Source organism: Halococcus saccharolyticus DSM 5350, from assembly GCF_000336915.1.
GTDB classification, from domain to species: domain Archaea; phylum Halobacteriota; class Halobacteria; order Halobacteriales; family Halococcaceae; genus Halococcus; species Halococcus saccharolyticus.
The window spans coordinates 1-57,671 of record NZ_AOMD01000027.1; the positions used below are offsets into that span (position 1 = coordinate 1).

Consider the following 57,671-nt stretch of genomic DNA (forward strand, 5'->3'; position numbering starts at 1 on the left):
TACGATGCGAAAGCCTTCCGCGACGAACTACGCAAAAACGGCATCAGACCGCTGATCAAACACCGCATTATGAACCCACTCGATCACGCTCACAACGCCCCCATGGATCGTGATCGGTACAATCGTCGTTCAATGAGCGAGAGCGTCTTCTCAGATATCAAGCGCACGCACGGCTGCACCGAGCGTGCCGAAGCTGATGGCTTGAGTTCCGCGAAATGAATCTCAAAGCGACCGTCTACAACCTCCGGCGGAGCGTCCGATATCCGCGAAATACAGCGCGGTGTACCGAAACTAGAGAGCCGGTTTTTACTATTATACCCCCGGAAAACGCTGGCCGCAAAAAGTGCTTTCGGCTGAGAGCAATTCAAAAGAACAATACGCGAAGCCGTCGAGGAACTACTCAATGAATCTCAGTCGATATCTCAGTCCACTTCCTGAACTCAGGGTAGGATTTCGGGAGCGCCACGAAATCCTCCTGCTGGCGGCCGTCCTCATTGTCGGACTCACGTTTGTGTCACCAGTGCTTTCGCTCGTCACTGACGTACCGGCCCTCGCTTTCGTCATGATGGTTGGGCTGATTTTCGGTATACTTGCGGTTCTGTTCCGACAGGTACTCGCTGGCTCGGTCATTGGACTCCTGGTCACGTCGACGTTCATGGCGAACGTTCCGTTGGCGAGCGATGCTTATCTACGGTCGTTCCCGGACGGCCACCTCGGGCCGGAACTCTGGTTGGTGCAGGTTCCGATCGCGGTATCGATCGTTCTCGTCCTTCTGGCGGGCCCCCGGGAGATGCTCGCCGGAGCGACGAAATCGGAAGGGTTTTTCGCCGCGTTCGCCGGCTGGACGGTGGTCTCAGCGGTGTTCGGTGCAACGGTCCGGCTAGACACGGCATTGTATTTTTCTACATTGATCTTTCAGGGACTCATTGTGTTCGCGCTGCTCCGCTATGCCGTACAGCAGGACGTTCTCTCCTTTGAGACGGTAGCACAGGTGTTCGTCGGAACGATACTGGCACACTCTCTGTTTGCCGTCGCACAGTTTTTCAACCGCGGGATTTTCGGCGTCGGAAGCATCGGGGAGTACGCTCGCGATCCGATCGCGCCGGTGTCACTCGGTCCTCTCGGTGAGTTCGCTACAGGGACGTACGTCGCTGGATTCACCGGAATGTCGTTCCTTTTGGCGAGTCTGATCGTTCTCGCTGTCCCGCTGGCGGCAGCAATGGCTATACGCCAGTCCGGGTGGCGACGCGCGGTGTTGGTGGGGACAGTCTTGTTGTTCATGGCTGTTGTTCGCGTGACTGGGTCTGACGCGGGACGAGGGGCGCTCATCGTTGCTCTCGGCTGTTTTTGCCTGCTGCTCGTCTCGTTTTTGCTCTTCGATTCGGCAGAATCACGCTCCCTCCAAGACACACTACGTAGCGTACGTTCAGCGAATGTTTTTTTGGCTTCGCTCGCAGCTCTCATCGGGGCCTCGACACTCTTCTATCTCTCCGCTGCCTCCGGATCCAAGTCGTCGGTTACGGACATCAGTATCACGAGTGATGCGGCGGGGAACGGAAACACTTTTTTGGGAACAATCGAAGCGATTCTCCAGAACCTCTCAATTCCGACTTTCGACATAGGAACCCTTGGTATCCGACTCCAGCAGTACGTTGCCGGGATTGACCTGTTCTTCCAGTATCCGATATTCGGTATCGGAGGTTCGAACTTCGTGTATTACTCCACGGCCTACGGTCTTTCCGAGCCAGTTCCGCTTCATAACATCTATATCGCTATGCTGGCCGAAACGGGTTTCCCAGGATTCGTCCTCTTTATGGCACTGCTCGGATCAGTTTTCTGGTGCAGTTGGAAACTGTCGGGACGGCACTATAACAAATTACTGTACCTCGGGTTGTTCTGTGGATTGATCGGGTGGGCTGCGTACAGTTTCTGGAACCATCCGATCGACAAAGTGACTACAATGTTTCCGATCTGGGCACTCGCTGGAGCTGTCGTCGGTTCGTACTCCAAGGAGTCGCTAGAGAGGCCGACCAAACCATCATCACAATAGTTTTGTCCATGCTTGTCGGAGCATCTACCATCCATACATCACGTTAGGAATGACAGACAACAATCTCTCGCTGCTAGTCACTACCGATGTGTTCTGGCCACAGCGAACGGGCGGTATCAGCAAATCGTTATTGACCGAGGTCGAGGGTTTCGTTGAGGCCGGTCATGAAGTCGTCGTGGTTACCCGGAAGATCGAATCGGATCTCCCCACTCACGAACGAAGATCGGGATACGAGCTGTTCAGATACAACAGTCCCGCGAAAGGGCGGATCCATTACCAGTTGTATCCTCTGCATAGTGTGTACCGGCTGAGATCGATGGTCGAAAAGTTACATGATCGGTACGATTTCGATGTCGGATACGTTCACAACCCGTTTCAGGCTGCAGGACTCTCTACAGCCGACGTTGAGATTCCGTACGCGAACGTCTTCCACGCTCCGACCCCGCGGGAGATCGAGCTCGATCTTGCAAGAGGGAAATACGGGTGGAAGGCCCCGTTTGCCAGGCTCGTTAACGGACTCATCGAACGAACGGAGGGTCGTCAACTCGAACGTGCGGACAGTATCGTGGTCCGGAGCGAGTTCATGGGTACCAAACTGTTCGACCGATACAACGGAATTGCTCCCGGGAAAGTGGAACGGATCCCGCTCTGTGTCGATACGGATCGGTTCGCCTTCGAAAAACAGCCACGGAGCCAGCGGGCCGAGATCGGATTGCCGACTGACCGTCCGGTCGTTCTGACGGTCCGGCGTTTGGTGGCACGAATGGGTATCGAACACCTGATCGAAAGCATCTCGTCGGTGAGAGAGGAACATCCGGACGTTCTCCTCGCAATCGGTGGCAAGGGGTACTTGCGACCGGACCTGGAGTCCGTCGTCCGCTCTGAAGGACTCGAAGACAACGTCGAGTTTCTCGGCTTCATCCCGGAGGACGACCTTCCACAACACTACGCTGCTGCAGACCTGTTCGTCATGCCCACGGAGAACCTCGAAGGATTCGGTCTCTCGACGATCGAATCGCTCAGTTGTGGCACGCCCGTGGTTGGGACGCCCATCGGTGCGAATCCGGAGGTCATTGGAGGTCTCGACGAGGCGCTACTCTGTGACGATATCTCGGCGGAAGCGCTCTCACGAGCCATTCGTCGATGGCTCCGTCGAAGTCCCTCCGCCGAAAACCGACGGCGATGCAGGGAGTACGTCGAGTCGAACTTCGCAGCCGAAACGGTCGTCCCACAGATCGAAGAGCACCTACGGGATCTCGTCGTCGGGACATCTACTCCTCCACCGACCGATCCTCCGTCTCCCACGTGACGAAGTTCCGTCGGTTCAGGAGGTTCACCATCGCACGCCCCATTCCGTAATTCGAGACGACGAAGTAGTACGGAACGTGGAACACGGGATGAGTTTGCCAGCCGAGTCGGTCGCCGACCGCACCGACCACTGCACAGCAGTAAAAGCCGAGTTGAAAAGCGACGAGTGCGAGATATAGCGGTCCCAGCGTCAGCACCGCAAGCAGAACGCTCGTCAGAAACACACCGATGAGAAAGACCGGCGAAAGCCAGCGAAAAACCTTATGTGAGAGCAATTTGAACCCGAATGACGGGTATCGGAGTACGTTCAAAAGGCCTGTATGGTTGGACAGTGTGTTCCACGACCGGGTGACGATGCGTATTCGACGGGACAGTTCCGATTCGACGGATGCACCGGTCTGTTCCCACGCTACGGCCGACGGACAGTATGCGACTCGGTAGCCATCCTCAATGAGCGCCAGCGGTTCAGCGAAATCGCTGATCGCATTCTGTGGCAGCGGGACGTACGCTGCATTGCGGACGGCATAGATCGATCCGTTGCCGGTGACGACGGAACCAAGCTCTGACTCAAGTCGTTTGATGAGACGCTCGTATCGCCAGTAGGTCGATTCTCCCTCGACGCCATCGGCGTCGCCGTATCGGAGCTCCCCAACTACACACCCTATCCCCGGTTTGAACGACCGAACCAGCTCCTGGATTGCATCCGACTCATACATGCTGTTCGCATCGGAGAACACGATGATCTCGCTATCGACCTGTTCCGCAACGACGTTCTGGCACTCGGTCTTTCCGACGCGACCCTCCACTCGGATGAGTTGCACACCGTGCTCGGCATACGAGTTCACGATCTCGTCGGTTCGGTCCGACGATGCGTCGGAAAATACGATGATCTCGAGTTTCTCCGATGGATATTCGAGCGTGAGGCTGTTCTCTATCTTCCGAGCGATTACGCCCGCTTCGTTGTACGCGGCGATGACCAGCGATACAGTAGGGAGTTCGGCCGGGAGTTCCCCGCGTCCCGTGCTGTCGATTCGTGTGACGGTGGCAAGGACGGCTGGATACAGCAGATACGTATGAACCAATGCAAGACTGCAGAACCAGAGAACGGCCGAAAGGAACTTGTTTCGTGTGTTCATACGACCATATGAGTCCGAGTGTAGTGATCGCTGTTCACTGACAGAACGCTGTCCGTCGAGGAGATGGATTCTGATACACTTGACACGATCAGGTCACGCTCATACTCACCGCTACTGCACGCTCCCATCATAAATACCACGAGGATGCATTCAGTGGGTCACGGCGGATTTCTCGCCAGTCAAGCAGCGAGCAACGGGACGAGAGAGCTCTTTCAGAGCTATTTGAGTAAACCACTTGATCCACCTCAGCTACCGATTCAGTGATTGGTTCCCGCTGTGGGTATGACGACATCGACTGCGTAGAGATACACATACACTTTCCCATCACGCAGTCGCATCGAGAAGTCGGATCAAACGTGCCGTCTCGTGGCCTTACCGACCGGTAGTCCTCCCATCGATGAAAGTCGCGCGGCGAACGGTAAGATCAGGAGAGCCGGCAAAACAACACAAAGATTTACCACATATTGACCTCTGTCCCATCTATGGATAATCGTTCGTCTTTCGATAGACGTCGATTTTTGAAAGTCACTGGAGCCTTCGGATTACTCGGAGGGGCGTCGGAGATCGGGGTTGCCAGTCCGTCGGTGGACAGTAAGCCAAACGAACTGCTCGTCGGTGTCACGTCGTCGGCGAATGCCCGCCAAACGGCTGAACGCGCGCTGCCACCCGAGGCCCAGGTCATCGCCGAGAACGCCGCGCTTGGGTACGTGAGAATCGAGTTGCCAGAGCAGGCATCGACGACCGCAAAGGCCCGGATCGCCGGCAGAATCGCCGATCGTCCGGGCGTCGAGTATGCGGAGCCGAACACAGTCTACGAGACGCTCGTCGTTCCGAACGATCCTCGCTTCAGCGAGCAGTATGCCCCGCAAACGGTGAACGCCCCCGGTGCGTGGGACACTACCCTCGGCGATGCTGGCGTCACGATCGCCATCGTCGACCAGGGGATCAAGTACGACCATCCAGACCTCGACGGAAACATCGCAAGCGACCTCGGGCGGGATTTTGTCGATAGCGACGACGATCCGTACCCCGATATCTCCGCTGACGAACATCACGGCACGCACGTCGCCGGCATTGCGGCCGCTGGGACCGACAATGCTACTGGCATCGCGGGCATCAGCAACGCGACGCTGCTCAGCGTTCGCACACTCGATGAGAACGGTGTCGGGTCAACCGCCGATATCGCCGACGGCATCCAGTGGGCTACGGACAACGGCGCGGACATCATCAACCTCTCACTCGGTGGTGGCGGATACACCGAGACGTTGCAGAAATCCGTGACCTACGCCCATCAAAACGGTGTCGTGCTCGTCGCCGCAGCGGGCAACGACTACAGCGGACCTGTGAGCTATCCGGCGGCCTACGACGAATGTATCGCCGTCTCAGCGCTCGATCCCAGCGGCAGCCTCGCCCCTTACTCGAACACGGGTGCTGAAATCGAACTCGCTGCACCCGGGACGAATCTCCTTTCGACGTGGACCGACAACGATTACGCGCCGCTCTCGGGGACCTCAATGGCAGCGCCGGTCGTTTCCGGCGTCGCGGGTCTCGTTCTCTCACAGCAGGATCTGTCGAACGAAGAGGTCCGCACGCAACTGAAGGAGACCGCCGTCGATGCCGGTCTATCGGACGAGAAACAGGGGGCCGGACAGATCGATGCAGCGGTAGCCGTCGATAGCCGCTTTTCAGTGCTCACGATCGAGGGGACCGGAGACAGTACCGAGTACACCGTCGCCGCCGGTAACACGCTCGACAAGACGACCGCCAACGACTCGTCGATCAACTCCGACGACGATCTGTGGGGCACGACTGCTTCGGGATACGTGGTGGCCGGCCGCGATAGCTACACGTTCTCCGGCGGACTGGCTGCACTCGACATCGAGGGCGATGCGCGTGTCTACCGCGACGGGCAACGCATCGACCCGAACGAGTATCCCGACAGCGTGCTCACGATNGCCGGCTCCAGAGCCGAATACACCCTTTCAGTTTTCGAAGCACTCGAGAAGACGACAGCCAACGACAGCTCGATCGGTTCCGGTGACGCAGTCTCGGGGGCGACCGCCACCGGCTACGTCAAGTGGGGTCGGGACAGCTACGCCTTCTCCGGCGGAGTTGCTGCACTTCAGGTTCCAGACAATGCCACAGTCTATCTCGACGGGATGATCATCAACCCGGAGAAGTATCCTGACAGCGTGCTCACGATCGAGGGGTCTGGCTCCAGAGCCGACTACACCGTCGCCGCCGGTAACACGCTCGACAAGACGACCGCCAACGACTCGTCGATCAACTCCAGCGACGACCACTGGCGGTCGACCGCCTCGGGGCACGTGGCGGCTGGCCGCGATAGCTACGTGGTTTCGGGAGACATCGTCGCCCTCCAAGCCGCCGATAGTGCTACGGTCTATCTCAACGGGCAACGCATCGATCCCGACCAGTACCCCGACAGTGTGCTCACCGTGGAAGGAACCGGCACAGTTGCGGAGTACACCGTTGCAGCGGACGGATCACTCAGGAAAACTAGTGCCAACGGGTCGTCGATCGACTCGGATGACCGCTGGCGGTCGACCGCCACGGGATACGTGGTAGCCGGCCGCGATAGCTACACGTTCTCCGGCGGACTAGCTGCACTCGACATCGAGGGCGATGCGCGTGTCTACCGCGACGGGCAACGCATCGACCCGAACGAGTATCCCGACAGCGTGCTCACGATNGCCGGCTCCAGAGCCGAATACACCCTTTCAGTTTTCGAAGCACTCGAGAAGACGACAGCCAACGACAGCTCGATCGGTTCCGGTGACGCGGTCTCGGGGGCGACCGCCACCGGCTACGTCAAGTGGGGTCGGGACAGCTACGCCCTTTCAAGCGGTGTCAACCGACTAGATATTGACGGCGACGCACGGGTGTTCCTCGACGGCCAGCCTATCGATCCGAGCCAGTTCTCAGACAGTGTACTCACTATCGATGGTCCCGGATCGATGACTGACTACCGGATCTCGGTGTCTGGTGACCTCGAAAAGACCACTGCGAACGGTGCGTCGGTCAATTCCGACGATCGCGTCTCGGGATCGACCGCCTCGGGGTACGTGGTGGCCGGCCGCGATAGCTACACGTTCTCCGGCAGCATCTCCCGATTCGTCCTCAACGCTCGCGCCCGTGTTGTACTCGATCGCTCCAACGAGACGATCACGATCGACGGAAACGGTCCCGGTACCACCTACTCCATCCGTGTTAGTGACAGCATAGAGAGTGTTGATACTGAACCACGTGATACCGTTCGCCAGCGTAGTGCCGAGGGATACGTCTCCTCGTACAGCGACGTGTACCGCTACACCGGCGATCTCGAGTCGGTCGTTGTCGGCGAAACAACTGTTACTGTCAACGGTGCAACTCCTCTGGATCCAGAATCACCGACTGTGGGCATCTACAGCGGACTCTCCGACGCGGATTTTAGCACCGTCGGCCGAATGGAGCAGTGGCAGGGTACCCCCTACCCTATCCAGAACCTGTTCGTTCCATGGAACGCGGATACAGGGCACATGAACTGGCTGTTCGACCGTATCCTCCCGAAGATATGGAACGCTGGCCGAACGCCGTTGATTACCTGGGAACCGTACACGCCCGGCGCGCGAACCGCATCAGTCGATACCCAATCGCTTGTCGAGCAAAGCGAGTACGACGCCTATCTCGAAAGTCTCGCCAGCACCACACCGGACGACATCGAGGTTCGCATCGGGAACGGCGACTACGACGGATACATCGACCGCTGGGCGGGCCGATTACGGAACGCCCTGTCGGAGTCTAGCAGCCGACGGGCGTATCTTCGGCTCGCCCACGAGATGAACGGTGACTGGTACCCGTGGTCGCCGACGGTCGGCAGCTCTTCAGCGGGAAGCTATATTGATATGTGGCAGCGAGTCCGCGACCGCTTCGAGCAGCGAGGCCTCGACGAGAACACCGTCGAGTGGATGTGGTGCGTGAACGCCGAGGACATCGGCTCCTACTCCGCCGAACAGCTGTATCCCGGCGATGGGTACGTTGACTGGCTGGGCGTCGACGGCTACAACTGGGGAACGAGTCAGAGCTGGTCGAGCTGGGAATCGCCAGAGGGCATCTACAGTGGAATGCTTGATCGACTGCGTGATCTCGCGGACAAGCCAGTCTGTGTCGCGGAGTTCGCAAGCAGTTCGAAGACAGCTTCGGGCTACGACCCACAACGAAAGGGTAACTGGATACGGAACGCACTCACGTACTTCGACGAGCGCGGCGTCGACATGTGGTGTTGGTTCAACGAAGACAAAGAGACCGACTGGGCGGTCTTCGACGGCGTTCGGGGGAGCGAAACGGTGACTCACAACGGCGAGCAGGTCAATGCGTACGGGGGCTACCGGAAGACCGTCGGCACGGACGTAACCGCCGCGAACGCAACGATGCCGGAATCGCTGGTGGCCAAACGGATCGACGGCGACTAGAGATACTCGAAATCCTGCGTTCCACCCTCGAAACCGAGCCGTTCGTGGGCCCACTCGAACGACCCCTCCGCCTGTCGGTCTCGAAGGAAGTCGACGATCGCCTCGCCAACGTTCTCGCCGTAGATGGCTCGTCCACCGGACAGTTGGCTCCGTACCGAATCGGTTTCGTACACGTGATCGACCAGCTCGTACATCGCTTCGCCACTCGTCGGTGGCACGAGGAGATTCGTCTGGGCGTCGAACACTGTCTCCGGGCGGTCGGTGTTGTATCGCGCCGTGAGACAGAACGTTTCGTCGATGTGGTTCAGTTCCTCCTGCATGCTCCCGGAGTCGGTCAGTTCGGCGAAACACTGGCCCGAGCGGAGGAATTCGTAGACGTGGGCGTGTTTCTTCCAAAGGCCGGTAAAGAGGAAGTTCTCGTGATCATCGGCGAGAGCGAGGAGACGGTCACGGAGCCCGTAGTTTTCGAGTGCAGTCTGTGTTGCAGTGAGCTCGACAAAATTGACGTTGTAGCCGGCCTCGACGAGATGGATGACACAGTCGATGATGGCACGGAAACGATCCGGGAGTAGATTTGCCCGTCGGTGGATGTCGACGCGGATCCAGTTATCACGAGCCTCCAGTATCGGGTACACATCGAACACCGACTCGTCGAGATTTGCGGCGGCCTTCATCTCGATCGCGTCGACCACCGAATTGCCGACCACTGGGATACGATCGACACCGTCGACCTCGTCTGGATACCCCTCGCGGACGAGATGCTCGCGATTCAGTTGTGTTGGCGCGAAATGGTAAATAGAGGCCGCGGAGCCGATGAACGTATCATACTGCTCGGGAAACGGCTCGGTACGGTTGAGCGACCACTCGCCCTTCCACTGGTCGTCGATGAAAGACGCCGGTTCGGCCCGGTTTTCGAACGAGGGCGACATTCCTCGCAGGCCGGCTTCGTTGTGTGCTACCCGTTGATTCGTCGCGAACATCCACGCTTGTGGGACGATCCCGGCAGCGAGCGTGTCACCGTGAACAAGCGGTAAGACTGTCGTGTCAGGGTACTGCTCGTCGAGATAGCTGGCAACCGATTCGATCCGCGTCATCAGCTCCGCAGTCTTCTGTGAGAGCCCGCCACGGATTCCAAGGTCGACAGCGACGCTGTCATCAATGTCGTACTCGGCGAGACCGTGGCCGAGGAGATCGTCGTGGTGCTGACCGGTGTGCAACACGAAACACGGGAAACCACGACGGCGCGCGGCCATAACGACTGGGGCTTGCTTGTAGAAGTCAGGTTTGGTCGCGGTCACGACCGCCAACACGAAGTCACTGGCCGTCATCTGTTTGGCGAGTCGGTCGTCGTAAACCGTGATGTCGTCCATCTCGATTCATATACGCTCACCGTGAGATAGTAAGTGTTGATATGCAGTATCCGATCGTAGTGCTGGCCACGAAACGCTCGTCTAGTGGAGATCGTCGCGCCGCTTGACCGGTACGCCAAGCTTGATCGGGATGGTTTGCTTGGCCTCCATCATCATACTCGTATGTGGAAAGAGTTTCATATGATCAGGAGTCACTCAGCCGTCACCGCGAAACTTGTCGGTTGATGGGCTTTCGGGAGGTCGACGCGCTCCTCCCCTCCCGACTCGCACCCTTACTTTGTTCGGTCACTCCTTGAAGAAGGGGCATCCGCGTTGTTCCGCATAGGTGAACTCCCGACACGCGAGTCACAGTCGTCTTGACTCGGTGAGCGACACGCAGAGAGTGGTTCGTGCATTCTCACCCGTTGATAGTCGTTTCACAATCGGATTTTTCGCCCGCAAGGGAGACGATGTACTACTCGTGAATACGAGTGTGAACCGGATCACCGCTACCGCGCACGCACAAACGACCCAAGGGATAATCACCGAAACCCGCCGTAGAGGGACTGAGAACCGCCTTGAAGCGTTTTTGGGGATTTATTCAATCGGTTGATAGTATCGTACGAACGAGACAACTCGAACCGGCCAAAAGTTCACACACGGTTTTCGTCGGGCGGTTTTCTCTCAGTGTGAAGTTTGCAGGTGATATCGCCGATCGTCCAGCGGTTGTGTGCGTTGACTGACCGATAGTAAGTGATGGCTAAACAGGCTTCTAAGAGCGCAAAATGCTCGCTAACGGACGTTTCGAATTTGGACACATTGTCCGATGGTCCCTTCTGAAGGGGGCATCCAATGCCCGAACCGGTTTTCACACTCGGTTCGATTCACCCGTATCAGTGCTTCTTGCGGGGATTGAGGCCGATTGTGAACTCTGGACTAGTCGCTTAGCGGCCAGTAGAGAAACGCTCGAGCCGTGTCAGCTGGTGAATCCGTGTGTGAACGCGGAGTGCCAAATGTAGTTCCCAAACATCATATTGATTAGTGCTTCCAACCGAACACTAGAGGCCCACAGACGACGTTCGCCTCAAACCCATACTTACAGAACTAGTCTGAGCGGCTGACTACACATTGTTATCTATAGGGATCCATCGTAATTTCCAGAGAAGAATCTCCGACAATCGACAATGGTCACAGTCACCGACAGGGGAACCATGAGAAGTTCACTGGAACTCTATAGTATCTCACGAAGGAATTCGACAGGATAGATGGCAGTCAGGCCGGGTGTCTCGATGCGAAACTGCTGGGGCGGCGTGTTCTTGCTGTAGGCCTTTTCGATCCGCGGCTCGCCATCGAGTGGATCGTTGAGTACGTCGAGCACGTCATGGCCACCATCACGCGTCATGACGACCCAAATCGCTTCTTCAGGATCACACGCAGCCATCTTATCGAAGTCATCGGGGACGGCCGTGTGGATATCGTGATTGATGCGCTCCGCCTCGACCGTGACGACGATCTCGTCGTTTGCATCGAGACCCGCGAGGTCGAGGCGGCGCTGGTCGTCGACATCGTAGTAGGGGAAAACCTCGACGACGGTCGATTCGGGATCACGCACGTATTTGGCCTCGAGATACTGCCGGGCAACCTCGACGGCGAAGACATGCTGGCTCGACTCTTCGAGGTCGCCCTGTCCGTGACCGTAGTCGACACCCTGGCGGTAGCTCTCTCCGAGTACTTTTCGTCCGGCCACCGTCACGGTGAACAGCCGATGAGGGTGGTCGGTGTCGTGACGCAGGAGATCGGCATCGAGAAGACCCTCGATCGCCTCGCTCTCGATACCGACGTACTCCTGGAGACGAAGCATACTGTCCCACAGCAGATCGTACTCCAGTTCAGGGTCATACCGGAGTTGCTGGGCGTTGTACACCACCTGGAGGAAGCAGAGCTGTCGGTCGGACCACTCCGAAGCGCTCCGTTCCTCGGGGGTGAGTTTGAGGTTGATATCACAGATCGGCACATCGTGACGGCCGACAGCGCTGAGGTCGTGACAGCAGTCGATAGCTCGTTTCATCCCATCGGCACTCGGATCGTATCGGTTGTCACAGTCGACACACCGGAGGGCGTGAATCGTGGGATCGTATTCGACACACGCGGGCAGGCGCTTCGTGAGTGGGAGCGCGGTGTCTACGCGCGCCAGTTGGACGTCAGCGGTTTCGTCCGTCGGCTCCGGTTCGACTCCGTCAACCGCTCCAGCTCCAGCCGGAGCAGCAGCGCGTGGTGGTTCGAACGACAGACCGTATGCCGACCGCGTCCATGCTTGCATGTCGATCCGCGCGTCCTCGAACGCCCATCGCTCCTGATTGGCAAGCGGCTGCTCGCTGGCCGGGTGTCCGGACGGAGGTGGGGCGGAACCAACGAGGAACGGTCGTGGTTCAGGCTCGTCGAAGGCAGCCGGGAGCCGCACCAACCACTGGCCGCGTCGCAGCGCTCGTAGCCGATTGCCAACCGCATCCGGATCCATGTCGTCGGTGGCTAGACGTCGCGCGAGTCGCCGGTCGACCGGAACGTTTCCCGTGACGAACGTCGAGATGTTGTTGAGGAGTTCGTCGTACGCACGCTCGTCGGCCTGGCGGAGTTGAGCCGGAAACTGCATCGACAGCGTGATCGAACAATCGAAGCCGCGGGACTGGGCAAGTAAGTCACCGAGGAGATCGGAGACGGCGACGCTCGCCGCCTCTTCAAGGTAGAGGTTCACCAGCGGATGGTCAGCGTCAGCGGAGGCACGTCGGCTACGCCGCCTAAGGGCGGTCCAGAGGTTCGAGAGCACCACCAGCGTCAGGACGCGCTGGGCTTCCGACCGGAGTTCGCCCATATCGAGGATGACGACGACGTCCTCGTCGAGCAGCGCCGCGAGATCGAAAACCGGATCACCACCCCCTGAATCCGGATCCGAGGTCGGGTTCACGTTCGAGTCCGGATCCCGATCCCGATCCTGATTCGGGTCTAGGTCCAGCTCCGAGATCGAATCGGAATGTGGGTGCGAATGCGAGTTCGAGTCCGGTACGTGGTTGAAGACGCTGGCAAGGCGGCCGTCGACGGGGATCTTCTCAAGACGATTAGCGACCCCCTGCATGATCTCGTCGAACGAGCGCTGGTGGTTTGCAACGACGCCACCCAGCATCCGTTCGAGGTCGGGATCGCTCACTGCCGGCACGGTCTGGCGTTCGTGCATCCGGCGAGCGGATTCGTGGAGTTGGCGGTGTGAAAACGCATCGCTCCCATGAACAGGATCGAACTGTGCCTTGAGGAGGTATCGAATCACGTCCGGCGACCGCACCGCCTGCTCGAAGCGTTCCCGGCCCATGATCTGCATGAGGATCTCGATGTAGTGATCGATGACGTCCTCGACGGCGGTCGTTCGAGGGACGCCCGCAGCGAGTTCGTCACGGATATCGAAAAACGAGAACGCGGGGAGGACGCTTCCACAGTCGAAATAGTACACGTCATCCAGCGACTCGAAGCGAGCGTAGTGCGAGCGGAGATACTCGATCGCCATCCCATCGCCCTTGGGATCGATCAAGAGGTCCGCACCCGATGTGGCAGCGTGATTGTCGAGGATCGCCGTGATCACGCTCGTGGATTTTCCCGATCCGGTCTTGCCGAACCATCCCACATGTAAGCGTTGGAGCGACGGGGGCAGCACGACCAGTTCGTCCGTGGTCACGTCGTCGTGCGTCCGAGCGTCGCCAAGGGTGAGCCCCACACCGCGATACGCGTCAAGCTGTTCGTCAGGCGGGCGTGGCAGGGCGGTTCGCTCGCCGGGCGTCGCGGCGACCGCCCGCGTGCCGGTCGCGGTCAGTGCCGGCCCACCGAGCACACAGAAGTTCGGTGCTTCCCGGACGTCGGCCACGATCCCCTGGCTCGTATTCGCCTTCCAAGGAAGGTGTGTCCCGAGGCGTTCGTAATCCGGTGGGTGAAACGTTCGCTCGCTGATCGCCCGGAACACACGATGGCCGGGTGGGAGGGTTCCCGCATGGAGGTCCTCGTCGGTCCGCACCATGCCGTCGAGTTCGTAGGTAGTGCGTCCGACGGCGCTGAACACCGTGGCGAGGTCTTCAGCCGCACGCGTGGCGGCATCAGGATTCTCGGGAGTCAGCGCGGCCGCACGGACGTTGAGATCGAACGATCGACGGGTTTGCTTCGCATCGAGTTCGTCGAGCCGCGTGCGTTCGCTTCGAATGGGGGTTGTTTCGTCGGGTGCGTGTGCTGTGTGATCCGTGTGTTCGTCGGCGGCCTGTGGAACGATCGCCTCCAGCAGCGCGTCGCCGATACGCGCCCCACGGGTGTCGTGACCCTGTTCCAACCGATGGTGGCGAACCGTGGCGGCGGCGGTCCAGTCGGGTTTGGGTCGCATGAGCACCTGATAGACCATCGCGACGGACGTGTCGGCCATCGTCTCGACGACTGCCGTGAGAGGGACGTGATCCCCGCTAGTAGAGTGAAACCGGTTAAAGGGTGTCAGCTGTGTCTGCCAGTCGTTGCGACGCTCAGCGACACCGTGATACTCGACACCGGCAACGAAGCATTCCTCGTCGGCTGTCGCCGTTATATCGACTGCGCCTGTCCCATCAGTGAACCCGCCCGTGCCAGCTAGCCCTCGCTCGCCGCCCGCTCTCACTTCGGAGGTCGCTTTCGCCTCGCCGAACGGCTGCTCGTCCGCAGGCTCTCGGTGCTCGTCCGCAAGCTCCCGCACCGCGGGGCCACAAGCGCATGTGAGGTCAAGCGTCGTCCGATCGAATTCGTAGGTGTCGGGAAAGAGACTCCGCAGCGCGCGTTCGAGCCCGTCGGGATCGTGCTCGGTATCGAGCCCGAAGTAGTACTCGATCGTGGGGACGTCGGCGGGCGAAATGAGGAGGCACTCGATCGTCGGTGGGGTTGGCGACCTCCCAGTGAGGTGCTGCACCCACGAGCCCGTGGTCTGCGTCGATCCCATTCGATGCAGGCGTTCGAATGGACTCTGGATCGACTCGGTCGATAGTGGATCGTCGCTCGGTCGAACGGCGATGTACGATCGGGACCCGGGTCGATCGCCGTCATGCCCACCGTCTGCGGGTTCGTCTTCGGCTCCCGCCATCGTAGAAAGAGGCTCGACGGTGAGCTTTAGTCTTCTTACAACACCCCTGGGTCCCCCAGTGAGGATGGAGCCTCGGGAGATGTGCCTCTGGATTCCCAAGCGGAACGTTCTGGCAAACCGACCGCGATCAGATGCACCCGACAACGGCCCAACGGTTTTCTCGATCGGGGGTTTCGAGGTGGGTATGCGACGTCATCAGTGGGGTGGTCGATGATGCGAACGACCGATGCCTTGGTCGCACTACTCGAGCGCACGGGTATCGAGACGGTCTTTGGCTTCCCCTGTGAGCAGATGGATCCGTACTACGCGAGTATTGGGAGTTCGTCACTGCGGCACGTGCTCGGTCGTAGCGAAGCGAGCGCCGCGTTGATGGCCGATGGCTACGCGCGTGCGTCGGGGCGCGCTACTGTTGTCGACGGTGTTAGCGGCCCCGGCGCAGCCTACATCGGAGTTGGACTGGCCGAGGCTTCCGGTGCGTCCTCGCCGGTTGTCGCGCTAACGGGTGGAAACGAGCGCGACACACGCGGAAACGGCGTGATTCAGGACGGCGACAACGAAGCGATTCTCGACCCCTTCACGACGGCCACCTTTGACGCCGAAACACCGAACCGGGCCGTCGAAGCTCTCGAACACGCACTCAGGGAATCGACAGCTGGTGTCCCCTCTCCAACCCACGTGAACCTCCCAGAGGACGTATTGCGGGAGGAAACCGACCGCACACCCCGAGAGGACATCGATGCGGCCTATCCTACCTCGCGTCCGCCAGCCGATCACGACGACGTTCGTGCGGTCGCCGAACTGCTCGATGAGGCCGAACGCCCAGTCGTCGTCGCCGGGGAAGGCGTCGTCCGCGCTGACGCGACGGCGGAGCTCGCCGAGTTCGCGGAGAGCGCAGACGTTCCGGTGGTCACATCGATGAACGGAAAGGGAGCGGTCGTCGAAACGGAGCCGTATGCGCTGGGAGTCGTCGGACGGTGGGGTTTCTGTCAGGTAGCTAACGACGCGCTCGCGAACGCCGATCTCGTCTTTGGCTTTGGAACTCGATTCGGCGAGCTAACGAGCGTTGGCTGGTCGCTGGTGCCCGAGGACGTACCGCTCGTCCACGTCGATCGTGATCCCGCGTGGCTCGGACGCAACTACGAGCCAGCGGTCGCGCTCCGTGCTGATCTCAAACCCACGCTTGCGGCGCTCGCCGATCGCGCCAATGAAGTCGACGATCGGGCAGCTCGCATCGAATCACTCGCCGCCGACCGAGCCGACTGGCGTAAGGGGTTCGCTGACGATCTCACGAGCGACGACACGCCGGTCAAACCCCAGCGCGTCGTCGGTGAATTGAACGAGCGACTCCCTTCGGAGTCGGTGCTCGTGAGCGCAACGAGTTTCCCCGGCTTCTTCTCGGGAGCCTTCTACGAAACCGAGCGGACGGGGACAAGCTATCTTCAGGCACGCGGCAGCGACGGCATCAACGTCGCGCTGCCACAGGCGCTTGGCGTTCAGGCAGCACTCCCCGAGACACCGGTCGTTGTGATTTCGGGTGACGGCGGTATCGGCTATCACATCGCCGATCTGGAGACCGCTGTTCGTGAGGAGCTTCCCGTTACTGTCATCGTCACGAACAACGATTCGCTCGGCTCCTCGAAGATGAGCCAAGCGGGCAGCTACAATGTCGATGTTTCGACCGACTTCTCTCCCGAGGTCGATTACGCGCAGGTAGCACGGGGGTTCGGCTGTGACGGCGAGCGGATCGAGGCACCCGAGCGCGTCGGTCCCGCTATCGCCGAAGCACTCGACAGCGGTCGACCCACGCTGCTCGATATCGCCGTCGATCCGTTCGCCGCGCCGCCACTGCTGGTGTAGCGAAAGTTCGGGTAGACTCCCTCGCCCCGCTCGTGCTGACCTGCTCGCCGAGAAAGGGGGCTTAGCGCCCTGCACCGCACAGGCTAAAACACCGGATCGAAAATCTCGGCACCGGTCTCCGCGTATCGATGTTCGAGTGACTCTCTGAGCGTATCGGTTCCGAGCATCGATTCGATATCGAACGGTCCGATCGACCCGCCGGAGCCGCGTTTGAGAACGTCATCGATCGTCGAGGGCTCGCCTACACCATCGTTGACGAGACGATGAGCTTCGTTGACCAGTGCCGCGACGATAGGGGTGACGTCGTGTGGTTCGTCCACCTCGGGAACAAGGCAGGTGCCGTCTTCCCACTCGAAGAATCCCTGCCCGGTTTTCATGCCGAGAGAGTCCGCTTCGACCATCGTCTCCATGCGGTTCCGGATTGTCGTCGGTGGAGCGTAGCGGTCGCCGTAGGCCCCAGCGAGATTGTCGACGGTCGCAAGATGGACATCGATGCCGATGAGATCGATGAATTCGAGGGGTCCTCGTTCGAAGCCCACAGCTGTTGCGCCGCGGTCTATCGTCGCCGCCTCGGTTCGACAGAGTTCCCACGTCCCCGCAGACTTGATGCTCGCCGAGAGCCGCGAGAGGCAGTTAGCACGGTGTTCCGTCTTGAGTCGTATCGGCTTGTGGCCGATCCTCGTTGCGACCTCATGTGCGGTGTCGAGGGCGGTGTCGGTCGCGTGGTCGCCCGCGATCTCGACGATATCCCGCTCGATTGCGGGATTCGCGAAGTGAAACAGTACCACACGCTCGGGATGGTCGGCTCCGACAGCGATGTCGCTCGGTGTAAGCGAGGACGTGTTCGTAGCGATGATCGCCTCGGTATCGAGGACTGCTTCGAGGTCGTCCACGAGGCTGCGCTTCAGGTCGAGCCGCTCGGGAACCGCTTCGACGACGAACTCACAATCGGCCAGCGCAGCGAGATCACTCGCGTAGTCGAGAGTGGCGAGTGGTTCGTCCGCCGTCTCGATGTGACTCGCCGCGATCGTCTCCCGCAGCGAGTTACGGTGATAGTTGCGAGCCGATTCGAGTGCATCGGCGTCGATATCGACGAGTGTGACCGGGAAGCCCCCGTTGCTGAGCAGTCCCGCGATATCGCGGCCCATCAGCCCTGCGCCGACCACGCCGGTGGAGGCCGGTTGCATGGTATCACCACTCCGTCGGGGTGCGCTTGACCGTTTGGTTTCCAAGCCGTGTGCGAACGAGGTAATAACACCCGCCGACCACCAGTGCGGTGAGCCAGATGGCGAATATCGTTGGCGACTGTGAGGCGACTAACACGAGCAAGACGAGATTCAAAACCACGGCAAGTACGCCAACAGCACCGATGGTTCGTGGCGTGAGCGGGACCGCCGAGGAACCGACCAGTTCGTGGTTGCGCACGACAGCGATGGCCGCAAGCATCACCGGGATAACGAGGAAGACGCCGCCGAAACTGAGCAGCGAGCCCAGGTTCGCAATTGGTAACGGCGAGAGCAGCATTGCGACCGAAAGTCCATAGATAAGGGTCAATCCCCAGTGTGGCGTCCCGAAGCGTTCGTTTCTCACGGTCAGCAACGCCGGAAACAGCCCGTCGGCGGCGAGCACTTCGAGGTACTTCGGCGTAATGATGAACACGGCGTTCATGCTCGTCGCGATCGCGAACAACGCGCCGCCAAGAACGAACACCGACTGGAGCGTCCCCGGCAGGAAGCGTTCGGCCGGCACTGTGAGTGCTGCGTTGGCCATCGCGTCCGCACCGACTGCACCAACGGCGACGACACCGACGCCAACGTAGAGCACCAACACGAGCGGGATGCTCAGTGCAAATGACTGAGGGATGGCGATCGTCGCTTCTCGGATATCGCCACCGATGTCGACGACGAAGTTCGCACCGAGGCAGACGAAATAGAGGATTCCCGCTGCCGTGACGACGCCGACCGCGCCGCTTGGAAACAGGGGCGTTAGGTTCGCCGTCTCGACCGCCGGCACGCCGAAAACGACAAACATGCCGAGAGACCCGACCAGAATCACGAACATGCCGACCTGTGCCACTGCGGCCGGACGAATTCCGAGGAGATTGAGGACGAAAAACGCCGTGAGAAGCACGAATCCGACCGTGGTCGGTGCGACCGGAGTCAGTGAGGCGACGTACTGGCCCGCCGTGAGCGCATACAGGGGAAGCCCACCGCCGAGCATGCTGATACCAAGTCCCCACGCAGCCAGAAAGGCCAGCGGAACCGAAACAAACCGTGCTGGATAGCGATAATTACCCCCCGTTGTCGGAAAGAGCGAGCCAAGCATCGCCGTTGGAATCAGCCCAAGAATGGCGATTGCCAGCGCGATACCGAACGCGACCACGACGCCAGCACCTGCAATGCCAACGGCCACGCCGGTCAGACTGAACAGCGCTCCGCCAACGATGAGACCGACTTCAATGGCGACGGCCTGTAGCAGCGTTACACCACCACCCTTGGTAGCACCCGGCATACGAGAGGGACGAAGAGTCGTGGCTTAAAGCTTGATACGCGACATGTGGGCTCACGACGATCCGTTCATGGCTCGCCCGCTCGCCGCGTGCCGCCCTCCGCAGCGCTCGGCACCGACCATTCTGGGCTTGCGCCTCGTGAGCTCCCTCCGACTCCGTCGTCGGTCGCCACACTCGGCGTTCCGGGCATCTGGTTTGCCGCCAGCACCAAGCGCGCTTTCGGTTGCGTCGCCCGTGCTCGCTCCCCTGGGTCGCTGTGCCGGGCGACGGACGCGAAACCGGCTTGTGTGCTGGCCGCTCGCTCCGGGTGGGTCGGCGCGCGGACTTGATCGCGGGGGTTCTGAGGGCGCACTCCGCTCGCGCCTCCTTCACAGAGGTGCGACCTCCCCGCTCGAACCCGTCGTGACTGCTCGTCGGCTCGTGTGCAGGACCAATCGCGACGAGACGGTCGGCGGTGATTTTTTCTCCATCTGTTTGGCGAGTCGGTCGTCGCAAACCGTGATATCGTCCATCTTGGTTCAGGTGCGCTCGCCGTGAGATGGTGAGTGTTGATATGGGATATCCGACCATGATATCAGCCACAAAACGCTCGCTCGTTGCGGATCGACGGAGTTTTCCACCAACTCTCAATATGATTTGTATGGTCGCACAGACGATGGATCGTGTTCCGCGAGAGTAACACAGATCATCGCGTCTTCTCAGGCATCTCTGATGGAGGTCACAGATAATGTCTATAGAAGAATTCGTTAGCAGGGACTTTGATGGTATCGCACTCAAACCCACGGAGATCAATCTCAACCAAGTGAGCGTTGGGAAGGTAGAAACCGTGGTAGTGGATTACGAAGGCCGCGAGCACGTTCCCGACTCGACGCTCCTCAAGAGATTCGCCGGAGAAACCACGGTACGCGTCACTACACCGATCCGTGCCGACGGGTTCGACCCATTCGGAGACAACCGGGTCACCGAACAACTACCTCAGAGCGTCGATCGGGTAATCGTCGCCGGGAACCCAGCATACCTCACGGATGACGAACGGCGGCGTGCCATTGGACCACGCCTCGGGGCGGCTCGCGAGGACGCGCCGACGGCATGGGTCGGGACCGAAGGCGTCGAACGGCTCGCGCTAGCGGCGGGTGGTACACAGTTCGAACTCCTCGCACCAACGACCGCTCGCGAGGTACGTGCACTCCGTGCAGCGGGACTCGAGGGATCGATAGCCGTCTATGCACCGGTCGTCGCTACGGACGACGAACAAATACTCCTCAACACACTGGGCGAGTACGTCGCTCGTCGTGGATCAGTCGCTACAGCGCTCGAAAACGCCCATCCAGAAAGCCCACCCCGCACGACCGCGACTGATGGCGTGGCGACCGACGCCACGGCAAGCGGACAGGTTCGGTCGATACTGCTGGATGCAATCGAAGAATTCGCGCTCGTTGGCCGGCCCGAACAGGTCGATGAGCGCATCAGCGACCTCCGCGCTGTCGGTGTTGATACCGTCATCGGCTACCCGGCACGAGGGGCTGGCTGGCTTTGGCACTGACCGATCGTCGCTGGTATTCAACAGGTCCGTCATTCTGGATAGGCAAAGTCAGATGCCGTAAACCTCGAAGTATAAGTGTAGCCCGACGACGAACGATCGCTTACGTTAGAAGTGAACTTGTGACAAGCGTTGTGAGCTACCTCGTCCTACTCAGACTACTGATCTCGTGCGACAGCCACTCCACAAAGCTATCATACGACAGAGGTATCCACAAGACTTATTATATGTCATTCCCAGAAAACATATTACAAAACCTCTAAGATATCTGTGATGTCGATGACTTCCAATCGAACGGCCCACGAAACGGAGACGAGTTCTTCAAGCAACGACCGTGATACTCATCAGTCAGTAGATGTAACACGGCGCCGATTCATCGCGACGAGCGCGGCCGGGGTGGCTGGCCTTGGAGCGCTTGGGAGTGCGGGGAGTGCGGCAGCCGCCTCGGGCGAACATACGCTCGTTATCGAAGGATTCGACTCACAGACCTCCTACTCGTTCACGGTCGGAAACAATCTCGAAAAGAGCACAGCCGAAGGCGCGACCATCGATGACAATGACGAAATCATCGACCAAAGCGCACACGGGCAAGTCTGGGAAGGGAAAGATGCCTACACGTTCGACGGCCCGCTGTATTCGTTTGACTTCGATCGCTCGGGAGAGATCAACGTCACTCTAGATGGGGAACCGGCACGTGTCGGGAATCGACCGGACCACACGCTGCTCATCGAGGGATTCGGACCAGTAACTTCGTATTCGTTCTCGACCAGCGGACGGGCCAAACACAGCGACGCCTACAATGCGACTGTCAACAAAGCCGAGAAAATCAACGACTACGGTGTCACCGGGGCAGTCCAAAACGGGAAGGATGCCTTCACGTACGACGGTGAGTTGCTGTCATTCGACTTCGACCGAGATGGCGAAGTTCGAGTCACGATCGATGGCAAAGCTGCCCACGTCGGTCAACGTCCGGATAGAACCATCACGGTCGTTGCCAAGGGCAGATATGCGGAATACAGGGTTGGATTCGATGGTTCCATTCGAGAAGTCATAGACGCTGAGAGCGGCCAGGACGGCATCAATGAGGACAAGTTTGAAGGACTCCCCGATGAGGATGGAGACCAGACGTTTGACGGCGCCGTCAGTGCGACTGGCTATGACAAATTCACCATCGATGGAGACGTAACTCACACCGTATATCACAACGACAACGCCCCCGCCATTTACTCCAACCACCGTCAAGTCGTGTGACTAAGCGACGACCGAGTGACGAGATACACACGAACTCGACTGAGAGATTCGGCGATATAACTGAACGCAGGAATTCAATGGTGTATCAGATGGACTCCGGTTCCCAGTCGGTTTCTTCCCCGGGCGCAGGAGGAGACCGATCGGAGTACCCTTTTCGCCCAATCGCTCTGTCATCGACCATGTTCAGTACTGCCTGTCGAGCATCCTCAGCCGAGTCGAACTCCTCTTCTTGAAGCGGTTCGAAGAGATTTTCCAGCGTCTGCGTCCCGTCTGGTAGTTTCACCTCGTAGTCACCGTAGTCCTCAATGAGATCGGTGCTTGTCGCTGGATAGCTATGATTGTCGATTCGGTTGGCCAACGATCCGAACTCTACCCCCTGCTCCCGCGTCTTGTCGGTATCTCTCTCCCCCATTGGAGGAGTATTTCCGCTTCTTCACAAAAGATAGTTATGTCTAGTTTCATTTCGAGAACTGATCGATTTGCTTATTGAATTGCGACCTACGACGATGAACCCGATATTGAGTGGTGAGTTGAGGGTCACTCGGTATCCAGGACAACATCGACGATCGACCCAGCACGGACGTCCACAAATCCACGATCCGTGAGGCGGAGTTCGGGAATCACCTCCAGCGTCAGATTGTCGAGTTCCATCACGCCGTCGGAGAGCGTGAGTCCGAGGTCGCGGGCAGCATCGTCGGCCATGACAAGTATTCTCGCGATTTCTACAGAGGATTTCGACGAGAGCAGCCCTGGGATCGGGAGCTCGAGCGTCGTGATTCCCGCGGTATCGTTCTCGGCGTCTTCGAGGCGTGGATCGTACACGCCGAGGCCACCGTCGATCGTCCGGAGATGATTCGCGAGGCGAGCCATCGCCATATGGGACGACCACTCCTCGACGGATCAGCCCAGGCGGTTTTCGGGGATCACGAGACACTTGCCGAGACTGACGTTGCTCCATCGGCGGTTACACGTATCGCCGATCGCCTGGATATCCCAGAAACGGTTTTGACGGTCGAGGAACTGTTCACACATATTTGAATACACATCCCTGTGAACGCGGAGAAGTCCCGATTTGGGGGTAGTAACAACCTCCCTACCCTACCGCTCGGGGCTTAAGCGTGGAGTAGTTCACCACCAGTATCATATATTATCAAGAGCCTGCAGCGAAACTACGAGTGTGTGTCTGTGAGCCCAGTCGTGATCTGGCTACCGCGTACCCGAATACGGCACCAACGATCAGCCGTCGAACCGACCAACGGGGTTTAGCCCGCCCCGCACGGAGTGGCGTTGAATGGCCACTCGTGGCGTGATCATCGATCTCGACGGCACGGTCTATCGTGGCAACACCCGCCTTGCCGGTGCTCGCGAAGGGATCGCAACGCTTCATGATTCCAGCTGTGACGTCTGTTTCGTCTCGAACAACCCAGCGAAATCCCCTACGGAGTTTGCCGCGCGACTCACCGAAATGGATGTGCCAGCCGACGCCGAAGCCGTCGTCTCGGCGGCCAGCGTCACCGCAACGACGCTCGAACGAACGCATTCCGACGCCGACCTGTTCGTGATCGGGTCGCCCGGACTCCGATCGATCCTCGAAAATAGGGACTTTGCGCTGACCGACGATCCGGCGGCGTGTGACGTGCTCGTGGCCTCGTACGACCGAGGCTTCGAGTACGACGACATGACCGACGGACTGCGCGCAATCGAGGCCGGCGCGGCGTTCGTGGGCACCGACCCCGATCGGACGATCCCGACCGCGGACGGCCGCGCGGTGCCGGGTTCGGGCGCGATCATCAACGCCATCACGGGCGTCGTTGACCGCGAACCCGACTGGATCGCGGGCAAACCCGCCGAACGGATGGCCGAGACGGCGCTCACCCGACTCGATTGCGCGCCCGAGGAGTGTCTCGTGATCGGCGACCGCCTCGACACCGACATCGCGATGGGCGAGCGTCACGGGATGACGACGGTGCTCGTCCTGACCGGCGTGACCGATCGAGCAACGCTCGCCACGAGCGACATCGAACCAGATCACGTGATCGACGGGCTCGGCGACATCGGGGTGGTGCTCGACACGATCGACGCCGACTGACCCGACAATTCCGGAAAACGGGTCCGAGGTTCCCGAACGTTTTTGGTGTCAGTCGGTGAAGACGAGGGCGCTATGGCAGACGAAGACGAACTCCGCTCCCAGATGATGAACGCGTTCGAAGAGGCCGACTACCCGATCTCGAGCCCGATGGATCTCGTGCCGGCGCTCCCGAACGGCCCCTCCACCAAGTTCGAGTCCGGCGACTTCTCGATGACCGCGATGGAGCTCAACACCAAACTCGACGGGGGGAACTTCCCCTATGAGAGCCCCGACGCGTTCGTCGACGACATCATCGACCAGCTCAAATCTCAGGACGAACTCTAAGCGCAGGCGTTCTCCCCGTCTCAAATTCCGCGAAGCTTGGAGTTAACCCGGCCGCCATCGAAGGCCCACTATGGCTGGCCTGGTGGCGGCGTTCGAGACGATCGTGGAGGTGTTGTTTCGAACGTTCGGGCCGTTCGTCATCCCCGCGACCGTCTTCGTCGTCGGTCTCGTCGGCTACGCCGTGCTCTTCCTGTTCAATCGATGGGTCGCCGGTCAGTGAGCCACCCATCGACGCTCGCCGGACGCACCGGTACCGGACGACACCAGCCCAACAGCTAAGCAGTAGCGCACCGCTCGTGTGCTATGGTCGAGCCCATGCGCGAGTTCGAGACACCCGATGTCGAGGAGCTTCCAACCGATCTCCAAGAGCGCATCACGGCCGAAAGCGAGGACGCGGGCTTCACGCCGAACGTCTTCCGGGCGTTCGGGTATCGGCCCTCCCATTTCCGAGCCTTCTTCGCCTACCACGACGCGCTGGTCGAGCACACCGCTTTGGAGCGCGAGGAAATCGAGATGATCGTGGTCGCGGTCAGCGGTGCGAACGACTGCTATTACTGCATCGTCGCCCACGGTGCACTGCTCCGGATCTACGCCGACGATCCGCTGCTCGCCGATCAGCTCGCCGCCAACCACCGCGCCGCGGACCTCAACGAGGCCCATCGCACGATGCTCGACATCGCGGTGAAGCTCACCGAATCCCCTGGTACTGTCGACTCGAGCGACGTCGACCGGCTCCGCGAAGTGGGCTTTTCCGAGAAAGCGGCGTGGGACATCGCCAGTGTGACCGCCTTCTTCAACCTCTCGAACCGGATGTCGACGTTCGCCGACATCCGGCCGAACGAGGAGTTCCACACGCTCGGCCGGAGTGACCCCGAGACGAACGAGTGAATCGGGCTGCGGCCGACCGAATCGCTCCCGCTCGCAGCACCGCCCGACACGCTTCGCAAACGGGAAGGCGGACGCCCCCGCCGATCGAACATATGGTATGATCGGTGGTTTCGGTGGCCCGGGAGTCGTCTTTGCTGTGCTTGCGGCGTTCGTCTGGGGTGGCTACCTGTTCGTCATCAAATCGTACTTCGCTGGCTACCCCGCCTCGGTGATCCTCGTCGGAATCAACGTTGCGGCGTTCTGCTGGTATCTTCCAGTTGCCGTTCTGACGACTCCGTCGAACGCACCGCTACTGCCCGGATCGCTGGAGCCGACCGCGTGGCTGTTCATGCTCGGTGTCATCGGGGTCACCGCGCTCGCGACTGGCGCGATGTTTCGTGCGCTCGCCGTCGGCGACGTCTCCTACGTCGCTCCGGTGAGCAAGATCGTGCCCGTCTTCGTCCTGCCACTCGAAATCGTGCTCCTCGACGAACACCTCTCGACCGTTCAGATCGCGGGTGTCGTGATAGCGACGTTCGCGGTCTACCTCATGAACTACCGCGGCGGTGGGTTGCTCGTGCCGCTCCGGAAGACGGTGACGTACCGACCGGCGCAGTTCGCCCTGCTGAGTGCGGCGCTGTTCGGGATCGTCGACGTGTCTCGCCGGGTCGTCCTCCAGGAGTTCACGATCCCACCGCGGGTGTGGGTGCTCGGACTGTTCGGAGGAATGGCCCTCCTCGTGGCCCCTGTCGCGATACGATCCTGGCCGGAGGGCACGCGGCGTGACGCTCCGAAGTTCGTCGCAACGGCGCTGTTCGCCGTCGTCGGCGAGCATCTCACCGCCCTCGCGTTCGATGTCGCCCCGGCGAGCATCGCCTCACCGATCATCAACACTCAGGCGGTAGTGGCGGTTCTTCTGGGGGGTGTCGTGCTCCACGAGGAACGTCTCCGCTCTCGGCTTGGTGCTGCCATGATCGCCGTCACCGGCGTGGCGCTGATCGCCGCGTAACCTATCGTTCCACGGATACTCACCGACCATGGTGGCTCACCGCACGGTTAAGCCGATGGCCACCGTATCGGTGGTATGCAAGAGGTGAAACTCGGACGGATCGCACCTGTTCTCGCTGAGTTGGAGTATCCGATATCACGTGAGGCCGTCGTCGACCAACTGGGTGAAACGACCGTCCTCCTGGCGGATGGCAAGGTGAACTTCGGCGACCTCATCGACGAAGCGAACGAGGAAACGTTCGACTCTCACGACAGCCTTCTCCTCGAAACGATGAACCTGCTCCCGCGTCACGCGGTCGGCGAGCCGTACCAATCCGAAGGCGAGGGCTGAGCGGCGATCGAACGCCCTCGTCAACGGCCCGCACGTAGCCGGATGGTGTGTGCGAGGACGACACTCGGAGGTTCCGTCACGCGTCGAACGGCGGAAGGGACTTTGCCGCGCCGAGTCTTCGACTGATATGCGCGGCCTCGACGACACCGACCGCGAGATTCTCGATCTTCTCACCGACGACGCCCGTCGACCCTACCGTGAGATCGCCGACCGGGTCGATCTCTCGCCGCCGGCGGTGTCCGACCGGGTCGACCGGCTCCGCGAGCTCGGCGTCATCCGCGGGTTCACGCTCGATCTGAATCGATCACTGCTCGACGCCGGACGCCACGTCCTCGTCGAGCTACGTGTTCGGCCCGCGACGCTTGAGGATGTTCGATCAGCCATCGAGGTCGCGACGCCAGTTGAACACGTCTTCACCACCGCCGACGCCCGAATCGTCTTCGACGCCACACTCGACGGGCGTGACGTCCGCGACCTCCTCGCCGAGACGATCGACCTCGACGCAGTGCAGGAGTACGATGTCCGGCCGCTGTCGAGCACGTCGTGGACGCCCCAGATCGGCGACGCGGCGTTCGCGCCCGAATGCGTCGAATGTGACAACACCGTCGACGAGGAAGGGACGACAGCGCGACTCGACGGTGAGCTGTATCACTTCTGCTGTCCGTCGTGTGAGTCGCAGTTCACCGAGCGGTACGAGACGCTCCGTGAGGGCGCGGCAGATTGAGACAACGGGCGACATCTTCACGACGTCACGCACAGCAGAGGGCTATCGGAGACGTCGGCGACGGACAGCCAGCCGATCCCGGCAATCTTCCGGATGGACGATATCCGTTCAACGGGCGTTGTGCGCTGTGTCGGCGGCTTTCGAAACCAAACCGGCCGACGGATGTGGTTCAGTACGGTCGCTTCGAGATTCGTCGTCCGATTGGCTTCGGTTCGTGAGCCACAACGGACGAAAGGTTCACCCTCCAAGGAGAAACCGTAATGGCGCTGCAAGAGATCGACCACCTCGACGACGACGCACGTGACTGTCTCGACAACTGCCTCGAAGCCGCGCAGGTCTGTGAGTGGTGTGCCGACGAGTGTGCGAGCCACGGTGAAGAGATGGCCGAGTGTATCAGACTCTGCCGGGATGTCGCGGATATCGCATCGCTCCACGCACGGCTGATGGCACGCGATTCGGCGTACAGCGAGGATCTCGCCGCAACCTGTGCAGAGGTCTGTGAGGCCTGTGCCGACGAGTGCGAGGGCCACGATCACGACCACTGCCAGGCCTGTGTGGACATCCTTCGCGACTGTGTCGAGTCCTGCCGCCGGATGGCGTCCTAAGGCTCGGATCGTCGTCCGATCGGGTGATCCTCACTGGGTCGGATCGGGTTCGTACTCCGGGCCGACGGCCATCGAGAGCGCACCCGGCCGGACCTGGAGGTCGAGTTCGTGGTGGGTGCTGATCTCGCCGTCGAGGCTGAAGTCGATCGAGCGGTCGCGGCCCACGATCTGGAGGCGTCGGGCGAAGAGTCGATCGACGTGTTCGGTGTCTCGGCCGAGGAGCTGCTGGGCGATCGCCTCCGTAACGCGATCGCTCTGTGGCATTTCCTCGATCACGGTGACGTCGAACAGTCCGTCCTCGACGTTCGCCTGGCCGATCCGATTCGTGAACCGCCGGGAGTTGCCGACGAGCACACAGAGTGCCTCGCCCGACCACGACCACGTCTCGCCGTCGGCGACCGCGTCAATGGTGAGATCGAGTGGGTCGAATGTCGCCGCCTGCTGGACGCCCGTGATAACGAACGCGAGCGGGCCGAACCGTTCCTTGACGTCGGACGTGGTCGCAGCGCTCGCATCGGCGGTCAGCCCCGCGACGCAGGACTTCACGAATGGCTCATCGTCGGCAAGTCCGAGGTCGAGCGCACGGACCTCACCTTCATCGAGCATCGCAAATCCGTGTTCGATCCCCTCGATCCCGAGATCGGTCGCCACGATGTTCGCCGTGCCAGCGGGGAGCACGCCGAGCCGAACGTCGTCGAGCGCTTCAGCCGCCACGAGCCCCTCGATCACCTCCTTCAGGGTGCCGTCGCCACCGCACGCACCGAGCACGCTAACCCCGTCCGCTGCGGCCTCGCGAGCGAGATCGGCCGCATGTCCTGCCTCGGCCGTCTCGCGCACGGAGTAGCCGCGCTCGTCGGCGAGACGACGGACGGTCGAGAGGTGATCGCTCGACCCACTCTCTGGGTTCACGATCACGCGCTTTTCGGCGTCGTCGGCCGTCGCTCCGCCATCGGTTTGAACGGTGGTCGGGGGTCTCATCGTGCTGTCCGACGTTCGTTCGGTGGTCGGGGAAAATAAATGACGGGACTGCCGCTGAAGCGTCCCGGCCGCCGCGACGTGTTCGGTTTTCGACGGTGCGTCTCGTCCGGTGTACTGGTTTCGAGCGGCTATCGAGGAGCGACGACGGAATCGGCGGTCTTTTGGGTCGAACGGACGAACACGAAACGACTGATGACGCCCGACACCGACGCCCTCGACAGACGAACCGTCCTCCGCGGCGCGGCCGGCGTGCTGGCCGCGGGAGCACTCGCTGGCTGTTCCGGCGGCTCCGGCGACGGCGAGTCGAACGGCTCCGGAGGTTCGGGAACCGAAAGCGAGGCAGCCACCGACGGAGATACGGCGACTGAAACCACGGAAACCGAAGGGGAAGCCGCGTCCGAATCGACCGACAACGAGTCGACAGGCAACGCTTCCACCGCGAACGAAACCGCCGGAGCGAACGCCACCACGGCAACGAACGGGACAACGGGGACGAACAACACGTCTGCGACGAACGGCACGGCGGGGACGAGCGTCGGGACGGGAGCCGTCGACGAGTATCTTGCCGAGGCAAAAGGATACGACGGCTCGATAGCCGACGAGACCGGCTCGGATGGGATCGAGATCTCTGTCGGTGCCGGCGAGAACGGATTCGCGTTCGGCCCGGCGGCAGTCCGCGTCTCGCCCGGCACCACGATCACGTGGACGTGGACCGGCGAAGGAGGGACACACAACGTCGTCTCCGAGGACGACGGCCCGCTCAACAGTGGGCAGCCGGAGATGGGTGAGGACGTGACCTACGAGGAAACGCTCGACTCACCGGGAGTGTATCCCTACTACTGTAACCCACACCGCTCGCTCGGTATGAAGGGCGCAGTCGTTGTCGCGAGCGAGTAGTACCCGTCGAGCGTCGCAGCACCGACTGCGATCCGGCCTGTTATGGGGCTCGCGACCCTATTATTTCACATATGGACGACGAGAACGACTTCGATGTCGCGGTGGTCGGCGGTGGACCGGCCGGCCTCACGACCGCCCTCTACACCACCCGGCTGGGCCACGACACCGTGGTCGTCAACCGCGGCGGCGGGCGTGCCGCGATGATGCGTGACACCCACAACGTCATCGGCGTCACCGAGGACGTGAGCGGCAACGAACTCCTCCAGGCTGCGATCGACCAGATCCAGGATTACGGCGCGGAGTACCGTCGCGGCTCGGTGACGAACGTCGAGGCGACCGACGGTCCGCGTCGGTTCCGAGTCGAGACGGGCGACGACGAGATTGCGGTCGATCGCGTAGTGCTCGCCACCGGCTTTTCCGATGCGACTCCCGATCCCCCGCTACCCCGCACCGGCCGCGGTCTCCACTACTGTCTCCACTGTGATGCGTACATGTTCGTCGACGAGTCGGTATACGTGATGGGCCACGGCGAGTCGGCCGCCCACGTCGCGATGATCATGCTCAACTTCACCGACGAGGTCGATCTCCTGCTCAGAGGCCACGAACCCGAGTGGTCCGACGAGACCGACCGCCAGCTTCGTGCGCACCCGGTCGAGATCGTCGACAGCGAGATCGAGAGCAAGTTTTCGGACGAAGACGATCCGGAATGGCTCGGCGGGTTCGAGTTCGAGGACGGGACGCGGCGGGAGTACAAAGGCGGGTTCGCGATGTACGGCTCGCAGTACAACAACGGCCTCGCGGCTGATCTCGGCTGCGATCTCACCGACGACGGCACGGTAGCGGTCGACGACCACGGTCGGACCTCGATCGAGGGGGTCTTCGCGGTCGGCGACCTCACACCGGGCCACAACCAGATCCCGGTGGCGATGGGCCAAGGGGCGAAAGCCGGCATCGCCATCCACTACGACCTCCGTCGGTTCCCGATGAGCCCTGAGGAGATCGAAGCTGCCGGCGGCGTCGACGACGAGGACGTCCCAGCGGTGTCGGCCGACCTGCGATCGAGTTCTGCCTCACACGCCGCCAGCGACGACTGATCGCCACGGTAGGCCGAATCGTTGGGACGAATCGACACCGCGGGTGGTATGTGGACGGGGGCAGTAGTAAGAATATGCAGGCCGAGTGCGACGGCGATCGGAGCCCGAGCCGACGAGCGCGCGACGAACGGATCGAGGGGCGCGAGGAGCGGTCGCGATGAAACGGATTCAGCTCGGTAACGCCGTGTTCGAAGGGCTGAACAACAGCTACGTGCTCGGAACAGAGCCGGACGCGAAGACGACGTTGATCGATACGGGCGTCGCCACGCCGGACGTCCGCGAGCAGTTGGCCGAAGGACTCACCGAACACGATCTCGCCTTTGCGGATGTCGACGAAGTGCTCCTTACTCACTGGCACGAGGACCACGTCGGGCTCGCGGGGACGATCCAGGATGCCGGCGGCGCGACGGTCCGCGTTCACGCCGACGACGCGCCGTTGGTCGAACAGGACGAAGAGGCGTGGTCGGCGATGAACGAGCGCCAGCGTGACCTTCTCGACGAATGGGGGCTGCCCGACGCGCCGCGCGAGGAACTCCTCGATTTCCTCGACAGCCACGGGGAACTGACCGGTCCCGCGCCGACCGTCGAGCCGTTCACCGACGGCGCACGGTTCGAGACGGCTGCGGGTACGCTCGAAGGGATTCATCTCCCAGGACACGCCGCCGGTCTCTCGGGGTTCGCCCTCGACGGCGATCAGGGTCGAGAACTGTTCAGCGGCGACGCACTGCTCCCACACTACACGCCGAACGTCGGCGGGGCGGACGTGCGCGTCGAGGGGCCGCTCGCGCGCTATCTCACGACGCTCGAACGGATCGTCGACGGCGAGTTCGATCGTGCACATCCGGGCCACCGCGACCCGATCGAGGACCCCGCGGGCCGCGCACGCGAGATCGCCGCTCACCACCGCGAGCGAACGGGACGAGTCGTCGACGTGCTAGCTGAGACGGGACCAACCGACGCGTGGACGGTGAGCGCACGCCTGTTCGGCGATCTCTCGAGTATCCACATCCTCCACGGGCCAGGCGAGGCGTACGCCCACCTCGATCATCTCGCCGCGGACGGCGTCGTCGAGCGGACGGGTCGAGAGTACCGACTCGTGGAATCCGATCCGGATCTCGACGCGCTGTTCCCGTCGATCGCCACCGCGTGAGCCGCTGACTCGGAGCGAGTTGTAGGGTAGCACTGTTTCTCAGAGTTTTCCACATCACAGATTATCGACTCGTTGAAACCAGCGTGCAAGATAGATCCTCTCTATCTCGCATCTGGACTTGGTCGCTATCTCTCGGCCCTTATTGATTCACAGGGTCAGATTCTTCGTCCTCGTCGACAGTCAGTGCGCTCGTGACGAGACTCTTGGTTGCTCGGCGCATCCGCTCGGAGAGGGCCTGATGGGAGATACCAAGCTGATCGGCGAGCTCTTGAGCGTTCACTTCTCGCGGGACGTCGTAGTAGCCTTCCTCAACAGCTGTAGTGAGTGTGTCGTACTGGTGGTTGGTGAGATTGTATTGGGCCTCCTCGAGATCATCAAGCCCGTAGATCTGCGTTACATCAAGCGTAAATCCACTCTCCTGAGCGTATTTGTTGGTCGCCGAAAGCCCGCTTCGCTCGGGGAAGAACACGCGGAGATGCCACTCGCCGTCGGTCGCGGTGGCCTCTTGGACGGTTGCACCCTGTCCCTGGACCATATAACCGATGATCTGAGCGGTATCGCCCCACACCATTCGGTAAAAGCGTTCACCCTCGACTTCGGCAAGTAACTCGATCTCTTCAACGCTCGGATCGGCTTCGAGTACCTCGGTCAATTCGTCGAACTCCCCGTATGTCGCCCTGACGAACGGTACAACATGGGTCGTTTCGTGGGCGACCACGCGATCGATTTCAAACACCATGTCCGGCCGGCGTTCGAGCGTCTCGCAGAGCGCGAACTCATTTGTCGGGATGCTGAACTCGGCGATCGTCGACATGAATTGGAGTGTGGAGGCTTGCAGATGAAGGTGTTGACTCGGAGACGGGCTATAATCTGTTTCGGGACGACTGCACACAGTTGCAGCTTCAGAAATTCGCGATCCTGGTCCTGCTGATCGAATAGCCGGGTACCTCGATTTCGATGTGCAACAATGAGGGGCTTTCTCGCCAATTTCACCCTGAAATCCGACTGATAACCGTGAATTAAGCGGATTCTGGCAAGTGGACAGTGAGTCGTCCGAGCAGACCACTGTTGGCAAATCGATGTGCAAGATATGCGCTCTGTATCCAGCACGCCACTCTTGTCCGTCGTCCCGACTATCGGTGTCGTCTTGGACGCTCAATCGATCACACGCCGGAAACGCTCATAGCCTACGCTTACCGGTCTGTTGGCACTGAAAATTCGAACCGTTGGTTGTCGCTCTGGCTTACAGTCGGGTGAGGTTGCTCGCTCGCGGCCCCTTCTGAGACTGTTCGATTTCGAACTCTACATCGGTGTCTTCTTCGAGATCCGGACCGCCGATGTCTTCCATGTGATAGAACACGTCCTCGTCGTCATCGAGGTCCGTTTCCTCGTCATCGTCGACTTTGATAAAGCCGTAGCCGCCCTGATCGTTGAAGAAATCAACCGTACCTTTCGTCATTACTCTTGGTCATGGGCTTCCGTCGGGGATAACGCTTCCGAGGGTAGTGATACCGTGACTCCGGTTGTACGCCTGTGGAACGGTCGGTCACACGTACCGTTGGCTCGGCGTTCAGCAGTCAAGTCGGATTCGGGGGCAAGTACTTCCGGTGCGGTCACGGAGTGTATCATGCATCGCCATGAAACCATGCCACAACTGCCAGACGGTCATCGACGAGTATCTCCTGGATAAACAGCTCGAGCCCCTGCGCGAGCTCACGGTTGACGACTTCAACGTCTGCGCGGACTGCGCGACCGTCGTCGCGGATGCATGCGTGAAGTGCGGTGGCGGGGTGTACGTTCCCCGCAACCAATCCGTTACCCCGGACTACTGCCCGGCGTGTCGGTCCGACCTCATAGATCGCACCGGTCACGACCCTGGCTGGACGCGTGATCACGTTCCCACCTGAACGGCGCTCGCTCTCGAACACTATTTTCGTCGCTCCGAGAAACGATAGGATTCAGCCGATTTGACCCTTCCATCCGGCCGAAATAGTTTTGGCAAGCTACTTGCGCGAGCAGGGTGTAATATCTACCATGTGCTTTTTCACATCCATGGGGGTCCGGTTCGCTCTCCCCGCACGAATGGCCTTCAGGCCCGGTGCGGCGTGAATCCGAGCCGCGTCGACACCATCGTCGACCTGACTTACGGGCTGTTGATCGCAGTCTCAGTCGTACTAATCGTTGTCGCGGGGAACGCCATCGGACTGGCGTTCGGGTTTGGAGTGCTCGTCTCCTACGTTCTACACGTCGTCTGGAAGATGGCCCGGTTCGATCCAAACTGGATGACGACGGCGGTCAAGGAAACCGTCGAGGAGACCGTCGACGAGACGGTTGGGGAAACCGTCGAAAAGACTGTCGACGAAACAGTGGAGAAGACGGTTGGGGAAACCGTTGAGAAGACCGTCGACGAAACAGTCGAGGAGAAGGTTGGGGAAACCGTCGAAGAGACCGTAGAGAAGACGGTCGAAGAGACGGTTGACGAGACAGTCGAAGAGACCGTAGAGAAGACCTTGGAAGAACAGATGGCAGCAGAGAGCGCAGACGACGAAGACGCCGAGACCGAGGATCGATGATCAGTGCACTCTTCGTTGTCGGCGTCCTCGTCGCGATGTTCGTCGCCTACAACATCGGTGGGTCGACCACAGGACCAGCGTTCGGGCCGGCCGTCGGTGCTGACGCTATCTCCAAGCCCGTTGCCGCGGGACTAATGGGCTTGTTTTTCTTCATCGGTGCCTGGACACTTGGCCGGAACGTCGTGACGAAACTCGGTACTGAATTGGTCGTCGACACTGGCATCTTCACTCTCGAATCTTCCATCGCAGTGTTGTTTTTCATTGGGATCGCACTACTGGTCGGGAACGTCTTTGGCGTGCCGGCCTCAACCTCGATGACCGCCGTGGGTGCTATCGCCGGTCTTGGGCTGGCCGGTGGCGTGCTAGATCTCGCCGTGATGGGGCAGATCGTCATCTGGTGGGTCGTCTCGCCCATCATCGGTTTCTGGGTCTCTCTGGTCATCGGTCGGTACTTCTACGCACGACTGAACGAGATGGTCGCGATGGAGCGCAGTACGGGGCCGCTGTTCGACGTCGACCGGTCCGGTTCCGTCCCCATCCCACGGCTCCACCGGACGACCAACCGCCGGGAGCTAATCGGGACGGTCACCGTCGTCGCGATCGGCTGTCTGATGGCCTTTTCCTCGGGTACCTCGAACATCGCCAACGCTGTCGCACCGTTAGTCGGCAGCGGTGAACTGGCGATGAACCCGGCCATTATCTTCGGTGGGATCGCCGTTACCATCGGAGCGTTCACCATCGCCCGCCGAACCTTAGAGACGATGGGCAGCGACATCACGGAGTTACCCTTGACTGCGGCTATCGTCGTCGCGTCGGTCTCCTCGACGCTAGTCGTCTTCCTCTCAGCGCTTGGCATCCCCGCGAGCTTCGTCATCATTGCGACGATGTCCATCGTCGGGTTAGGCTGGGGCCGGGCGACCCGGCCGATGACCGCTCCCGAAGTCATTGCCGGGGACGGGGGGCCTCCGGTCACGGTCAACGCACTGGCGGCCGATGAGGAAGGCGAGACGCTTCCGCCCATTGGCGCGGAGGACGCAGCGGACATCCCCAGCCCGGGGGCACTGTTCAACCCCGTGACGACCGCTCGGGTCGTTCTGATGCAAAACGTCGTGCCGGCTATCGCGACGGCTGGTGCCTATATTACGTTCCGATTCGTCCCGATATTCGGGATCTGAGCCAGCTTGGCCTCGTCATCGCAGAATCTGAGTGACAGATGGCGAGCGGCAGCCTCACCCCTCTGGGATGAATGCCTGAGCCGTCACACGCATAAGCCGAACGTCGTCGGTATTGGCCTCCAGCACCAGTCTGCTGAATGCAGCCTCTCTATCTTGCACGGCATTTCTGACAGCCCTCGGAGAGTAAGCGAACCAATGTATGGGTTTGACTGCTAATCCCCATCGAAACAGTCCTCAAAGCGGTCGTTTCGACGTATAGCAAGCAGCTCCGCGGTCGCTTCCGCGTCGAAGCGGAGCGGTCGCCGCCACCACGGCCCCTTTCCGGAATCGTCCGATAGCTCGGTGACGATCCGGTTCGCGTCGGTGCCAGCCGCGCGCCCGCTCAACGGGAGCGCCGTCTCGTACAGCGCCGAGCCGTCGGGATCGCCGGCGAGCAACACCGCAGCGTCGAACGTCTCGCGCTTGACGTGAGCGTTCGAGGCGAAGCGGTCGCGTTCGGCGGGCGTAAGGTCGGGATACTCCGCGCCGGTCACGGGATCGCGCGCGAGTTCGAACTGTCCGATGAGATACGCACCCCACTCTGGAGCCTGCCACGACGCCGGTTCGCCCGCGGTCGTGAGCGTCGCGTAGAAGAAGACGTAATCGCCCGCCGCGAGATCGGCGAGTGGTCGGGCCTTCACCCCGTGTGGATCACCGTAGCTGTACCGGTCGCCGTAGGGGTACTCCGGGAACTCGGGGTCGAGATGCACGGGAGTGTCGAGCACGTCCGTCGGGAGGTCGGTAGCGAGATCGAGATCCGCGTAGGTCGGCACCGGTTCATCGGTCGGTTCAGTTTCGGGGATCGGCACGTACTCGAACGCGCCGTCAGTCCTGATCGGCCCGCGAACGCCCGGAGTATTGGTGTTGGCACCGACGTTGATCGCCACGGCCCGACTCATGGCGTGCTCACTCGTTCCGGGAACAAAAACTTCGCTTTCGCCGGTCATCGTGGCTACTGGTGTCCGCTTCATCGAGCGATTCCGACGATCGAGAGATCGTGCCAGCGGCGAGGTGAGAGGGGTTTCAAGGGCTGGACAGTTTCTCTCGAAGTCAGTGACCGTTTCGGCACCGGTACGGTGAACTATTTATTCGCACGGAGAGTTCATGGGATTTCTTTATGACGGCTCCCTGTTTTGAATGGAGTGTTACGTATGACAGGTCGCTCGTCTCCAGCCGCTGGCCACGTATCGGTGGGGAACGGTACGGAGCCACCGTCGGTCGAGTCGGAGCCGATCACGGCGGCCCGGCAGCGAGTCGCGCTCGACGAACTCCGGAAGTTCGCGTATCCGGTCGAGCTTCGGACGCTCGCGGCGTACGTCGTGGCCGCACGCGAGAACGTTCCCGTCGACACGGTCGGCGACGAAGTACGCGAGCGGACTGCCATCCGCCTCCACCATATCGATATCCCCGTGCTGATCGACGCCAGACTCGTCGACTACGACCCCGAAAGTCGGATGGCGGTCCGTCTCGACGCCCACGCGGACGATCGATACACGGGTGTCGAGAGCGACTCGCGTCGGTACGATGTCGCCTGACCGGAGACGAGTCGCTCGAACACTCGTTTCGAGCACGCGAGTGTGCACCCGATCGAACCACGCCCGCTAAGTGGCCCCGAAACCAAGACGCGCGTATGCACTACCGCGAACTCGGCGATTCCGGCGTCGAGGTGAGCGAGGTGGGCTTCGGCGCGTGGACCGTCGGCACCGACTGGTGGGGTGATCGGAGCGAACAGGAAGGAATCGAGATGCTCCAGCACGCGTTCGATCGGGGCGTCACCTTCTTCGACACCGGCGACGTGTACGGCCACGGCCGTTCGGAAGAACTGGTCGGCGAAGCGCTCGCCGACGTTCGCGACGAGGTCGCCATCGCCACCAAAGTCGGCTACGATTTCTACAACAACCCGCAGGCGGGCCACGGTGAACTGCCGAAGGAGATGGATGCGGAGTACCTCCACACCGCAGTCGAGCGGAGTCTGGAGCGCCTCGACACCGAGTACGTCGATCTCCTCCAGCTCCACAACGCGAACGTCGACGAGGTAGACGAGGACCTGCTCGAAGCGCTCGACGAACTCCGCGAATCCGGGAAAGTCGAGGCGATCGGCTGGGCGCTCGGCCCCTCGATCGGGTGGCTCGCGGAGGGCGACGCCGCGATCGAGAACGAGTTCGACGCGATCCAGGTCGTTTTCAACCTGTTCGAGCAGGTCCCCGGCCAGCACTTCATCGAGACGATCGACGACCTCGACGCCGACACGAGTCTGATCCCCCGCGTGCCACACTCCTCGGGCCTGCTGAACGAGCAGGTCACGCCCGAAACCGAACTCGGCGAGGGCGATCATCGGGGGTTCCGACCCGACGAGTGGTACGACACCGGCTGGGAGAAAGTCGACAAACTGCGATTCCTCGAACGCGATGGAGAACGTACGATGGGGCAGGCCACGATCCAGTGGCTGCTCGCCCACGACGCGGTCGCCTCGGTAACGCCGACCTTTCGTACTGCCGCCGACATCGACGAGTGGGCCGCGGCCCCCGAGACACCACCGCTGTCGGACGAGGAGGGAGAGCGCGTCGCCGACCTCTACGAGCGAGATTTCGATATCGAGCGCGACGACGGGATGGCAGGCTTTCGATCCTCGGTCGAGGGAATCGACCTCAACGCGGTTGGCGCGAAGTACGCCGGCGACTGAGCTACCGATCGTTCTCGGCGACGTGTGCCAGTAGCCCCTCGACGAGCGGTGAGGCGATGTAGCGGACCGTACTCCGGGCGCTGTCGTACTCGACGAGACCCCAATCGTCGAGTTTCGGGAGTTCGACGTCGGCGATCGACGTGCGGACGTGTCGGCGGGTCGCTGCGGAGGGTGCTTCCTGGGAGGTGACGTGATCGACGAGCGTCTCGATGGCCATGGTGTCGCCGCTGTGTTCGCGAAGCGCGGTGACGACGGTGCGCCGGCGCGGATCGGCGAGTGCGGCGAACGCGTCGTCGGGCGTCACCGATGGCGTCGTGTCGAAGTCGGTGCCGGAGCGACCGTCGGTCGAGTCGAGCGGCACATCGGACATGACGGGTGAACGGTGGTCGTCGACAGGGATGAACGGCCGAGACCGTTTGGCGTCGTTGTCGCCCCTTCCGTCCGTTTTCGATCATAAACAGTGCAAACGGCGTTCGGTGCGGCGGCGGTGCGGACACGGTTGCGGCGCGGCCGACGGTGCGGCTGCGGAGGCGGTGCGATCCTGGTGGATGAAGGGCAAGCGACCGTAGGAAGCGAGGGCTTCGGCGGTGCTGTACAGTAGCGGTTGCGGAGAGTGCCAGCAGTTCTACCGCGAGCGAACGGAGTGAGCGAGCGGGAGTTTTTGATGAAGCTTTTTGCAAGGGGTTGAGCGAGTCGAAGGCGAGCGAACCCCCCGCAGTAAAACGGTTCAGGTGAGGAAAACGTGGCGCGGCCGGTCCGCGAGCACGTCCTGACCCCACGAGACGGTGTCGGCGAACGCGTCGCTTCGGAAGAACTCCATCGCGTCTTCGCGCGAGCGCCACTGGCTGGCGATGAACATATCGTTTTCGTCCGCACGGTTGACGAGGAGATCGGTTTCGTGGTGGCCGTCCATGTCGGCGAGGAGGTCGCCAACGGTGGCGAACTTCTCGACGAACTCCTCACGGTGTTCTGGCTTCGTGGTGTAGAACATCCCCATCGTGCCGAAGCCCGCTTCTTCGCCCTCCAGCTCACCGACTTCCGCGCGCGAGACGACGCCCGGGAGATCGGCGAGGAAGCCACCGGCGGTCTCGGCGGCGCTCGCGGTGTCCCAGATGCTCACGACTGCCGCGTTGCCACCGTCCGTGCTCGCGGTTTCACCGCTCGCATCCGAGGCGCTTCGCGCCTCGCTATTCGTATAGACCGCGGTCTTGACGTGAGTGTCGTAGTGTTCGAAGTTCCCGCGGAGGCCGTCGACATCGTCGGCGAGGGTTGCGGGCTCGGCCTCGGAGTAGAGCACCATCGCGTGGACATCCTCGCCGTGAGGTTGGCCGGCGTAGATGTCCTCGTCGGCGAGTGCCTCCCGAATGTCCTGCTCGCTCTCGTCATCGTGATCGTCGTCGGAACGACCACCGTGATGGCCTTCGTCGTGGTGGCGTTCGCCGTGTGCGCTCGCGTCGCCGTGATGATGGCTGGTGTCCTCGCCCGTGGGAACTGGCTCGCCGGCGAGGAGCGCGCCGAGGTCCTCCGGGGGGAACCGCCGACCGAAACGGAACCGGCCGAACTCGGCGTAGCGCGAACTCGACGGATCGAACCGCATCTCGTAGAGGAGTTTCTTGATCTGTGCGGGGTCGTCCGCGAAGAGAGTAACGCCCCACTCATAATCGTCGAACCCGACGCTGCCGGTGATGATCTGGGTGACGTCGCCGGCGTAGTCGCGGCCGATGTCGCCGTGGCCGCTCATGAGGTCGCTCCGCTCGTCGAAAGGGAGATCGTACCAGTTGTCCTCGGGCCCACGGCGCTTGTCCATCGGGTAGAAGGAGACGTGCTCCATGTCGGGGATGTCGGGCTTCAACCGGGATTCGATGTAGCGCGCCATCCCGGTGTCCTCGACCTCCTCGCCTTCGAAGTAGTCCTGGGACATGTAGCCCGAGACCTCCGTGACCGAGAGGTAGGAGTCGGTCTGTTCGGTGAAATCGGCGAGCGCCGTGGCCTCGAACCGTCGTTCGGCGGTATCGAGGTGGGCCATCGACGGCCGGAGGTGGAGCACGAGGAGATCGGCGTCGTGGCCGAGCACGCTGAACGTCGCCGACCCGCCCGCGTCGGCGTCCGCGACGGCCTCGTGGGCCGTGAGGTAGTCGATCCCCTCCTCGATCGCGCGCTGGCGCTCACGGTCGGGGGCCGCGCGCCACGCGTCCCAGTCCACCGTCCGAAAGTCGTGGAGCACGTACCACCCTTCCTCGGTCCGCGGTGGCTCTCGTCGGTCCATGTCGCAACTACGGGCCGAACGACAAGGGCGTTTGTGTTTCGACGCCGGCACGGGCAGTCCCAACCGTTTAGCGCCCGTGGGTATCCACGGACAGTAGTGCGATGAGTGCAAACGAGGACGGCCCCACCGGCGCGACGCTCTCCTATCGCAAGATCCTCGAGCGCGAGATGGAGAACGCCCTGAAAGAGATGGACCGGCCCGCGGTCGGGACGTTCATCTCGGGCTTTTCGGCCGGGCTCAACCTGAGCTTCGGGGCGCTGTTCATGGCGATGGTGCTGACCTTCGCGGGCGGGTTCGACTCGACACTCACCAAACAGGTCACGCTCGCCGGTGTCTCCTCGATCGCGTTTCTGTTCGTCGTCATCGGTCAGACCGAACTCTTTACTGCTCACTCCACGATGGCTGTCCTCCCGGTGCTCGACGGCCGAGCGTCGCTTCGTGATCTCGGACAGATCTGGAGCGTAACCTACGTCTCGAACCTGCTCGGCTGTGCGGCGTTCGTCGCACTCATCGCGGCGATCGGCGAACCGATGGGGATCGCCGAGCCGAGCGCGTTCGGCTCGCTCGCGGGCGCGCTCGTCGGTCTTCCGTGGTGGACGATCACCCTGTCGGGAGTCGTCGCGGGGTGGTTGATGGGGATGGCGACGTGGCTCTCGGCCGCCAGTCGCGACACCGTCGGCCGAATCGTCTTCGTGTTGCTCACGACCGCTGCCATCGGGTTCGGGCCGTTCCACCACGCGATCCTCGGCACGACGGAAGTACTCTCGGCGATCGTCCTCGATGCGGGCGTCGCGCCGGGCGCGTTCGTCCCGTTCATCGTCTTCACGACCATCGGCAACGTGCTCGGCGGGACGGTCTTCGTCGCACTCCTCAACTACGGCCACATCGCTCTCGCGGGCGAGGAGAAAGACGTGGACTTCCAAGCGAACGGTATCGAGGATTCCTGACTCCGGTGACTGCACCCGTACGCGCCGATGTACTGCATCAGTCGGAGCGCGATCGACCGATGGCGAAAACGCCGCGCCTATCGAGTGCCGCGTCGGTCAGCAGGAGTAATCGCTGTACTCCGAGGAGAACGGCCACGGCAGCGACGATCAGGACGCCTTCGAGAGGACTCGATAGCAGTCCGAGCGCGACGATCAGCGTCGTCGCACACGCCGGCGGGTGACGGACGCCGAGATGGATCATCCCCATCACGGTGAGTACGATGGCCCCGACGCCGCTGGCAGCGAGTCGGAGACCGGGGAGCGAGAGTGGCGCGATCTCGCTCGTCACGACGATACCGCCGGCGAAGAGGTGGTAGGTAGCGAGGCCGGTGACGACGCCGATCGCGTGGCTCACGACCACTCGCCGGGTGTCGCTCGCCTCGCTCTCGGGGAAGGTGGCGAGAACGAACGCCGAGGGGCCGAGGCTCGGAAACAGCGCCGGCAGGCCCGTTGCCCACGCGAGCACACCGATGACGGCGATGAGCAGCCCCGTATGGAGGCCCGTGGCGAGCCGATCGTCCATCGTCGGCGGTTCGGTGGCCGGGCCTAAAACGCCGCTGAAGCCCGATCGACGGCGGTCGACTGCGGATCGTTCTCGGAAACGGCCGACACGCGAATCAGGGGACGACGGTCACCGGGACGGACGAGTCCTGCACGACCGTCCCTGCGACGCTTCCCAGCAGGACGCGCGAGACGCCGGAACGCCCGCGGCTTCCCATGACGATCGCGTCGATGTCGTGGTCGTCGGCGTACGCGGTGATGGCGTCGGCAGGCCGACCCTCGACGACCGCCGTATCGAGCGTCGCGTCGTACTCCGCCGCCAGTTCGTCGGCTGCCGCGAACAGCTCCTCGGCGGCCGTTTCGGCGGTGTCGGCGGCCGTTTCACTGTCGCCGGATCGCTCACCATAGCCCGCTCCCGTCGGGTCGATGACGTTCAGTACAGTGACGTCGGCCTCGGGAAAGATCGTGAGTGCGTGTTCGAGTCCGGGCCAGGAGTGTGTCGAGTCGGTCAACGGGACGAGCAATCGTCGGCCCATGATCGGATCAGTCGGCGGTCGGGCATAAGCCTGCGGCAGCACGTTTCGGTCTCAGCCAGCCAACACCGTCGGCCCGAAGATCATCACGACGAGTGCGCCGATCATCGTGAGCGTCACCGCCGTCGTCACTGCGCCGGCGAGCGCCTGCCGACTGCCGATCGGGAGCCGGGAAACCACCGCTTCGGTGCTCGCCCGGAAGATGTGGCCGCCGTCGAGCGGGAACGAGGGGATACAGTTGAACAGCCCGAGGTTGACGTTGATCCAGCCGGTCCAGAACAGCACGTTCGCGAGGGTGAACACGCTCCCGCCGAGGAACGACAGCGGTCCCGTGATGGTGAAGTAGTTCCTGACTGGGCCGACGAAGCCTGCAAAGCTGACGAGCCCGCTGCTCCCCGGAACCGCGCCCGCGAACGGCAGTGAGATCACGGCGAGGAACTGTGCGACCAGCGAGCCGCCCAGGCCACCGGCTCCACCTGCTCCGTCTCCACCGCCACCGCCGAGCAGGCCGAGATACTGCGAGGCGGGATACGACTGAATGCCGAAGTCGTCGACCACGATCCCAGTCGTGCCGGGTGAGATTCTGACGCCGAGGAATCCGTTACCGGTATCGGGGTTCTCGTTCAATTGTACCGAGTAGTTGCCGCGGTCGTCGTTCACGACCGCCTCGACACGCACCCTCTCGTTCGGTTCGGTCCCATCGAGCACGTCGCTCAACGCCGACCGGTTCGGCGTGCGCTCGCCGGCAATACGGGTGACGACAACCGACTCACCCGCAAGGCCGTCGCTCGCGTTCGCGAGTGGACCGCCGGGCGTGACGGTCGCGGCCGCGCCGACGGGCATCGTCACGGTTCCGTTGTCGGTCGAAAGCTGTGCCGTCGATCGGTTTTCGAGCGCTGCGTGGAAGGCGTTCTCGGTGCCGACGGCGGTCCCGTTGACCGCCTCGATCGACGTTCCGGTGGCGAGCGGTCCGTCCACGACCGCGCTGGTGACGACGACCGACCGCTGTACCGTGGTAGTGTTGCCGTCCTGTAGCGAGACCGCGACTGTGCGGTTCGCGTCCGCGAGCGCGGCGTCGAACTCGCTCGCGTTCGCCACCTGCTGCCCGTCGATGTGGGTGATGACGTCGCCACGATCGATACCGGCGTCGGCGGCGGGAGTGCCGTTGAGCGCCCCGCCGACGGGAACGCCGGGTGCGGCCGCGATCGAGCCGACCACCGGGCCGAAGAGGAGGGCGAACGCGATTACCGTGATCGCGAAGTTGTTGGTGACGCCCGCAGCGAACATCCGGGTGCGGTCTCCGCGGTCGGCGCGCGCCTGACTCTCTTCGTCGGGTTCGACGAACGCGCCCATCGGGATCACCGCGAGCAGCGCGAGTCCCATCGATTCGATGTCGATGTCTTCGACCCGACAGAGCAGGCCGTGGCCACCCTCGTGAACCACCAGACCGACGAGAAGGCCGAACACGATCTCGGGCGCGACCGAGAGCGGCAAGAACTGGTTGACGCCAGGGATCACGAGCGCGTCCTGTGGCTGCCTGATTACCGTGGATTCGGGCTGGTTGAAGATCCTGACGGCGCTGAAGAGCACCGCGAGGAAGGAGCCAGCCATCACCACCAGCGCGATCCCGACGCCGACGTTGGCCCACGCCCGCCAGAACCGCTTCGGTCCCGCGAGCCAGTCGAGAAACTCCTTTCCGCGCTGGGTGTGGATCGTCGTGATCGGCCCCGACACCCGAACCGAACTCGGCAGGACGCCCCACGACTGGAGCGCCGTCGCAACGAGTGTATAGAGGAGAAGCCCCGAAAGCACCCACACCAGCGTGCTAACCATCATCCGTTCGGACGGCCCTCGCGGCCATGAGGGTTTGGTTTGCCCGCGTCCTCCTCACCCCACACCGCAGCGCCGAAACGAGGCTACGCCTCACGCCGGAGGCGACGAACCACGAACGCGCGGTCGAGATCGGCGAGGAAGGTGCCGAGCTGTGGCCCCTGATCGGTGTCGAAGAAGAGCCGGTAACCCGCGGCGAACAGGTTTCCGGGATCGAGATCGTGTCGCCGCGCAGTCTCGAAGATCTCGCTCTGGATCGCCTCACCAGCGTGGCCCGCTTCGACGAAGTCGGCGAGGTCATCGAGCGCGGCCTCGGTGGCAGCGTCGAACTCCGTGGCGGGGAGGTCGGCTGCGAGGCGGTAGTTGTAGGCGTTGTCGACGCGCTCGGCCCACGTACGGGCGCGGTTGACTCGTGCGAGCGCGTCCATGACGACTTCTTCGGAGGCGTCCGTGGGAATGTGATCCTCACGGCGCGCCATCTTCTCGCGGAGATCGGAATCGTCGGTCATCCCCAACACGGCAGCGAAGGTGTAGGGAAGCCGGAGCCGTGGAGTCTCGCTGTCGCCGATGACCGTCGGGTAGGCGGCTTCGACCGTCGCCATCGATCGGGCTTCAGTGTCCAAATCCTCGGAGTACGCTCGCTCGAAGCGATCAAATTCGTCGACGAGCTGATCGACCCGCTCGACCGAGAAATCCCGTGCCGTACTCGGATCCTTTGTGAAGAAGTACCGGAGCACTTCAGGTTCGATCAGTTCGAGCACGTCCTGGACCATGATGACGTGTCCGGCCGACGACGAGAACGGCTGGCCATCGAGCGTGAACCACTCGTAGGCCATCGGGACTGGTGGGATATCGCCGAGGACATTGCGGGTAATGTCGGCCCCGCTCGGCCACGAGCCTTCGGCGTGGTCCTTCCCGAACGGTTCGAAGTCCACGTCGAGCACTTGCCACTGGGCGGGCCACTCGAAGCGCCACGGGAGTTTACCCTCGCGGAGGGTCGCAGTTCCCTCGTGGCCGCAGCCCTCGATCGTCTGATCGCCCGCCTCCATGTCAGTGCAGACGTACTCGACGGTGCCCGCATCGAGGTCGATGTTCGTGACGGCGTCGGTTTCGACCACGTGGCCGCAGTTCGCACAGATCGGCCGGAACGGGACATAGGTATCATCGACCTTGTCCTGATACTTTGCGAGCACCCGCCGCGCCTCGGCACGGTGCTGTCTCTTATACACATCTCTNGACCGATCCGCGCTCGTCGAGACGGTCGACGAGTCGCTCGATCAGCGTCACGAAGTGCTCGCCATACGAATCACAGCAGCCGAAGGGGTCCGGAATCGCGGTGTAGGGTTTTCCGAGGTTTCGGCCGAGCGCGCCGGCGTTGACGTCGCCGAGATCCACGACGTTGCCGTCGAGGTCGGCGAGCTTTCGAGGAAGTTTGCGGAGCGGATCGCGGTCGTCGGCGGTGAACACCTGCCGAACCGTATGCCCCCGTTCGCGCAGCGCTTCGGCCACGAAGTACCCCCGCGCGATCTCGTTCATGTTTCCGAGATGAGGAACTCCCGACGGCGAGATCCCACCCTTGATGACGATGGGATCGTCGGGGTCACGTTCGAGGATCCGATCGGCGACCGACTCGGCCCAGAAGTCGTGAGACTGCGAGCCGCTGAGGACGTACGGGTCGTCGATGGCGTCGTCGGCCGTTTCGTTTCCGGTTGGCCTCTCGTCAGTCATTCATCGCCCAGTAGGTCGGTTCGTCCGCGGCCGCTGGGATGATGTCGGTACCGTCGTGGCTGCCGGATTCGACGACCTCCGCGACTCGGTCGGGGTCGGTACCGTCGAGGACGACAGTACGAACGCCCGAGCGTTCGATGATCTTCGCCGCGAGCAGGTCGACAGGAGCGCTCGCGCCGGCGGTCATCTCGATGTCGGCGATCACGTCGACGAGCTCGGTGGCCGAGAGCTCGTCGTAGCGGTGTGCGCCGTCGTTTTCGGCGGGATCGGCGTCGAACACGCCCGGAACGCTGGTGGCATAGACGAGAAGATCCGCACCGGCGTACTCCGCGAGCGCGGCGCTCACCGCGTCGGTGGTCTGGCCCGGTGCGACGCCGCCCATGACCGCGATCTCGCCGCGCCTGAGTGCCGCGCCCGCTGTCTCGTAATCCCGGGCGGGGCGGGTCGCCGCACGCTCGGAGAGCGCCGCGATCAGCAGGCGGGCGTTGAGCCGGGTGGTGTCGACGCCGAGCTGGTCGAGTTCGATCTCGTTCGCGCCGAGTTCGCGGGCGGTGTGGATATACTCTCTCGCAACGGTTCCGCCGCCGACGACCGCACCGACGGTGTGGCCCGCTTCGACGAGGTTCTCGATGACGGCTGCGTGCGCGCCGACGCGTTCGGGATCCCTGGGTGCGAGAACGCTCCCGCCGAGCGAGAGAACGAGTTTCATTGCTGCCGGATTGCCCGGACGCACGCATAAGGGTTATCAACGCCGTCGAAGGGTACAAGCACATTGCGGCCCCCTTTCAGATATGAAGGCTCTCGCCGTCGTCGGTGCCTCGGAAACGGGGAAGACGACGCTGATCGAGCGACTCGTCGACCGTCTCGACGAGCGCGGATCGGTCGCCACGATCAAGCACCTCGATCACGCACCCGACATCGATACCCACGGCAAGGACACCGCTCGCCACCGTGACGCCGGCGCAGCAGTCACCTACGGCGTCGACGACGAGGGCTGGTTCGCCACCGGCGACGCGCGCGATCTCGACGAGATCCTCGACGATCTCGCTCCCGACCACGACTACGCGATCGTCGAAGGCTTTTCCGGCCGCCACCTCCCGGCGGTGGTTCTCGGCGACCGCGACCACGCCGGCCGCGAGCTCGCTTCGGCCGACGATGCCGACGGGATCGATCTCGATGCGGTGTGTACGGCGATCGACGACCTCGAACCCCGCGTCACGCTCGAATCGCTGGTCGAGAAGGTCAAATCAGCCCCAAACGCGGATCGCTCGGGCGCGATCGCCACCTTCACGGGTCGCGTCCGGACGAAAGACGCCGACGACGACGCGCCGACCGAGCACCTCGAGTTCGAGACCTACGAGGGCGTCGCCGAGGAGCGCCTCGCGGCCATCATCGACGACCTCGAAGCCCGCGAGGGCGTCCAGCGCGTGCTCGCCCACCACCGCACGGGCGTCATCACCTCGGGCGAGGATATCGTGTTCGTCGTGGTGCTCGCGGGCCACCGCGAGGAGGCGTTCGCGACGGTCTCGGACGGTATCGACCGACTCAAAGACGAAGTCCCGATCTTCAAAAAGGAAGTGACGGCCGACGAGCAGTTCTGGCTCCACGAGCGCGCGTGAGCCATCGCGACGCATACCACTAGCCATTACCCGGTAATTATATCCGCTACTTAGCCAGGCGAGTCGTGTGACGCGCTCCCGAACTGTGGAGGACGACGAGTGCGCGGAAGAGGAAATAAGAAACGCAGCGCGGTCGATAAAACGTCTAGGCTCCTCTCGAAGCGTCGTGAAACGAGCGTGGGAAGCGACCACATCGTGAAAGGGCCCAAAGCTACGCGAAGCATCTGTCGGCTATAATACATTGGGGTTGTACATCCCGAGTGGAGGCCGACAATGAGCACGACACAGCCCACGGTCGATGCGAACGCCAAGGAACAGCGGCTGAAGACGTATCTCGAACGCAACGCTGCCGACGGCGAGCTCTACTTCAAGAGCAAGTTCATCGCGGACGAGGTGGGGCTCTCGCCGAAGGAGATCGGCGCACTGATGTGCAAGCTCAGCGACGCGGCGACCGATCTCGAGATCGAGAAGTGGTCGTACACCAGCGCGACGACGTGGCGCGTCGAGCCGGCGTAATCGTCCGAGTGGGCTGTTCGCGCTCCCGTCCTGAATCGGGTCCCCGTTGGCGCATCCCGCTCGACGAACGGTCTGTAGGCTTATCCCTGCCCGCCACCAGCAATGGATGATGGACGACAGCGAACCGCGCGCCGAGGGACCTCCACCCGAGGCGTTCGCGGGACTCTTTCGCGTCGCCGAAGTCACCGTCGACGACGGGCAACTCCGATACTACGGCGAACCACTCGTCTCGGGGGAACGACTCGAACGTCGGCTTTGGCCGGTGTTCCGTGATCGGGGCTACGAGGTCCGGCTGACGAACGAACCCCGGCGAGACCCGCTAACCGGCGTCGAGACTGGCGGCAGACGGTACGTCCTCGTCGCCACGCCGCGCTCGACCGGGATCGACGGGATACCGTGGACCAACCTCCTGTTTGCGGCGCTCACGGTGCTCTCGACGCTCGTTGCGGGCAGTCGGTGGTACGGGGCCGATCTCAGCGATCCCACGAACCTGCTGGCCGGGTGGCCGTTTGCGCTCGCGGTGCTCTCGGTACTCGGGGTTCACGAACTCGGTCACTACGCACTGAGCCGGTATCACGGCGTCGACGCGAGTCTGCCCTACTTCATCCCGCTGCCGAACGTGATCGGAACGATGGGTGCGGTGATCCGGATGCGCGGCCGAATGCCCGACCGGAAGAGTCTGTTCGATATCGGGGTCGCTGGGCCGCTCGCCGGCCTGGTTGCGACCTGTGTCGTCACGGTCGTCGGGCTGTATCTCGACCCGGTTCCCGAACCGGCGATCCCGATCACGTTCAACTACCCACCGCTGGTCCAGATACTCGCCGATCTCACCGGGCAGCCACTCACGTATTCGGGCGGCGAAGTCGTCAATCCCGTGGTGTTCGCGGGCTGGGTCGGGATGTTCGTCACCTTCCTCAACCTGATCCCGGTTGGTCAGCTCGACGGCGGCCACCTCGTGCGCGCGATGGTCGGCAAGCGCCACGAGACCGTCGGCGCGCTGGTGCCGGCTGCGCTGTTCGGGCTCGCTGCCTATCTCTACTACGTCCGCGAGGCCGCGTTCAACGCCGTCTTCCTCTGGGTGCTCTGGGGCGTGTTCACCCTCGGCTTTGCGTACGCCGGCCCCGCGACCCCGATCTACGAGGACGGACTCGACGCGAAACGGACCGCACTCGGCATCGTCACGTTCGGCCTCGGCGCGCTCTGTTTCACGCCGGTGCCGTTCGAACTCGTCATGCCGTGAAGCGGCCACCGACCGCCCGCACGCCGGAACGCTTTCGACGGTCGGCAGTCGTGTTCGCTCATGAGCAGCATCGACGAGAAGCGGGTGTACGGGCCGGACAGTGAGGAGGTGGCGCTGTTCGTCGCGAGCGAGACGGGCCTCGCTCGCGTCGCAGTCGTCGGCGCACGGATCGGTGAGATCGAACTCGTCGACCGTGCCACGGCCCACGATCTCGCGGTCCACGACGGTCGGATCGCGGTGGCCACCGACGAGGACGTGGTCCTTGGCACCGACGAAGACGCCGAATCGACCGGTTTCGGTCGGGCAGCAGCTATCGGCTCGGACGGAACGCTCCTCGCCGCCGCTCCCGACGGAACCGTAGCGCGCCGCATCGACGGCGAATGGACACCGGTTAGCACCGTCACGGAGCCGCAGGCGATCGATGGTGAGCTCGTGGCGGCCGCCGATGGCGTCTATCGGTGTTCCAACACCGACTGCCAGCACGTCGGACTCGATGCCGCCAGCGACGTCGCCGCCGCGGGAACGCCCCACGCGACGACCGCCGACGGCCTCTATCGACTCGGTAACGGCTGGCTGCCAGTTCTCGATGGGATGTTTTCGATGATGAGCACGGATCGCGGGACGGCCGAGCCGGGGGCGATCGGCCGGGCACACGCAGCAACCGATGAAACGCTGTATCGCCACGCCGATGGCGAATGGACGACTGTGGATGACGTCGATCGGGAGGTTGTCGATGTCGCATACGGCGGAGCAGAATCGGAATCCGAAGGTGGTGTTTACGCCGTCACAGCGGACGGAACGTTGCTCTCGGAAACCGACGACGGCTGGCGTGATCACCCGCTCGGGCTACGCGGCGTTCGGGCGCTCGTCGCACGGCCGGATCGAAAATCGCGATAGCAGACGTGAAACACACCAGATCGTCTCCGCCAAAATCCCCTCAACGTCATCAACGACCTCTTCAATAGCCTGAGCAGATAACTCCGTGGCCTTCCGTTTTGAGAATTCGAGGAGTCAGGTAGCACCCACTGCGGCAGTGCTGCGACGATAGCAGGCTAGTACTTCTGCGGCATTCAGAGAATTGGTGTTGCACCGGCGACGACGAGGCCGACAGCGACGAGGATGAAGACGACGCCTCCAGCGAGGAAAAAGCGATACGTGCCGCCGAGGTCGTCGGTCAGCTCGGCTTCAGTCTGGTCGGAAATGATGAATTTTTCCCCCTCATCGGGAGTGACGACGACGTCCTCTGGGTGGAGCGGCATCGTGGCACCCTCGTTGGCCCGTACGTGACCGAGCACGTAGGTATCGTTGCCCTTCCGCAGTGTCTGCTCGTGGTAGCGCCGGTCGCCGTGTGCGTTGCCGACATCGATGAGGTTCGTGATCGAGCCCGTCTGCTCCGAGACGCTCGTTTCGCCCTCGACGAACTCACGGATGTGCTGGGGTGGTTCGGATTCGGCGTCGATTGTGACCGAGGGAAACTCTTCGAACTCACACACCACTCCGTCGACGGCAGTTCCCTCGCTCGCGAGACCCCGATCCGATGGCATCCAATCGGTTCCGCCGTCCGCACGGTCTTCGATCGCCACTCGAACGCTGTCCGTACCGTCGTCGATCAGAAACGGGACGGAGTGAACTCCTGATGCCATGATGTTCCACTCGCTGTGATCCCCGTGCTCCGACCACTCCTGTATCTCCCACGCGGCGAGGAGCGTGCCGTCTTCGTTACTGATCGGTGCGACGAATCCCTCCTCGTCGTCCGCTGGTCCGGTCACAGTACCTTTCAGTTCGACCCGGCCCTCGTCGTCGATGCTCCTGATCTCCGTAGTGGGGGTTTCGGTAACCAACTGATGTTGCCTGCGTTTCTTCCAGCCCTGGTACGCCACTCCGATACCGAGCAGCCCCAGCACGAGGCCAGCGCCGATCATGTCCGTACTCATTTTCGTTATCGTTGCCACAGCAATGCATAATCCTATCGCCTGGCACGACTCGAAAGAGGGGTGCTCTCGGCTCGTTACCGAAAACCGGTTTAGGCGGCCCGCGAACACACGCGCATGATCGTTAGCGCCTCGACGTCCCAATCGCTCGCGAGTTCGCTCGCCGCCGAACTCGACGAGCCGCTCGCGGCCACCGAGTACGAGCGATTTCCCGACGGCGAGCTCTGTGCCTCGGTCCCGGAGTTCGACGCCGACAGCGCCGTCGTGGTCTGTGCAACCACTACGAGCGACGCCCATCTCGAAGCCCTCCAGCTCCAGGACGCGGTCCGCGAGGCGGGCGCTCGCGAGGTCACGACGATACTCCCGTACATGGGGTACGCCCGCCAGGACAGCGCGTTCGCGGCGGGCCACCCCGTCTCGGCTCGTGCGGTCGCCCGCGCCCTGAGTACGGGAACTGACCGCGTACTCACCGTGAATCCCCACGAGGAGAGCGTCAGCGGGTTCTTCGAGGTGCCCTGTGAAACCGTCGACGCCGCCGGCCAGCTCGCGGCTCCCCTGCCCGATCTCGACAATCCTGTGTTCCTCGCCCCCGACGCCGGTGCGCGTGAACTCGCGACGACCGTTCGCGACGCACACGGCGAGGGCTCGGTGGATTACTTCGAGAAGACGCGCCACAGCGCCACCGAAGTCGAAATCGAACCCCACGCGACCGACGTCGGCGGCCGCGACGCGGTGCTCGTCGACGACATCGTGGCCACCGGCTCGACGATGGCGACCGCTGTTTCCCATCTCCGCGACCGCGATGCGGCCCGCGCGTTCGTTACCTGCGTCCACCCGGTGCTCGCGGGCACCGCTCGAACTCGCCTCGCCCGCGCGGGCGTCGAAGCCGTCTACGGAACCGATACGATCGAGCGCGCCGAGAGCAACGTGAGCGTCGCGCCCGCGATCGCCGACGTACTTTCGAAATAGTCCGAGCTACGCTCGCGCGCCGGCGAGCGGCTCGATGGCGATCTCCACCGTGGTGTCCTCGACATCCCACTCGCGTCGGTGGCCGTCCTCGACGGCCCCGAACTCGTCGGCGCGGACCTCCTCGGCGATCAGGGCCTCGTGCTCGCGGACGAGATCGCCGATCCGGTCGTCCGCGACGGCGAACTCGACTCGGATCCGTTCTTCGAGATCGAGATCGAGCTCCTTGCGCATCTCCTGGACACGACGGACTACATCGCGGGCGTAGCCCTCGCTCTCGATGTCCTCGGTCAGGGCGGTATCGACGTAGACTGTGCCGCCACCTTCTTCGCCGAATCCGGCTGCGGCGACCGCGTCGGGCGTCTCGGTCACGATCGTCACCATCTCCTCGGAGAGATCGACCGACTCGCCGGTACGGTCCTCGACGGCGGCTTCGAGCGCCGCGAGCGTCGGCTCCTCGACCCGAGCTTCGTTGAGTGCAGTCATCACCTCACCCGCGCGATCGCCGAATTCCGGGCCAAGTAAGCTCATGTCGGCCTCGCCGCTGTAGGCGAGCTCGTCCCACCGGTCGTCGGGGTCGATCAGCTCGACGCGGCGAGCGTTCAGCCGGTCGGCGACGAGGTCGCGCTGGTCGTCGACCGCGCTCGCGACCGCCTCGCTCTCGGCGTCGACCACGACGCGCGTGACGGGCCACCGGAGCTTGCGTTCGGCCTGCTGGCGGGCGGCCGAACCGGCCTCCTCGACCGCGCGCGCGACCGCCACCGCGCGTTCGAGATCGGGGTCGCGGAGCGCCGCGTCGGGTTCGGGCCAGTCACACATGTGGACGGTGTCGAAACCCGAATCACCGGTGAGCGTACCGTAGATCTCTTCCGCGACGAACGGCGCGTACGGCGCGAGCAGCGCGACTACCTCTTCCAGTACCCGGTAGAACGTGGCGTACGCCGCGCGCTTCGAGTCGCTATCCGATTCCTCCCACATCCGCTCGCGGACGCCCTGGACGTAGAACCGGGAGACGTCCTCGACGACGAAATCGAGGAGAGCGTCGAGCGCGCGGTCCTGGCGGAAGTCAGCCCACGCGTCGGCCATCTCTGCCTCCACGGTCTGGAGCCGCGAGAGCACCCACCGATCCTCGCGTTCGAGGGCGTTCTCGACATCGTCAAGAGTCGTCTCCTGGGGATCGAACCCGTCGAGGCGCATGTACGGCAGCGGGAACCGGAAGACGTTCCAGAGGATGTTGAGCGTGCGCTCCATCTCCTCGGTCTCGTCCCACGAGAAGCGCATGTCGTCGCCCTGTGGCGTGACCGACAAGAGGAATAACCGCATCGCGTCGGCCCCGTGGCGCTCGACGATCTCGCCGGGCTCGATCGTGATACCCTTCGACTTCGACATGCCTCGCCCGTCGGGCATGTTGGCGTAGCCGTGCATCAGCACCTCCTCGTACGGAACTTCGCCGAGCGCTGCGGTGCCCATTCCCAACTGTGACCAGAACCAGCCGCGGGTCTGGTCGTGGGCCTCCATGATGAGATCGGCGGGCCAGAGTTCATCGAACGCCTCCGTCTCGCCCGGATAGTCGAGGGTTCCCCACGACGCCACCGACGAGTCGAGCCAGACGTCGAACACGTCCGGGACCCGGGTGTACGTAGTGCCGTCCTCGGTGATGGTCAGGTCGTCGACCGTCGGCCGATGGAGATCGATCGTGTCGGGATCGACGTCCTGGTCGACCCGCTCGGCGAGTTCCTCTCGTGTGCCGACGACGACCATCTCCTCGGCGTCGACAGTCGATCCGTCGTCGGTCGTTCCGTTCTCCAAGCGGTCCTCGTCACCTTCAGGCGTCCAGATCGGGACGGGGATGCCCCAGTAGCGCTGCCGGGAGACGTTCCAGTCGGGCGAGTCCTCGACGAAGTTCCGGAAGCGCTCGTCGCGCGCTTCCGGAGGATGCCACTCGCTGTCCTCGATGTTGGCGAGCAGTTCCTCTTTGATGTCGGTGACCGTGATGAACCACTGATCGGTGGCGAGGAAGACGATGTCCGTGTCGCATCGCCAGCACTGGCCGTAGTCGTGGACGTAGGTTTCCTCGGCGAGCAGCAGTCCCTTCTCGTCGAGGTCCGCGATGATCCCGTCGTTGGCGTCGCGGACGAACTCGCCGGCGTACTTTCCAGCCTCGTCGGTGTAGACGCCGTCGCCCTCGACGGGACAGAACACGTCGAGGCCGAGTTCCTGGCCCCGCTCGAAGTCCTCCTGACCGTGACCGGGTGCGGAGTGGACGAGCCCCGTCCTGTCGACCTCGACATAGTCGGCGTGGTACACCTGTCCCGCACCGTCACCATCGGCGTGGTCGGGTACTTCCTCGGCCAGCGGATGGTCGTACTCCCAGCCGAGCATCTCGCTCCCGTCGAACTCGTCGAGTACCTCGTAGTCCTCGTACCGGCCCTTCTTCAGGACCTCCTCGACCACGTCGGCCGCGAGGTAGAGCACCTCGCTCTCGCCGTCTCTTTCGGCACGAACCTGCTGGTAGGTCACGTCCTCGTCGACCGCGACGAACGCGTTCGCGGGCACCGTCCACGGCGTCGTGGTCCAGATGACGAGATTCCCCTCTCGCTCGCGGAGCGGGAACTGCACGTAGATCGAGGGGTCCTCGACTTCGTGGTACTCGACCTCGTTTTTGGCGATCGCAGTCTCGCACCGCGGACACTGGGTGATCGAACGCTTCCCCTGCTCAACGAGGCTCCGGTCTGCGGCCTGGGCGAACCCCCACCACGCCGCCTCCATATACACCGGTGAGACGGTTTTGTAGGGGTTCTCCCAGTCCATCCAAACGCCGAACGACTCGAAGTCCGACTGGAGCCCCTCTAACTGGGCCTCGGCGTACGATTTGCACTCCTCGATGAACGGCTCCATCCCGAACGCCTCGATGTCCTTCTTGTTCTCGAACCCGAGGTTCTCCTCGACCCGAGTCTCGATCGGGAGCCCGTGCATGTCGAAGCCGGGACGGTCGGTCACGTCGTAGCCACACATCCGGTGATACCGAATGTAGGCGTCCTTCAGCGTCTTGTTCCACGTCGTGCCGAGATGAGCTGCACCCGAAGTGTAGGGGGGGCCATCGACGAAGAAAAACGGCTCCTCGTCCGCGCGGTGGTCTTTCGTCTGCTGGTAGGCGTCGGTTTCGTCCCAGTGGTCGAACACCCGCTCCTCGACCGCGTCGGGATCGTATCGATCCGCGACGTCCTCGAACCTGCTCATGGCAGTGGTATCCGTCCCGGGGACTAAAGCAGCCTCGGTTGGGCAGACCGACCAGCGAGATCACGATCGATAGTAGAGGAGTCATTGGAGGATTCAGTAGTTTTGCGCGAACCCTTCCCAGCAGTTGAGATATACAGCGTACGAGATGCAGGGTGCGTATCTTGCATATCGCCCGCGCTCAATGGTGAGACGAAGAAGGGAATGAGGCTGGTCAGCATGAGATGTAATTTTTCCATACACGCTCTGGTCGGGTGACAGAGACACTAGCGGTCCCAACAGCACTCTCAGTGCCAGATTCGGAGCGACTCTCCTTCAGTGTGCAGCTCCCGTGCAGTCAAATAGAATCAGCATTCGGCCCATTCAGCACTCAGGGGGCGGCATCGCAGAACATCGGACAACAAAGCGGCGACAGCTACGTTGTCTGTCGAGTCGCTTCGACTCGAATGCTGAAATCAAGAGATTCTACGTCAGAACGAGTGGCCCCACGGTCAGCGTCTGCTTCGCGAGCGTTGCGATCCGCAGCACGTACGACGTGAACACCAGGAAGGGTGTGACCGAGATCGTGAACGCGATGCTCACGACCCAGAGCATGGTTTCGAGTCCCAGCAAAGTACCCGAAAAGGTGCCCGGGTCGACGAAGACCACCATGCCGCCGGCCACGATGAGTGCCGGGATCGCAGCGTAGAGGATCGCTCGCGAGAGTTTCACCAACCCCCACTGGATGTACAGCACCTTCACGTACTCGCGCACCGGCCCGAACATCGTCACCGCCTCCAGCATCTCCCGGAACGCCGTGCGCTCCTCGATGCTGAGGTCGTCTTCGTGCTCCTCGCCGAGACGCCGGATGTCATGCATCTTCTGTGCATAGTTGAAATTCAGAGCGGGGGAAACGACCGCGAACGTCCCGAAATCCGCGCCGTCGAGTTCGTCGAGCGCCGTGTCCGCGTTCTCTTCGAGGTCCTCGACGTACTCGTTCACGCGGTCGCGGAGATCGTCGTTCTCGTTCCCGGCGATGGCCTCACGGAGCGCAACTGCTCGTTTCTCGCAGGTCTCGATGAGCCGTGCGAGGAAGACGGGGGGATCGCTCGGTGTGGTGGTTTCGAGCAGTTCGTCGGTGTTCTGGTAGAAATCCATCGTCGTGTCCATCCGGCTGCGCTGGGTGCCGAGCGAGCCGATTT

48 protein-coding genes and 2 pseudogenes (1 of these 50 running past the window's edge) are annotated in these 57,671 nt (G+C 62.3%); 29 read left to right on the top strand and 21 right to left on the bottom strand.

Annotation, left to right across the window (positions count from 1 at the left end; genetic code table 11):
• From C449_RS12130 to C449_RS12140, 3 genes and pseudogenes are all read left to right on the top strand, one after another.
• Positions 1–266 (top strand): annotated as a pseudogene (locus tag C449_RS12130) (transposase); the annotation flags it as partial.
• A 137-nt stretch (positions 267–403) separates the two neighbouring features.
• On the top strand, positions 404–2,050 hold the full coding sequence (locus tag C449_RS12135; RefSeq protein ID WP_006078314.1) for an O-antigen ligase family protein: 1,647 nt from the start codon (positions 404–406) through the stop codon (positions 2,048–2,050).
• A gap of 49 nt (positions 2,051–2,099) precedes the next feature.
• Entirely contained in the window at positions 2,100–3,359 is a 1,260-nt protein-coding gene (locus tag C449_RS12140; RefSeq protein ID WP_006078315.1) for a glycosyltransferase family 4 protein, read from the top strand.
• Here the strand turns inward: C449_RS12140 and C449_RS12145 are convergent.
• A complete protein-coding gene (locus tag C449_RS12145; protein ID WP_006078316.1) occupies positions 3,322–4,494 on the bottom strand; it encodes a glycosyltransferase family 2 protein in 1,173 nt (390 codons plus the stop codon). The two genes, C449_RS12140 and C449_RS12145, sit on opposite strands and share 38 nt — an antisense overlap.
• 482 nt (positions 4,495–4,976) lie before the next feature.
• On the opposite strand from C449_RS12145, the gene C449_RS12150 reads away from it, so the two are divergent.
• Positions 4,977–8,963: a S8 family serine peptidase gene (locus C449_RS12150; RefSeq protein WP_449271585.1), complete on the top strand. Its 3,987-nt coding sequence runs from the start codon at positions 4,977–4,979 to the stop codon at positions 8,961–8,963.
• Here C449_RS12150 and C449_RS12155 read toward each other — a convergent pair.
• Both C449_RS12155 and C449_RS12160 read right to left on the bottom strand, forming a co-directional pair.
• Positions 8,960–10,333 carry a UDP-N-acetyl glucosamine 2-epimerase gene (locus C449_RS12155; protein ID WP_006078318.1) on the bottom strand — a complete coding sequence of 458 codons (1,374 nt, stop codon included), beginning with the start codon at positions 10,331–10,333 and terminating at the stop codon, positions 8,960–8,962. The genes C449_RS12150 and C449_RS12155 overlap by 4 nt on opposite strands.
• A 1,210-nt stretch (positions 10,334–11,543) precedes the next feature.
• A complete protein-coding gene (locus C449_RS12160) occupies positions 11,544–15,443 on the bottom strand; it encodes a hypothetical protein (RefSeq protein WP_006078319.1) in 3,900 nt (1,299 codons plus the stop codon).
• A 210-nt stretch (positions 15,444–15,653) separates the two neighbouring features.
• Between C449_RS12160 and C449_RS12165 the strand changes: the two genes are divergently transcribed.
• On the top strand, positions 15,654–17,300 hold the full coding sequence (locus tag C449_RS12165) for a thiamine pyrophosphate-binding protein (RefSeq protein WP_006078320.1): 1,647 nt from the start codon (positions 15,654–15,656) through the stop codon (positions 17,298–17,300).
• A gap of 83 nt (positions 17,301–17,383) precedes the next feature.
• On the opposite strand, the gene C449_RS12170 is transcribed toward C449_RS12165, so the two are convergent.
• Positions 17,384–18,487: a 3-hydroxyacyl-CoA dehydrogenase gene (locus tag C449_RS12170; protein ID WP_006078322.1), complete on the bottom strand. Its 1,104-nt coding sequence runs from the start codon at positions 18,485–18,487 to the stop codon at positions 17,384–17,386.
• Positions 18,488–18,491: 4 nt separating this feature from the next.
• Positions 18,492–19,811 carry an APC family permease gene (locus C449_RS12175; protein WP_006078323.1) on the bottom strand — a complete coding sequence of 440 codons (1,320 nt, stop codon included), beginning with the start codon at positions 19,809–19,811 and terminating at the stop codon, positions 18,492–18,494.
• Positions 19,812–20,533: 722 nt separating this feature from the next.
• Here C449_RS12175 and C449_RS12180 point away from each other — a divergent pair.
• A complete protein-coding gene (locus C449_RS12180; protein ID WP_152415714.1) occupies positions 20,534–21,352 on the top strand; it encodes a DUF7388 family protein in 819 nt (272 codons plus the stop codon).
• 270 nt (positions 21,353–21,622) lie between these two features.
• Positions 21,623–22,600, top strand: coding sequence for a pre-peptidase (locus C449_RS12185; protein WP_241430112.1), 978 nt, complete (start codon positions 21,623–21,625; stop codon positions 22,598–22,600).
• An 85-nt stretch (positions 22,601–22,685) separates the two neighbouring features.
• On the opposite strand, the gene C449_RS12190 is transcribed toward C449_RS12185, so the two are convergent.
• Both C449_RS12190 and C449_RS12195 read right to left on the bottom strand, forming a co-directional pair.
• Positions 22,686–23,012: a DUF5789 family protein gene (locus C449_RS12190; RefSeq protein WP_006078326.1), complete on the bottom strand. Its 327-nt coding sequence runs from the start codon at positions 23,010–23,012 to the stop codon at positions 22,686–22,688.
• A gap of 125 nt (positions 23,013–23,137) precedes the next feature.
• Positions 23,138–23,476, bottom strand: a complete 339-nt coding sequence (locus tag C449_RS12195; RefSeq protein WP_006078327.1) for an adenine deaminase C-terminal domain-containing protein — start codon at positions 23,474–23,476, stop codon at positions 23,138–23,140.
• 415 nt (positions 23,477–23,891) lie between these two features.
• On the opposite strand from C449_RS12195, the gene C449_RS12200 reads away from it, so the two are divergent.
• From C449_RS12200 to C449_RS12230, 8 genes are all read left to right on the top strand, one after another.
• On the top strand, positions 23,892–24,689 hold the full coding sequence (locus C449_RS12200) for an HAD-IIA family hydrolase (RefSeq protein WP_006078328.1): 798 nt from the start codon (positions 23,892–23,894) through the stop codon (positions 24,687–24,689).
• 72 nt (positions 24,690–24,761) lie between these two features.
• Positions 24,762–25,013 carry an MTH865 family protein gene (locus C449_RS12205; protein WP_006078329.1) on the top strand — a complete coding sequence of 84 codons (252 nt, stop codon included), beginning with the start codon at positions 24,762–24,764 and terminating at the stop codon, positions 25,011–25,013.
• Positions 25,014–25,083: 70 nt separating this feature from the next.
• Positions 25,084–25,233: a hypothetical protein gene (locus tag C449_RS18355; RefSeq protein WP_169316467.1), complete on the top strand. Its 150-nt coding sequence runs from the start codon at positions 25,084–25,086 to the stop codon at positions 25,231–25,233.
• Between the two features lie 95 nt (positions 25,234–25,328).
• Positions 25,329–25,901, top strand: coding sequence for a peroxidase-related enzyme (locus tag C449_RS12210; RefSeq protein WP_006078330.1), 573 nt, complete (start codon positions 25,329–25,331; stop codon positions 25,899–25,901).
• A gap of 97 nt (positions 25,902–25,998) precedes the next feature.
• Positions 25,999–26,889: an EamA family transporter gene (locus C449_RS12215; protein ID WP_006078331.1), complete on the top strand. Its 891-nt coding sequence runs from the start codon at positions 25,999–26,001 to the stop codon at positions 26,887–26,889.
• A 75-nt stretch (positions 26,890–26,964) separates the two neighbouring features.
• Complete coding sequence (locus C449_RS12220; protein ID WP_006078332.1) at positions 26,965–27,219, top strand: DUF5789 family protein; 255 nt, start codon at positions 26,965–26,967, stop codon at positions 27,217–27,219.
• A gap of 127 nt (positions 27,220–27,346) precedes the next feature.
• Entirely contained in the window at positions 27,347–27,943 is a 597-nt protein-coding gene (locus tag C449_RS12225) for a winged helix-turn-helix transcriptional regulator (RefSeq protein ID WP_006078333.1), read from the top strand.
• Positions 27,944–28,203: 260 nt separating this feature from the next.
• Positions 28,204–28,548 carry a four-helix bundle copper-binding protein gene (locus tag C449_RS12230; RefSeq protein ID WP_006078334.1) on the top strand — a complete coding sequence of 115 codons (345 nt, stop codon included), beginning with the start codon at positions 28,204–28,206 and terminating at the stop codon, positions 28,546–28,548.
• 30 nt (positions 28,549–28,578) lie between these two features.
• On the opposite strand, the gene C449_RS12235 is transcribed toward C449_RS12230, so the two are convergent.
• Positions 28,579–29,526, bottom strand: coding sequence for a diacylglycerol/lipid kinase family protein (locus C449_RS12235; RefSeq protein ID WP_006078335.1), 948 nt, complete (start codon positions 29,524–29,526; stop codon positions 28,579–28,581).
• A 39-nt stretch (positions 29,527–29,565) separates the two neighbouring features.
• On the opposite strand from C449_RS12235, the gene C449_RS12240 reads away from it, so the two are divergent.
• The 3 genes from C449_RS12240 to C449_RS12250 all read left to right on the top strand — a co-directional run bounded on the left by C449_RS12240 (position 29,566) and on the right by C449_RS12250 (position 32,667).
• Positions 29,566–30,423 (top strand): halocyanin domain-containing protein, encoded by an 858-nt coding sequence (locus C449_RS12240; protein WP_006078336.1) that lies wholly within the window; start codon positions 29,566–29,568, stop codon positions 30,421–30,423.
• Positions 30,424–30,494: 71 nt separating this feature from the next.
• The gene (locus C449_RS12245) at positions 30,495–31,517 is read left to right on the top strand and encodes an NAD(P)/FAD-dependent oxidoreductase (RefSeq protein WP_006078337.1); all 1,023 of its coding nucleotides are present in this window, start codon (positions 30,495–30,497) and stop codon (positions 31,515–31,517) included.
• 157 nt (positions 31,518–31,674) lie between these two features.
• A complete protein-coding gene (locus tag C449_RS12250; protein ID WP_006078338.1) occupies positions 31,675–32,667 on the top strand; it encodes an MBL fold metallo-hydrolase in 993 nt (330 codons plus the stop codon).
• 139 nt (positions 32,668–32,806) lie between these two features.
• Here the strand turns inward: C449_RS12250 and C449_RS12255 are convergent, their stop codons facing one another.
• Positions 32,807–33,481, bottom strand: coding sequence for a helix-turn-helix domain-containing protein (locus C449_RS12255; protein ID WP_006078339.1), 675 nt, complete (start codon positions 33,479–33,481; stop codon positions 32,807–32,809).
• A gap of 429 nt (positions 33,482–33,910) precedes the next feature.
• Entirely contained in the window at positions 33,911–34,126 is a 216-nt protein-coding gene (locus C449_RS12260) for a cold-shock protein (protein WP_006078340.1), read from the bottom strand.
• Positions 34,127–34,304: 178 nt separating this feature from the next.
• On the opposite strand from C449_RS12260, the gene C449_RS18690 reads away from it, so the two are divergent.
• The 3 genes from C449_RS18690 to C449_RS12275 all read left to right on the top strand — a co-directional run bounded on the left by C449_RS18690 (position 34,305) and on the right by C449_RS12275 (position 36,415).
• Complete coding sequence (locus tag C449_RS18690) at positions 34,305–34,574, top strand: DUF7571 family protein (RefSeq protein ID WP_006078341.1); 270 nt, start codon at positions 34,305–34,307, stop codon at positions 34,572–34,574.
• A gap of 129 nt (positions 34,575–34,703) precedes the next feature.
• On the top strand, positions 34,704–35,240 hold the full coding sequence (locus tag C449_RS12270) for a hypothetical protein (RefSeq protein WP_241430113.1): 537 nt from the start codon (positions 34,704–34,706) through the stop codon (positions 35,238–35,240).
• Entirely contained in the window at positions 35,237–36,415 is a 1,179-nt protein-coding gene (locus C449_RS12275; RefSeq protein WP_006078343.1) for an inorganic phosphate transporter, read from the top strand. Before C449_RS12270 ends, C449_RS12275 begins: the two co-directional genes overlap by 4 nt.
• 212 nt (positions 36,416–36,627) lie before the next feature.
• Here C449_RS12275 and C449_RS12280 read toward each other — a convergent pair whose 3' ends face one another.
• Positions 36,628–37,353 (bottom strand): Nmad3 family putative nucleotide modification protein, encoded by a 726-nt coding sequence (locus C449_RS12280; protein WP_049914154.1) that lies wholly within the window; start codon positions 37,351–37,353, stop codon positions 36,628–36,630.
• 252 nt (positions 37,354–37,605) lie between these two features.
• Between C449_RS12280 and C449_RS12285 the strand changes: the two genes are divergently transcribed.
• Both C449_RS12285 and C449_RS12290 read left to right on the top strand, forming a co-directional pair.
• Positions 37,606–37,989 carry a DUF7344 domain-containing protein gene (locus C449_RS12285; RefSeq protein WP_241430114.1) on the top strand — a complete coding sequence of 128 codons (384 nt, stop codon included), beginning with the start codon at positions 37,606–37,608 and terminating at the stop codon, positions 37,987–37,989.
• A 95-nt stretch (positions 37,990–38,084) separates the two neighbouring features.
• The gene (locus C449_RS12290; RefSeq protein ID WP_006078346.1) at positions 38,085–39,137 is read left to right on the top strand and encodes an aldo/keto reductase; all 1,053 of its coding nucleotides are present in this window, start codon (positions 38,085–38,087) and stop codon (positions 39,135–39,137) included.
• Position 39,138: 1 nt separating this feature from the next.
• On the opposite strand, the gene C449_RS12295 is transcribed toward C449_RS12290, so the two are convergent.
• Both C449_RS12295 and C449_RS12300 read right to left on the bottom strand, forming a co-directional pair.
• On the bottom strand, positions 39,139–39,507 hold the full coding sequence (locus tag C449_RS12295) for a DUF7344 domain-containing protein (protein WP_006078347.1): 369 nt from the start codon (positions 39,505–39,507) through the stop codon (positions 39,139–39,141).
• Positions 39,508–39,864: 357 nt separating this feature from the next.
• Complete coding sequence (locus tag C449_RS12300; RefSeq protein ID WP_006078348.1) at positions 39,865–41,403, bottom strand: heme-binding protein; 1,539 nt, start codon at positions 41,401–41,403, stop codon at positions 39,865–39,867.
• 101 nt (positions 41,404–41,504) lie between these two features.
• Between C449_RS12300 and C449_RS12305 the strand changes: the two genes are divergently transcribed.
• Positions 41,505–42,350 (top strand): formate/nitrite transporter family protein, encoded by an 846-nt coding sequence (locus C449_RS12305; RefSeq protein ID WP_006078349.1) that lies wholly within the window; start codon positions 41,505–41,507, stop codon positions 42,348–42,350.
• Between the two features lie 37 nt (positions 42,351–42,387).
• On the opposite strand, the gene C449_RS12310 is transcribed toward C449_RS12305, so the two are convergent.
• From C449_RS12310 to pyrH, 5 genes and pseudogenes are all read right to left on the bottom strand, one after another.
• A complete protein-coding gene (locus C449_RS12310) occupies positions 42,388–42,912 on the bottom strand; it encodes an HPP family protein (RefSeq protein WP_006078350.1) in 525 nt (174 codons plus the stop codon).
• A 94-nt stretch (positions 42,913–43,006) separates the two neighbouring features.
• The gene (locus C449_RS12315; RefSeq protein ID WP_006078351.1) at positions 43,007–43,426 is read right to left on the bottom strand and encodes a universal stress protein; all 420 of its coding nucleotides are present in this window, start codon (positions 43,424–43,426) and stop codon (positions 43,007–43,009) included.
• Positions 43,427–43,477: 51 nt separating this feature from the next.
• A complete protein-coding gene (locus tag C449_RS12320) occupies positions 43,478–45,256 on the bottom strand; it encodes a site-2 protease family protein (RefSeq protein ID WP_006078352.1) in 1,779 nt (592 codons plus the stop codon).
• An 83-nt stretch (positions 45,257–45,339) separates the two neighbouring features.
• Positions 45,340–46,981: pseudogene (lysS, locus tag C449_RS12325) on the bottom strand (lysine--tRNA ligase).
• The gene (gene pyrH / locus C449_RS12330; protein WP_006078353.1) at positions 46,974–47,690 is read right to left on the bottom strand and encodes a UMP kinase; all 717 of its coding nucleotides are present in this window, start codon (positions 47,688–47,690) and stop codon (positions 46,974–46,976) included. Before pyrH ends, lysS begins: the two are co-directional and overlap by 8 nt.
• 82 nt (positions 47,691–47,772) lie before the next feature.
• Here pyrH and C449_RS12335 point away from each other — a divergent pair, with 82 nt between their 5' ends.
• The 4 genes from C449_RS12335 to C449_RS12350 all read left to right on the top strand — a co-directional run bounded on the left by C449_RS12335 (position 47,773) and on the right by C449_RS12350 (position 51,253).
• Positions 47,773–48,600 carry a molybdopterin synthase gene (locus C449_RS12335; RefSeq protein WP_006078354.1) on the top strand — a complete coding sequence of 276 codons (828 nt, stop codon included), beginning with the start codon at positions 47,773–47,775 and terminating at the stop codon, positions 48,598–48,600.
• A 273-nt stretch (positions 48,601–48,873) separates the two neighbouring features.
• Entirely contained in the window at positions 48,874–49,116 is a 243-nt protein-coding gene (locus C449_RS12340; protein WP_006078355.1) for a DUF7123 family protein, read from the top strand.
• A 109-nt stretch (positions 49,117–49,225) separates the two neighbouring features.
• A complete protein-coding gene (locus tag C449_RS12345) occupies positions 49,226–50,356 on the top strand; it encodes a site-2 protease family protein (protein WP_006078356.1) in 1,131 nt (376 codons plus the stop codon).
• Between the two features lie 60 nt (positions 50,357–50,416).
• Positions 50,417–51,253: an HVO_0234 family beta-propeller protein gene (locus C449_RS12350; protein ID WP_006078357.1), complete on the top strand. Its 837-nt coding sequence runs from the start codon at positions 50,417–50,419 to the stop codon at positions 51,251–51,253.
• A gap of 173 nt (positions 51,254–51,426) precedes the next feature.
• Here C449_RS12350 and C449_RS12355 read toward each other — a convergent pair whose 3' ends face one another.
• The gene (locus C449_RS12355; protein ID WP_006078358.1) at positions 51,427–52,290 is read right to left on the bottom strand and encodes a GIDE domain-containing protein; all 864 of its coding nucleotides are present in this window, start codon (positions 52,288–52,290) and stop codon (positions 51,427–51,429) included.
• A 114-nt stretch (positions 52,291–52,404) separates the two neighbouring features.
• Between C449_RS12355 and prs the strand changes: the two genes are divergently transcribed.
• Complete coding sequence (gene prs / locus C449_RS12360; protein ID WP_006078359.1) at positions 52,405–53,256, top strand: ribose-phosphate diphosphokinase; 852 nt, start codon at positions 52,405–52,407, stop codon at positions 53,254–53,256.
• A gap of 6 nt (positions 53,257–53,262) precedes the next feature.
• Here the strand turns inward: prs and ileS are convergent, their stop codons facing one another.
• Positions 53,263–56,493 (bottom strand): isoleucine--tRNA ligase, encoded by a 3,231-nt coding sequence (gene ileS / locus C449_RS12365; RefSeq protein WP_006078360.1) that lies wholly within the window; start codon positions 56,491–56,493, stop codon positions 53,263–53,265.
• A 462-nt stretch (positions 56,494–56,955) separates the two neighbouring features.
• Positions 56,956–57,671, bottom strand: partial view of a hypothetical protein gene (locus C449_RS12370; protein WP_006078361.1) — the 3' portion only. The gene runs 286 nt beyond the window's last position; only the last 716 of its 1,002 coding nucleotides appear in the window; the start codon falls outside the window, past its right edge; it ends in the stop codon at positions 56,956–56,958.

Excerpts from the sequence above, each read along its gene's own strand:
- C449_RS12145 (WP_006078316.1), bottom strand. The coding sequence starts at position 4,494 with ATGAACACACGAAACAAGTTCCTTTCGGCCGTTCTCTGGTTCTGCAGT.
- C449_RS12275 (WP_006078343.1), top strand. The coding sequence starts at position 35,237 with ATGATCAGTGCACTCTTCGTTGTCGGCGTCCTCGTCGCGATGTTCGTC.
- C449_RS12140 (WP_006078315.1), top strand. The coding sequence starts at position 2,100 with ATGACAGACAACAATCTCTCGCTGCTAGTCACTACCGATGTGTTCTGG.
- C449_RS12335 (WP_006078354.1), top strand. The coding sequence starts at position 47,773 with ATGAAGGCTCTCGCCGTCGTCGGTGCCTCGGAAACGGGGAAGACGACG.
- C449_RS12315 (WP_006078351.1), bottom strand. The coding sequence starts at position 43,426 with ATGGGCCGACGATTGCTCGTCCCGTTGACCGACTCGACACACTCCTGG.
- C449_RS12260 (WP_006078340.1), bottom strand. The coding sequence starts at position 34,126 with ATGACGAAAGGTACGGTTGATTTCTTCAACGATCAGGGCGGCTACGGC.
- C449_RS12165 (WP_006078320.1), top strand. The coding sequence starts at position 15,654 with ATGATGCGAACGACCGATGCCTTGGTCGCACTACTCGAGCGCACGGGT.
- C449_RS12210 (WP_006078330.1), top strand. The coding sequence starts at position 25,329 with ATGCGCGAGTTCGAGACACCCGATGTCGAGGAGCTTCCAACCGATCTC.
- C449_RS12135 (WP_006078314.1), top strand. The coding sequence starts at position 404 with ATGAATCTCAGTCGATATCTCAGTCCACTTCCTGAACTCAGGGTAGGA.
- C449_RS12295 (WP_006078347.1), bottom strand. The coding sequence starts at position 39,507 with ATGTCCGATGTGCCGCTCGACTCGACCGACGGTCGCTCCGGCACCGAC.
- C449_RS12310 (WP_006078350.1), bottom strand. The coding sequence starts at position 42,912 with ATGGACGATCGGCTCGCCACGGGCCTCCATACGGGGCTGCTCATCGCC.
- C449_RS12235 (WP_006078335.1), bottom strand. The coding sequence starts at position 29,526 with ATGAGACCCCCGACCACCGTTCAAACCGATGGCGGAGCGACGGCCGAC.
- C449_RS12215 (WP_006078331.1), top strand. The coding sequence starts at position 25,999 with ATGATCGGTGGTTTCGGTGGCCCGGGAGTCGTCTTTGCTGTGCTTGCG.
- C449_RS12300 (WP_006078348.1), bottom strand. The coding sequence starts at position 41,403 with ATGGACCGACGAGAGCCACCGCGGACCGAGGAAGGGTGGTACGTGCTC.
- C449_RS12245 (WP_006078337.1), top strand. The coding sequence starts at position 30,495 with ATGGACGACGAGAACGACTTCGATGTCGCGGTGGTCGGCGGTGGACCG.
- C449_RS12350 (WP_006078357.1), top strand. The coding sequence starts at position 50,417 with ATGAGCAGCATCGACGAGAAGCGGGTGTACGGGCCGGACAGTGAGGAG.
- C449_RS12240 (WP_006078336.1), top strand. The coding sequence starts at position 29,566 with ATGACGGGACTGCCGCTGAAGCGTCCCGGCCGCCGCGACGTGTTCGGT.
- C449_RS12155 (WP_006078318.1), bottom strand. The coding sequence starts at position 10,333 with ATGGACGACATCACGGTTTACGACGACCGACTCGCCAAACAGATGACG.
- pyrH (WP_006078353.1), bottom strand. The coding sequence starts at position 47,690 with ATGAAACTCGTTCTCTCGCTCGGCGGGAGCGTTCTCGCACCCAGGGAT.
- C449_RS12280 (WP_049914154.1), bottom strand. The coding sequence starts at position 37,353 with ATGAGTCGGGCCGTGGCGATCAACGTCGGTGCCAACACCAATACTCCG.
- C449_RS18690 (WP_006078341.1), top strand. The coding sequence starts at position 34,305 with ATGAAACCATGCCACAACTGCCAGACGGTCATCGACGAGTATCTCCTG.
- C449_RS12205 (WP_006078329.1), top strand. The coding sequence starts at position 24,762 with ATGGCAGACGAAGACGAACTCCGCTCCCAGATGATGAACGCGTTCGAA.
- C449_RS12195 (WP_006078327.1), bottom strand. The coding sequence starts at position 23,476 with ATGGCGATGGCTCGCCTCGCGAATCATCTCCGGACGATCGACGGTGGC.
- C449_RS12175 (WP_006078323.1), bottom strand. The coding sequence starts at position 19,811 with ATGCCGGGTGCTACCAAGGGTGGTGGTGTAACGCTGCTACAGGCCGTC.
- C449_RS12355 (WP_006078358.1), bottom strand. The coding sequence starts at position 52,290 with ATGAGTACGGACATGATCGGCGCTGGCCTCGTGCTGGGGCTGCTCGGT.
- C449_RS12255 (WP_006078339.1), bottom strand. The coding sequence starts at position 33,481 with ATGTCGACGATCGCCGAGTTCAGCATCCCGACAAATGAGTTCGCGCTC.
- C449_RS12290 (WP_006078346.1), top strand. The coding sequence starts at position 38,085 with ATGCACTACCGCGAACTCGGCGATTCCGGCGTCGAGGTGAGCGAGGTG.
- C449_RS12345 (WP_006078356.1), top strand. The coding sequence starts at position 49,226 with ATGGACGACAGCGAACCGCGCGCCGAGGGACCTCCACCCGAGGCGTTC.
- C449_RS12170 (WP_006078322.1), bottom strand. The coding sequence starts at position 18,487 with ATGCAACCGGCCTCCACCGGCGTGGTCGGCGCAGGGCTGATGGGCCGC.
- C449_RS12230 (WP_006078334.1), top strand. The coding sequence starts at position 28,204 with ATGGCGCTGCAAGAGATCGACCACCTCGACGACGACGCACGTGACTGT.
- C449_RS12340 (WP_006078355.1), top strand. The coding sequence starts at position 48,874 with ATGAGCACGACACAGCCCACGGTCGATGCGAACGCCAAGGAACAGCGG.
- prs (WP_006078359.1), top strand. The coding sequence starts at position 52,405 with ATGATCGTTAGCGCCTCGACGTCCCAATCGCTCGCGAGTTCGCTCGCC.
- C449_RS12320 (WP_006078352.1), bottom strand. The coding sequence starts at position 45,256 with ATGGTTAGCACGCTGGTGTGGGTGCTTTCGGGGCTTCTCCTCTATACA.
- C449_RS12200 (WP_006078328.1), top strand. The coding sequence starts at position 23,892 with ATGGCCACTCGTGGCGTGATCATCGATCTCGACGGCACGGTCTATCGT.
- C449_RS12185 (WP_241430112.1), top strand. The coding sequence starts at position 21,623 with ATGTCGATGACTTCCAATCGAACGGCCCACGAAACGGAGACGAGTTCT.
- C449_RS12190 (WP_006078326.1), bottom strand. The coding sequence starts at position 23,012 with ATGGGGGAGAGAGATACCGACAAGACGCGGGAGCAGGGGGTAGAGTTC.
- C449_RS12225 (WP_006078333.1), top strand. The coding sequence starts at position 27,347 with ATGCGCGGCCTCGACGACACCGACCGCGAGATTCTCGATCTTCTCACC.
- C449_RS12285 (WP_241430114.1), top strand. The coding sequence starts at position 37,606 with ATGACAGGTCGCTCGTCTCCAGCCGCTGGCCACGTATCGGTGGGGAAC.
- C449_RS12160 (WP_006078319.1), bottom strand. The coding sequence starts at position 15,443 with ATGGCGGGAGCCGAAGACGAACCCGCAGACGGTGGGCATGACGGCGAT.
- ileS (WP_006078360.1), bottom strand. The coding sequence starts at position 56,493 with ATGAGCAGGTTCGAGGACGTCGCGGATCGATACGATCCCGACGCGGTC.
- C449_RS12220 (WP_006078332.1), top strand. The coding sequence starts at position 26,965 with ATGCAAGAGGTGAAACTCGGACGGATCGCACCTGTTCTCGCTGAGTTG.
- C449_RS12305 (WP_006078349.1), top strand. The coding sequence starts at position 41,505 with ATGAGTGCAAACGAGGACGGCCCCACCGGCGCGACGCTCTCCTATCGC.
- C449_RS12250 (WP_006078338.1), top strand. The coding sequence starts at position 31,675 with ATGAAACGGATTCAGCTCGGTAACGCCGTGTTCGAAGGGCTGAACAAC.
- C449_RS18355 (WP_169316467.1), top strand. The coding sequence starts at position 25,084 with ATGGCTGGCCTGGTGGCGGCGTTCGAGACGATCGTGGAGGTGTTGTTT.